Annotated in this window: 56 protein-coding genes (2 of these 56 cut by a window edge); 31 read left to right on the top strand and 25 right to left on the bottom strand. The window is 72.1% G+C overall.

All coding sequences use genetic code 11. The features are described from left to right. Together ACFWJ8_RS16120 and ACFWJ8_RS16115 are read right to left on the bottom strand one after the other, a co-directional pair. Positions 1 to 450, bottom strand: partial view of a GntR family transcriptional regulator gene (locus tag ACFWJ8_RS16120; protein WP_378813421.1) — the 5' portion only. Its footprint begins 216 nt before the window's first position; the window shows 450 of its 666 coding nt (coding positions 1–450); its start codon is at positions 448 to 450; its stop codon lies off the left edge, out of view. 53 nt (positions 451 to 503) lie between these two features. After that, positions 504 to 1442 (bottom strand): LysR substrate-binding domain-containing protein, encoded by a 939-nt coding sequence (locus ACFWJ8_RS16115; protein ID WP_378813420.1) that lies wholly within the window; start codon positions 1440 to 1442, stop codon positions 504 to 506. A gap of 85 nt (positions 1443 to 1527) precedes the next feature. Between ACFWJ8_RS16115 and hpaD the strand changes: the two genes are divergently transcribed. Together hpaD and ACFWJ8_RS16105 are read left to right on the top strand one after the other, a co-directional pair. Next, entirely contained in the window at positions 1528 to 2526 is a 999-nt protein-coding gene (gene hpaD / locus ACFWJ8_RS16110; RefSeq protein ID WP_378813419.1) for a 3,4-dihydroxyphenylacetate 2,3-dioxygenase, read from the top strand. Then, positions 2516 to 3262: a dienelactone hydrolase family protein gene (locus ACFWJ8_RS16105; RefSeq protein ID WP_378813418.1), complete on the top strand. Its 747-nt coding sequence runs from the start codon at positions 2516 to 2518 to the stop codon at positions 3260 to 3262. The genes hpaD and ACFWJ8_RS16105 overlap by 11 nt, the downstream gene beginning before the upstream one ends. 20 nt (positions 3263 to 3282) lie before the next feature. Here the strand turns inward: ACFWJ8_RS16105 and ACFWJ8_RS16100 are convergent, their stop codons facing one another. From ACFWJ8_RS16100 to ACFWJ8_RS16080, 5 genes are all read right to left on the bottom strand, one after another. After that, positions 3283 to 4107, bottom strand: coding sequence for an MBL fold metallo-hydrolase (locus ACFWJ8_RS16100; RefSeq protein ID WP_378813416.1), 825 nt, complete (start codon positions 4105 to 4107; stop codon positions 3283 to 3285). 3 nt (positions 4108 to 4110) lie between these two features. Beyond that, positions 4111 to 4590 (bottom strand): SRPBCC domain-containing protein, encoded by a 480-nt coding sequence (locus ACFWJ8_RS16095; RefSeq protein ID WP_378813414.1) that lies wholly within the window; start codon positions 4588 to 4590, stop codon positions 4111 to 4113. Continuing rightward, the gene (locus ACFWJ8_RS16090) at positions 4587 to 4931 is read right to left on the bottom strand and encodes an ArsR/SmtB family transcription factor (protein ID WP_378813412.1); all 345 of its coding nucleotides are present in this window, start codon (positions 4929 to 4931) and stop codon (positions 4587 to 4589) included. Before ACFWJ8_RS16090 ends, ACFWJ8_RS16095 begins: the two co-directional genes overlap by 4 nt. Positions 4932 to 5027: 96 nt before the next feature. Continuing rightward, positions 5028 to 6230 (bottom strand): 4-hydroxybenzoate 3-monooxygenase, encoded by a 1203-nt coding sequence (locus tag ACFWJ8_RS16085; RefSeq protein WP_378813411.1) that lies wholly within the window; start codon positions 6228 to 6230, stop codon positions 5028 to 5030. 93 nt (positions 6231 to 6323) lie between these two features. Further along, entirely contained in the window at positions 6324 to 7076 is a 753-nt protein-coding gene (locus ACFWJ8_RS16080) for an IclR family transcriptional regulator (protein WP_378813409.1), read from the bottom strand. A gap of 122 nt (positions 7077 to 7198) precedes the next feature. On the opposite strand from ACFWJ8_RS16080, the gene pcaH reads away from it, so the two are divergent. Genes pcaH through ACFWJ8_RS16040 form a run of 8 tightly spaced genes read left to right on the top strand, consistent with a single transcriptional unit; the run spans position 7199 to position 13698 of the window. Beyond that, positions 7199 to 8017, top strand: a complete 819-nt coding sequence (gene pcaH, locus ACFWJ8_RS16075) for a protocatechuate 3,4-dioxygenase subunit beta (RefSeq protein WP_378813408.1) — start codon at positions 7199 to 7201, stop codon at positions 8015 to 8017. 1 nt (position 8018) lies between these two features. After that, positions 8019 to 8579, top strand: coding sequence for a protocatechuate 3,4-dioxygenase subunit alpha (gene pcaG / locus ACFWJ8_RS16070; protein ID WP_378813406.1), 561 nt, complete (start codon positions 8019 to 8021; stop codon positions 8577 to 8579). Then, positions 8569 to 9906 carry a lyase family protein gene (locus ACFWJ8_RS16065; RefSeq protein WP_378813404.1) on the top strand — a complete coding sequence of 446 codons (1338 nt, stop codon included), beginning with the start codon at positions 8569 to 8571 and terminating at the stop codon, positions 9904 to 9906. Before pcaG ends, ACFWJ8_RS16065 begins: the two co-directional genes overlap by 11 nt. Continuing rightward, positions 9903 to 10682: an alpha/beta fold hydrolase gene (locus ACFWJ8_RS16060; protein WP_378813402.1), complete on the top strand. Its 780-nt coding sequence runs from the start codon at positions 9903 to 9905 to the stop codon at positions 10680 to 10682. The genes ACFWJ8_RS16065 and ACFWJ8_RS16060 overlap by 4 nt, the downstream gene beginning before the upstream one ends. Further along, a complete protein-coding gene (gene pcaC, locus ACFWJ8_RS16055; RefSeq protein WP_378813400.1) occupies positions 10679 to 11083 on the top strand; it encodes a 4-carboxymuconolactone decarboxylase in 405 nt (134 codons plus the stop codon). The genes ACFWJ8_RS16060 and pcaC overlap by 4 nt, the downstream gene beginning before the upstream one ends. Next, complete coding sequence (locus ACFWJ8_RS16050; RefSeq protein ID WP_378813398.1) at positions 11080 to 11850, top strand: 3-oxoacid CoA-transferase subunit A; 771 nt, start codon at positions 11080 to 11082, stop codon at positions 11848 to 11850. Before pcaC ends, ACFWJ8_RS16050 begins: the two co-directional genes overlap by 4 nt. Then, positions 11847 to 12521 (top strand): 3-oxoacid CoA-transferase subunit B, encoded by a 675-nt coding sequence (locus ACFWJ8_RS16045; protein WP_378813396.1) that lies wholly within the window; start codon positions 11847 to 11849, stop codon positions 12519 to 12521. Before ACFWJ8_RS16050 ends, ACFWJ8_RS16045 begins: the two co-directional genes overlap by 4 nt. 1 nt (position 12522) lies before the next feature. Continuing rightward, positions 12523 to 13698 carry a thiolase family protein gene (locus ACFWJ8_RS16040; RefSeq protein ID WP_378813394.1) on the top strand — a complete coding sequence of 392 codons (1176 nt, stop codon included), beginning with the start codon at positions 12523 to 12525 and terminating at the stop codon, positions 13696 to 13698. Here ACFWJ8_RS16040 and ACFWJ8_RS16035 read toward each other — a convergent pair. Continuing rightward, entirely contained in the window at positions 13695 to 14525 is an 831-nt protein-coding gene (locus ACFWJ8_RS16035; protein WP_378813392.1) for a helix-turn-helix domain-containing protein, read from the bottom strand. The two genes, ACFWJ8_RS16040 and ACFWJ8_RS16035, sit on opposite strands and share 4 nt — an antisense overlap. 63 nt (positions 14526 to 14588) lie before the next feature. Here ACFWJ8_RS16035 and ACFWJ8_RS16030 point away from each other — a divergent pair, with 63 nt between their 5' ends. Continuing rightward, on the top strand, positions 14589 to 15410 hold the full coding sequence (locus ACFWJ8_RS16030; RefSeq protein WP_378813390.1) for a phytanoyl-CoA dioxygenase family protein: 822 nt from the start codon (positions 14589 to 14591) through the stop codon (positions 15408 to 15410). 22 nt (positions 15411 to 15432) lie between these two features. Here the strand turns inward: ACFWJ8_RS16030 and ACFWJ8_RS16025 are convergent, their stop codons facing one another. The 4 genes from ACFWJ8_RS16025 to ACFWJ8_RS16010 form a co-directional block, all read right to left on the bottom strand. Continuing rightward, positions 15433 to 15873 carry an SRPBCC domain-containing protein gene (locus tag ACFWJ8_RS16025; RefSeq protein ID WP_378813389.1) on the bottom strand — a complete coding sequence of 147 codons (441 nt, stop codon included), beginning with the start codon at positions 15871 to 15873 and terminating at the stop codon, positions 15433 to 15435. 45 nt (positions 15874 to 15918) lie between these two features. Then, positions 15919 to 17646: an acyl-CoA dehydrogenase gene (locus ACFWJ8_RS16020; protein ID WP_378813387.1), complete on the bottom strand. Its 1728-nt coding sequence runs from the start codon at positions 17644 to 17646 to the stop codon at positions 15919 to 15921. Between the two features lie 162 nt (positions 17647 to 17808). Then, positions 17809 to 18321, bottom strand: coding sequence for a hypothetical protein (locus ACFWJ8_RS16015; protein ID WP_378813385.1), 513 nt, complete (start codon positions 18319 to 18321; stop codon positions 17809 to 17811). Positions 18322 to 18348: 27 nt separating this feature from the next. Then, the gene (locus tag ACFWJ8_RS16010; protein WP_378813383.1) at positions 18349 to 18831 is read right to left on the bottom strand and encodes a helix-turn-helix domain-containing protein; all 483 of its coding nucleotides are present in this window, start codon (positions 18829 to 18831) and stop codon (positions 18349 to 18351) included. A 105-nt stretch (positions 18832 to 18936) separates the two neighbouring features. On the opposite strand from ACFWJ8_RS16010, the gene ACFWJ8_RS16005 reads away from it, so the two are divergent. The 9 genes from ACFWJ8_RS16005 to ACFWJ8_RS15965 all read left to right on the top strand — a co-directional run bounded on the left by ACFWJ8_RS16005 (position 18937) and on the right by ACFWJ8_RS15965 (position 25331). After that, positions 18937 to 20139: a globin domain-containing protein gene (locus tag ACFWJ8_RS16005; RefSeq protein WP_378813382.1), complete on the top strand. Its 1203-nt coding sequence runs from the start codon at positions 18937 to 18939 to the stop codon at positions 20137 to 20139. A gap of 15 nt (positions 20140 to 20154) precedes the next feature. Then, the gene (locus ACFWJ8_RS16000) at positions 20155 to 20862 is read left to right on the top strand and encodes a DivIVA domain-containing protein (protein WP_378813380.1); all 708 of its coding nucleotides are present in this window, start codon (positions 20155 to 20157) and stop codon (positions 20860 to 20862) included. 31 nt (positions 20863 to 20893) lie between these two features. Beyond that, entirely contained in the window at positions 20894 to 21286 is a 393-nt protein-coding gene (locus ACFWJ8_RS15995) for a group 1 truncated hemoglobin (RefSeq protein WP_378813379.1), read from the top strand. A 123-nt stretch (positions 21287 to 21409) separates the two neighbouring features. Further along, positions 21410 to 22219, top strand: coding sequence for a ThuA domain-containing protein (locus tag ACFWJ8_RS15990; RefSeq protein ID WP_378813377.1), 810 nt, complete (start codon positions 21410 to 21412; stop codon positions 22217 to 22219). Next, the gene (locus ACFWJ8_RS15985; protein ID WP_378813375.1) at positions 22216 to 23343 is read left to right on the top strand and encodes a Gfo/Idh/MocA family protein; all 1128 of its coding nucleotides are present in this window, start codon (positions 22216 to 22218) and stop codon (positions 23341 to 23343) included. Before ACFWJ8_RS15990 ends, ACFWJ8_RS15985 begins: the two co-directional genes overlap by 4 nt. Positions 23344 to 23434: 91 nt before the next feature. Beyond that, positions 23435 to 23761, top strand: coding sequence for a PadR family transcriptional regulator (locus tag ACFWJ8_RS15980; protein ID WP_378813374.1), 327 nt, complete (start codon positions 23435 to 23437; stop codon positions 23759 to 23761). Next, on the top strand, positions 23758 to 24114 hold the full coding sequence (locus ACFWJ8_RS15975) for a DUF1048 domain-containing protein (RefSeq protein ID WP_378813372.1): 357 nt from the start codon (positions 23758 to 23760) through the stop codon (positions 24112 to 24114). Before ACFWJ8_RS15980 ends, ACFWJ8_RS15975 begins: the two co-directional genes overlap by 4 nt. A 1-nt stretch (position 24115) precedes the next feature. After that, on the top strand, positions 24116 to 24442 hold the full coding sequence (locus ACFWJ8_RS15970; protein WP_378813371.1) for a DUF1048 domain-containing protein: 327 nt from the start codon (positions 24116 to 24118) through the stop codon (positions 24440 to 24442). Between the two features lie 79 nt (positions 24443 to 24521). Continuing rightward, on the top strand, positions 24522 to 25331 hold the full coding sequence (locus ACFWJ8_RS15965) for an isocitrate lyase/phosphoenolpyruvate mutase family protein (RefSeq protein ID WP_378813369.1): 810 nt from the start codon (positions 24522 to 24524) through the stop codon (positions 25329 to 25331). 85 nt (positions 25332 to 25416) lie between these two features. Here ACFWJ8_RS15965 and ACFWJ8_RS15960 read toward each other — a convergent pair whose 3' ends face one another. From ACFWJ8_RS15960 to ACFWJ8_RS15950, 3 genes are read right to left on the bottom strand one after another with little or no spacing between them, the layout of a single operon-like run. Continuing rightward, on the bottom strand, positions 25417 to 27093 hold the full coding sequence (locus ACFWJ8_RS15960) for an MDR family MFS transporter (protein WP_378813367.1): 1677 nt from the start codon (positions 27091 to 27093) through the stop codon (positions 25417 to 25419). Further along, positions 27090 to 27731 (bottom strand): TetR/AcrR family transcriptional regulator, encoded by a 642-nt coding sequence (locus tag ACFWJ8_RS15955; protein WP_378813365.1) that lies wholly within the window; start codon positions 27729 to 27731, stop codon positions 27090 to 27092. The genes ACFWJ8_RS15960 and ACFWJ8_RS15955 overlap by 4 nt, the downstream gene beginning before the upstream one ends. A gap of 24 nt (positions 27732 to 27755) precedes the next feature. After that, the gene (locus ACFWJ8_RS15950) at positions 27756 to 28859 is read right to left on the bottom strand and encodes a substrate-binding domain-containing protein (protein ID WP_378813363.1); all 1104 of its coding nucleotides are present in this window, start codon (positions 28857 to 28859) and stop codon (positions 27756 to 27758) included. A gap of 153 nt (positions 28860 to 29012) precedes the next feature. On the opposite strand from ACFWJ8_RS15950, the gene ACFWJ8_RS15945 reads away from it, so the two are divergent. From ACFWJ8_RS15945 to ACFWJ8_RS15930, 4 genes are all read left to right on the top strand, one after another. Then, on the top strand, positions 29013 to 34460 hold the full coding sequence (locus ACFWJ8_RS15945; protein ID WP_378813361.1) for a chitinase N-terminal domain-containing protein: 5448 nt from the start codon (positions 29013 to 29015) through the stop codon (positions 34458 to 34460). A 140-nt stretch (positions 34461 to 34600) separates the two neighbouring features. Beyond that, positions 34601 to 36313 carry an IlvD/Edd family dehydratase gene (locus ACFWJ8_RS15940; protein WP_378813359.1) on the top strand — a complete coding sequence of 571 codons (1713 nt, stop codon included), beginning with the start codon at positions 34601 to 34603 and terminating at the stop codon, positions 36311 to 36313. Between the two features lie 54 nt (positions 36314 to 36367). Then, complete coding sequence (locus ACFWJ8_RS15935) at positions 36368 to 37264, top strand: SMP-30/gluconolactonase/LRE family protein (protein ID WP_378813357.1); 897 nt, start codon at positions 36368 to 36370, stop codon at positions 37262 to 37264. 8 nt (positions 37265 to 37272) lie between these two features. After that, entirely contained in the window at positions 37273 to 38268 is a 996-nt protein-coding gene (locus tag ACFWJ8_RS15930) for a zinc-binding dehydrogenase (protein ID WP_378813355.1), read from the top strand. Between the two features lie 20 nt (positions 38269 to 38288). Here ACFWJ8_RS15930 and ACFWJ8_RS15925 read toward each other — a convergent pair whose 3' ends face one another. After that, positions 38289 to 39311, bottom strand: a complete 1023-nt coding sequence (locus ACFWJ8_RS15925; RefSeq protein WP_378813353.1) for a YeiH family protein — start codon at positions 39309 to 39311, stop codon at positions 38289 to 38291. A gap of 77 nt (positions 39312 to 39388) precedes the next feature. Between ACFWJ8_RS15925 and ACFWJ8_RS15920 the strand changes: the two genes are divergently transcribed. Then, entirely contained in the window at positions 39389 to 40303 is a 915-nt protein-coding gene (locus ACFWJ8_RS15920; RefSeq protein ID WP_378813351.1) for a LysR family transcriptional regulator, read from the top strand. A 109-nt stretch (positions 40304 to 40412) separates the two neighbouring features. On the opposite strand, the gene ACFWJ8_RS15915 is transcribed toward ACFWJ8_RS15920, so the two are convergent. The 3 genes from ACFWJ8_RS15915 to ACFWJ8_RS15905 are packed head-to-tail and all read right to left on the bottom strand — an operon-like array spanning position 40413 to position 43140. Further along, complete coding sequence (locus ACFWJ8_RS15915; protein WP_378813349.1) at positions 40413 to 41219, bottom strand: CPBP family intramembrane glutamic endopeptidase; 807 nt, start codon at positions 41217 to 41219, stop codon at positions 40413 to 40415. A 59-nt stretch (positions 41220 to 41278) separates the two neighbouring features. Beyond that, a complete protein-coding gene (locus ACFWJ8_RS15910) occupies positions 41279 to 41974 on the bottom strand; it encodes a response regulator (protein WP_378813347.1) in 696 nt (231 codons plus the stop codon). Beyond that, positions 41962 to 43140, bottom strand: a complete 1179-nt coding sequence (locus ACFWJ8_RS15905; RefSeq protein ID WP_378813345.1) for a sensor histidine kinase — start codon at positions 43138 to 43140, stop codon at positions 41962 to 41964. The genes ACFWJ8_RS15910 and ACFWJ8_RS15905 overlap by 13 nt, the downstream gene beginning before the upstream one ends. 125 nt (positions 43141 to 43265) lie before the next feature. Here ACFWJ8_RS15905 and ACFWJ8_RS15900 point away from each other — a divergent pair, with 125 nt between their 5' ends. Together ACFWJ8_RS15900 and ACFWJ8_RS15895 are read left to right on the top strand one after the other, a co-directional pair. Beyond that, the gene (locus tag ACFWJ8_RS15900; RefSeq protein WP_378813343.1) at positions 43266 to 44567 is read left to right on the top strand and encodes an MFS transporter; all 1302 of its coding nucleotides are present in this window, start codon (positions 43266 to 43268) and stop codon (positions 44565 to 44567) included. 10 nt (positions 44568 to 44577) lie between these two features. After that, on the top strand, positions 44578 to 45192 hold the full coding sequence (locus tag ACFWJ8_RS15895) for a TetR/AcrR family transcriptional regulator (RefSeq protein ID WP_378813341.1): 615 nt from the start codon (positions 44578 to 44580) through the stop codon (positions 45190 to 45192). A 20-nt stretch (positions 45193 to 45212) separates the two neighbouring features. Here the strand turns inward: ACFWJ8_RS15895 and ACFWJ8_RS15890 are convergent, their stop codons facing one another. Genes ACFWJ8_RS15890 through ACFWJ8_RS15865 form a run of 6 tightly spaced genes read right to left on the bottom strand, consistent with a single transcriptional unit; the run spans position 45213 to position 52111 of the window. Further along, positions 45213 to 45734 carry an NADPH-dependent FMN reductase gene (locus ACFWJ8_RS15890; protein WP_378813340.1) on the bottom strand — a complete coding sequence of 174 codons (522 nt, stop codon included), beginning with the start codon at positions 45732 to 45734 and terminating at the stop codon, positions 45213 to 45215. Between the two features lie 24 nt (positions 45735 to 45758). Continuing rightward, the gene (locus ACFWJ8_RS15885; protein WP_378813338.1) at positions 45759 to 47084 is read right to left on the bottom strand and encodes an NtaA/DmoA family FMN-dependent monooxygenase; all 1326 of its coding nucleotides are present in this window, start codon (positions 47082 to 47084) and stop codon (positions 45759 to 45761) included. Next, complete coding sequence (locus ACFWJ8_RS15880) at positions 47081 to 48409, bottom strand: O-acetylhomoserine aminocarboxypropyltransferase/cysteine synthase family protein (RefSeq protein WP_378813337.1); 1329 nt, start codon at positions 48407 to 48409, stop codon at positions 47081 to 47083. Before ACFWJ8_RS15880 ends, ACFWJ8_RS15885 begins: the two co-directional genes overlap by 4 nt. Further along, the gene (locus ACFWJ8_RS15875; RefSeq protein WP_378813335.1) at positions 48406 to 49737 is read right to left on the bottom strand and encodes an NtaA/DmoA family FMN-dependent monooxygenase; all 1332 of its coding nucleotides are present in this window, start codon (positions 49735 to 49737) and stop codon (positions 48406 to 48408) included. Before ACFWJ8_RS15875 ends, ACFWJ8_RS15880 begins: the two co-directional genes overlap by 4 nt. Then, on the bottom strand, positions 49734 to 51062 hold the full coding sequence (locus ACFWJ8_RS15870) for an LLM class flavin-dependent oxidoreductase (RefSeq protein WP_378813333.1): 1329 nt from the start codon (positions 51060 to 51062) through the stop codon (positions 49734 to 49736). The genes ACFWJ8_RS15875 and ACFWJ8_RS15870 overlap by 4 nt, the downstream gene beginning before the upstream one ends. Beyond that, positions 51059 to 52111: an LLM class flavin-dependent oxidoreductase gene (locus ACFWJ8_RS15865; RefSeq protein WP_378813331.1), complete on the bottom strand. Its 1053-nt coding sequence runs from the start codon at positions 52109 to 52111 to the stop codon at positions 51059 to 51061. Before ACFWJ8_RS15865 ends, ACFWJ8_RS15870 begins: the two co-directional genes overlap by 4 nt. 181 nt (positions 52112 to 52292) lie before the next feature. Here ACFWJ8_RS15865 and ACFWJ8_RS15860 point away from each other — a divergent pair, with 181 nt between their 5' ends. The 4 genes from ACFWJ8_RS15860 to ACFWJ8_RS15845 all read left to right on the top strand — a co-directional run. Then, a complete protein-coding gene (locus tag ACFWJ8_RS15860) occupies positions 52293 to 53114 on the top strand; it encodes a DUF427 domain-containing protein (protein WP_378813329.1) in 822 nt (273 codons plus the stop codon). Positions 53115 to 53255: 141 nt separating this feature from the next. Further along, positions 53256 to 54806 carry an ABC transporter substrate-binding protein gene (locus ACFWJ8_RS15855; protein WP_378813328.1) on the top strand — a complete coding sequence of 517 codons (1551 nt, stop codon included), beginning with the start codon at positions 53256 to 53258 and terminating at the stop codon, positions 54804 to 54806. A gap of 3 nt (positions 54807 to 54809) precedes the next feature. Next, positions 54810 to 55841 (top strand): ABC transporter permease, encoded by a 1032-nt coding sequence (locus ACFWJ8_RS15850; RefSeq protein ID WP_378813326.1) that lies wholly within the window; start codon positions 54810 to 54812, stop codon positions 55839 to 55841. A 1-nt stretch (position 55842) separates the two neighbouring features. Then, a protein-coding gene (locus tag ACFWJ8_RS15845) for an ABC transporter permease (protein WP_378813325.1) crosses the window boundary here: on the top strand, positions 55843 to 55916 show its 5' portion. It continues 808 nt past the right edge of the window; the window shows 74 of its 882 coding nt (coding positions 1–74); it begins with the start codon at positions 55843 to 55845; its stop codon lies beyond the right edge, outside the window.

The raw sequence follows: 55916 nt of genomic DNA, 5'->3' as shown, positions 1-55916 counted from the left end.
CTCGTTGTGGATCAGCTCGCTCAGGTGCTCGTCGTCGCAGCGGGAGCAGATCTCTTCGTGGAATCGCCGGTTGAGCCGTCCGAAGGCCTCGACGTCGTAAGCGGCGAGCGAGGCGTTCAGCCGCTGGTTGAGCGCGCGCAGATCGGCGATGTCGTCTGCCGTCAGATGGGGAGCCGCCAGAGCCGCGGCGAGTCCCTCGATGCGCGCGAGCAGTCGCATCGTCCGCTGCCAGGAGCCGGTGTCGAACGTCTTCACGACGGCGCCGACGTTCGGGATGATGTCGACCCATCCCTCGGCCTCGAGCCGCCGCAGCGATTCGCGCCACGGCACCGATGAGATCGAGTGCTCGCGTCCGAGCTGGTCGATGACGAGCCGGTGTCCGGGACCGAAGGTGCCGTCCATGATCCGCTCTCGCAGGATCTGGTACGCCTGCTCGGCCTTCGTCGTCATGCCGTTCCCTCCGCGGGTCGCCGCCGGCTCTGCGGTGCCCGCTTCGCCCGATCCTATCGACGATCCGCGTCGGCCACGGTGATCCGCCGCGGGTCGTGGGCGATCGCGTCGAGCAGTCGCTGCAGCGGGAGGCTCTCGGGGTTCGCCCGGCGCGCGACCACGAGCGCGCGCAGCGGTGCAGGGGCAGGCGCGATCTGTCGCGGCACGACATCGAACCTCACCAGACTGGTGCCGTCAGCATCAGGGGCGAGCGCGATCCCGGCGCCCGCGGCGGCGAGCGTGAGCGCAGTCTGGATGGTCTCGACCGTGCGGATGCGTCGCGGGATCAGCGCCGCATCGGCGAACAGCCGGTCGACTGCTTCGGGCAGGCTCGGGATGCCGGCGGCCCGGCGGGGCAGGAGCAGCTCGCGTTCCGCGAGATCGGCGAGGGCCACCGGCGTGGCCCGCGTGGACTCGCCGGGGGGACAGGCCGCGACCACGGGAACCGGGCCCCAGTCGAGGATCCGCAGATCGCCGTTGTGCCGGTCGGTGAACGTCCGCGGGTCGCTGACGAGGATCGCGGCGAGGTCTGCCGCGTGGTCGCGGACCTGCTCGAGCGCGGTCCACGGCGGCGTCTCGATGAGGCGCACCTCGACGTCGGGGGCCACGGCGCCGAACTCCCTCAGCAGGCGTGGGACGCGGCTCCACATGAGGGCCGGGACCGCGGCGAGCGTCAGGCTGCCACGCGAGCCGTCCCGGAACCGGGCGAGGGTGCGTTCGGTCTCCTCGGCCTCGCCGAGGATCCGTCCGGCCGCGCCGACGAGGTAGCGCCCCGCGTCGGTGGGCTCGACGCCTCGCGGGCCGCGGACGAGCAGGGGCACGCCGAGCTCGGACTCGAGCCGTCCCATCGCCACGCTCAGGGAAGGCTGCGAGAGGCGGAGCCGGGCCGCCGCGGCGCTCAGGGAGCCGGCTTCGACCACCGCCAGGAAGTAGCGGAGCGAACGCAGTTCCATGTCGGCATCCCCATAGCTCGTAACTATATCCAGACTAGTCGATTGGGGGATTCTGATATGTCGCGTAGATGATGAGACTCATGGCATGACCCTGCCGCGCTGGAATCAGCATCCCGAATTCGACATCACTCGCGCGAGCCACACGGTGCTCACCGTCACCGACCTCGTCCGCAGCCGCGACTTCTACCGCGACGTCGTCGGTCTGGTCGTGACCGAGGAGACGGAGGGCGCGGTCTACCTCCGCGGGCTGGAGGAGGCGGCCCACCACAGCCTCGTGCTGGAGGAGGGCGCGGACGCGCGTGCTGTCGGGGTCGGCCTGCGCGTGCGTCGCGACGACGACATCGTGGCCGCCGAGAACTTCTGCAAGGCGAACAACCTCGCCTACGAGCGGCTCGAGCGTCCGTTCCAGGGCGCGACGATCCGCTTCCGCGACCCCGTCGGCACACATATCGAGCTCACGAGCTCGATGGAGGTCGTCGACCGCAAATACCAGTCGTTCCACGAGTTCACCGCGGGGGCGCCCCAGCGCATCGACCACTTCCAGGTCGTGACGCACGACGTGCAGGCGGCGACGGACTTCTGGTCGAACCTCGGCTTCCGTATGGCGGAGTACACCGCCGCGCCCGGCGGCGACGAGCTGTGGGGCACGTGGCTGGAGGTGAAGGGCAACACGCACGACCTCGTCTTCACGAACGGGCGGGGTCCGCGGCTGCACCACTTCGCCTTCGCCGTGCCCGACGCGAGCGCCATCATCCATGCCGCAGACGTCGCGGGAGCACTGGGCGCGGGAGACGAGATCGACCGCGGTCCGGGCCGGCACGGTCTCAGCAATGCCCTGTTCCTGTACCTGCGCGACCCCGACCAGCACCGCGTCGAGCTGTTCAACACGCACTACCAGTTCATCGACCTCGAGGTGCCGCCCATCCGCTGGGACGTCACCGATCCCCGGCGTGCGCAGCTGTGGGGTATGCCGGCATCGAAGCGATGGTTCTTCGAGGCGAGCGAGTTCCCCGACGAGGCGGTCAGGGAGCCCCTGCTCCACGCGACACCGCAGACTCTCGAGGACTACCTCGGTGTCCACTGAGCCGGGCGGCGGCCTCGTCGAGCGGGATGTGCGCTACGAGGTCGCCGGCGACGAGATGGCCGGCATCCTGGTCCGCCCGATCGCCGACGAGCCGTTGCCGGCGGTCGTGCTGGTGCACGATGCGTTCGGGCTGAACGACGATACCCGGGCGCTGGCCAGGCGTCTGGCGGGGCTCGGTCTCGCCGTGTTCGCCGCGGACGTCTGGGGCGGGCGGCGAACGCCGTCCAGCGGCGCCGAGATCGGGGCTCTGATCGGCGGCATGGTGGCCGAGCGGGACCACTGGATCGCCCGCGTCGCCGCCGCGCACGACGCTGCGGCCGCGCAACCCGAGGTGGCCGAGGACCGCATCGCGACGCTCGGCCACTGCTTCGGCGCCTCGTCGGCGCTGGAGTACCTGCGCACCGGCGGGCGCACCCGCGGCGTCGCGAGCGTGCACGCCGGGCTCGACCTGCTCGCCCCCGGCTGGGACGACGCCGACCCGAGCGCGAGCGTGCTGATCTGCGCAGGCGCCGATGACCCGCTGTCGACGCCCGCGCAGTGGCAGGCGCTCAAGTCCGCGCTCACCGCGCGGGGGATCGCCTGGGAGTTCGATCTGTACTCCGGCGCGCAGCACGGCTTCACCAACCCGCGTTCGGACGACCTCGGGATGCCGGGTGCGGCGTACCAGCCACGCGCTGCCGCTCGCGCGTGGGGGTCGGCGACGGCGTTCCTTCTCGAGGTGCTGGGGTGCCCGTGATCCGATCCGGTCGCCGTGAGTCACGCCTGCGCGTCTCGCTGCCGCAGCGCCTCCCGCTGTGCGGCATGCACGTCGGCGACCCACTCCCACCCCTCGCGGGCGTCCGGGCCGAAGCGCGAGTCGTCGGGCTCACGGCCGGCGCGCAGCGCCTCGACGTACGCGCGGTCCTGTTCGATGCGGGACTCGACCGCGCCCGGGCCGCCGACCGAGCCGTGCCCCGGTACGACGGCCGCCGCATCGGAAGCTGCCTCCTCCAGCAGCGCGAGCGCAGCGAGGTAGTCGCCCAACGGGTCCGCGGTGTCTTCGAGATCGAGCATCGGGACCAGCACGTCCGACAGCAGGTCGCCCGCGACGAGCACACTCCGGTCCTCGATCCACAGCGCCGCGTGTCCGGGCGCGTGCGCAGCGTGCTCGAGGATCCGCACCCGGGGTCCGTCCCACGGGACCTCGACGGCCCCCGCAGCCAGCCCGGTGACGAGGCCGAGCAGATCCATCGGCACGTCGTCCTCGATGCCGGTGCCTTCCAGGTGCGCCACGATCTCGGCCGCGGCGTCGGGCTGCGCCAGCTGCTCCCGCGCGGACGCGGCGCAACGGGCGGTGCCGTACCGCGGCGCGTCGCCGAAGCGGGCATCCCACAGCAGGTGGTCCCAGTGCGGATGCGTCGAGAAGCCCGCGACCACCTCGAGGCCCAGCGCGTCGAGGTCGCCGGCGAGGCAGGCGAGTTCGTCGCGCGTGATGCCCGGGTCGATGAGCAGCGCGCCGTCGCGGCCGCGCACGACCACGGTGTTGCTCTGCACGAAGTCCGCCTCGTGTACGAACACGCCGTCGGCCACTTCGGTGAGCATCGCTCAGCCCTCCTTCAGCAGTTCGTCCAGGGAGCGGTAGCCGGCCTCCATGCCCTCGGTCATGCCGTCGTCGAACATCGCCTGCATGTTCTCCAGCGACGGGAAGAGGCTCCGCCCCACGAGGCGTGAGCGCCCGCCGGGCAGATCCTCGAACCGCATGATGTCGAGGCTCACCTCGTCGGGCGCGCCCTCCCATTCGAAGGTCTGGATGATCAGCTCGCCGGGGCGCGCGGTGTGGATCGAGCCGTGGAACGCATACTCGCCGGGCGTGCCGGGCTCTGTCTGCACGAACCGGTATGCGCCGCCCGAGCGGTGCTCCCACGCGGTGACGGAGGTGTCGTACTTGGCGGGGCCGACCCAGCGGACGTACACGTCGGGGTCGGCGTGCGCGGCGTAGACCGCCGCGGCGGGGGCGTCGAACTCGCGCACGAAGTCGACGACGGGCTGGCCGGGCAGGGTCTCGACGAAGAGGCCGGTGCTCATGGTTCCTTCTCCTCGGATGGGGATGCCGCCAGCACGGCGTCGAGCCGGCGGTAGGCCGCCTCCGCCTGGAGCCGGTAGCGGTCGATCCAGGCGGTGAGGCGTTCGAGTGCGGCGGGGTCGAGGTGGACCGGGCGACGCTGCGCATCGCGCGAGCGCGTGACGAGGCCGGCCGCCTCGAGCACGGCGATGTGCCGCGACACCGCCTGCTTGGTGATCGCGAACGGCTCGGCCAGTTCGTTGACGGTGGCCGAGCCCTGGCTCAGGCGGGCGATGATCGCCCGCCGTACGGGGTCGGCCAGGGCGAGGAACGCCTGGTCGAGCCGGTCGTTCGATGTAGTCAATCTAGACCTTGATCAATTAACATGTTGATTAATGTACCGCGACCGACCGACGTCGTCAACGGGCGGTCCGGGCACGCCGGAGAGGGATCCCGCAGGTCAGTTCTCGTGCGGCCAGCCCGTGTATCCCTCCGCCAGGAAGGCGCGTCCGGCCTGCGACTCGACGACGGAGCGCAACTCGGCGAGCTGGCGCAGCCGGTCGAAGTCCGCGGCATCCGGGGCGCCTTCCGTGCCTGCGGGAACCGTGCGATGGAGCATGCCGGTCATCCACCATGAGAAGTGCTGCGCCTTCCAGATGCGCGTGAGCGCCGTCTCGGCGAAGGCGTCGACGAGCCGCGGGTCGTTCTCGAGCAGCAGCGCGCGCAGCGCGCGCTCGAGCAGCACGACGTCGGCCACCGCGAGGTTCATGCCCTTCGCGCCGGTCGGCGGCACGGTGTGCGCGGCGTCCCCGACGAGCACGGCGCGGCCGCGGCGCAGGTGACGGGCGACGAAGCTGCGGAAGCGCAGCACATCGCGCTGCACGATCGGGCCCTCGAGGAGGGCCGTGCCCGGCACGCGCCGCTGCAGGATCTGCCAGATCTCCGGCTCGGTGAGGGTGTGCGGATCCACGTCAGGGTCGCATTGGAAGTACATGCGCTGCACGGTGGGGCTCCGCTGACTGACGAGTGCGAAGCCGTCCGCCGAGTTGCTGTAGATCAGTTCCTCCGCGCTCGGCGGCGCTTCGCACAGGATGCCGAGCCACGCGAACGGGTACTCGCGGAAGTACCCGTTGCGCGAACCCGAGACCGCATCGCGCACGACACTGCGGGACCCGTCGGCGCCGACGACGAACTCCGCCTCGATCTGCAGGCCCTCCCCGGCGCCGGTCGTCGCGTACACGACCGGACGGTCGCTGTCGACGCCTTCGACGCGCACGGCGGCGGTCTCGAAACGGAGGTCCTGCCCGTCGGCCAGGCGAGCCGCGATCAGGTCCTTGAGCGCTTCGTGCTGCGGGTACAGCCACACGCTGCGACCGGTCAGCGCGGCGAAGTCGATGCGGTGGCCTTCGCCGGCGAACTGCAGTTCGATCCCGTCGTGCCGGCTCCCGGCCGTGAGCACACGACCCGAGGCGCCCGATTCGCTCAGCACCCGCACCGTCTCGTGCTCCAGGATCCCGGCGCGGACGGTCGATTCGATCTCGTCGCGACGGCGTCGCTCGAGCACGATCGAGTCGATGCCGGAGGCCGCCAGCAGGTGCGCGAGCAGCAGCCCGGCCGGTCCGGCGCCGACGATGGCGACTCGCGTGCGGACGGTCGTGGTCATGGCGTCTCCTTCGACGGATGTGTCGACACACAGTGTTGAGGGGGGGGGTGGATGCCGCGGCATCCACTTCTCCCGTTCAACAGGAGTCAGCGATCAGCGTCGTGCGCCCAGGGTGCGTTCGATGTCTCGCGCCGCCGCGAGGAGCTCTCGCAGGGCGGCGTCAGCGGGCTCGTCGCGCGGCAGCACGACCGACAGGGCGGCCGTGACCCCGCCGGTCTCGTCGTGGACGGGCACGGCGACACCGGTCGACACCGCTTCGATGAAGCCGGGAGCGACGGCATGGCCCACTGCCCGCACCTCGGCGAGCTTGCGGCGGAGCACGGCGGGGTCGGTGATCGTCTCGCGCGTGGTCGGCGCGAGCGGGCCGGCGAGGATGCGCTCCTGAAGTGCGCGATCGGCGTAGGCCAGCAGGACGAGCCCTGACGACGAGGCGTGCAGGGGCAGCCGTCCGGCGATGCGGGCGACGTTGGAGCCGGAGCCCGGCCCGCTCAGGCGTTCCAGGAACAGCGCTTCGTCCTGTTCGAGGATCGCGAGCTGGGTGTGCTCGCGCACGCGCGACTGGACCACTTCCATCGCCGGCAGTGCGGCCTGCCGGAGCCGCAGCGCATGCGACGAACGGGTCGCGAGCTCCCACAGCCGCATGCCGACACGGATGCGGCGGTCTTCGTCGCGCTCGAGCAGGCCGGCATCCACGAGTTCCCCGACGACGCGGTGCGCGGTCGACGGCGGGAGGTCGGCGCGGCGGCCGATCTCTGCGGCCGTCTGCACCGTGCGAGTGGCGGTGAACGTCTCGAGCACGCGGATGAGGCGGTCGGTGACCGAATCGCCCGACGGTGAGTTCGCCATGCGACGATGCTCCCACAAGTGGGAATTCGATTCCCATTGAGTGGGAGAGCGCTGCTGTCGATCCGCGGCACCGCGCACGATTCCCTGAGCCCGGAGTCCCACCCGTGTCGAAGGAGACACCCATGACCGACACCCTCGGCAGCGCCGCTGCGGCGCCCGAGAAGATGCTCGCGGCGCCGGAGCAGGTGTCGCAGCGACGCATCACCGACGAGATCCTCGGGCTGCACACGGCGTACGCGGCGCGCGAGGCCGCCGGTGAGCAGCTGCCGGCGACGATGCACGACTTCCCGCCCTACCGCTCCAGCGTCTTGCGGCATCCGACGAAGAACCCGAAGCTCGTCGACCCCGAGACGATCGAGCTGCTCTCGCCCGCATTCGGGCAGCGCGACGTCGCGGCCATCGAATCCGACCTCACCATCCAGCACGCCGGAGCACCGCTGGGCGAGCGCATGACCGTGCGCGGGCGCGTGCTCGATTCGTGGGGCCGTCCGCTCGCGAACCAGCTCGTCGAGCTGTGGCAGGCCAACTCCTCGGGTCGCTACATCCATCAGCGCGACCAGCACCCGGCGCCCCTGGACCCGAACTTCACCGGCGCCGGTCGCGCGATCACGAACGACGACGGGGAGTATCTCTTCACGACGATCAAGCCGGGACCCTACCCCTGGAAGAACCACGCGAACGCCTGGCGCCCCGCGCACATCCACTTCTCGATCTTCGGATCGTCGTTCACGCAGCGGCTGGTCACGCAGATGTACTTCCCGGGCGACCCGCTGTTCCCGCTGGACCCGATCTACAACACGATCTGGCGGCAGCAGGACCGCGATGCGCTGGTCGGCGTGTACGACCACGACCTGACGTCGCCCGAGTGGTCGACCGGATACCGCTTCGACATCGTCGTCGACGGCCCCGACGCCACCTGGTTCGAACCCGAGGAGCACTGACATGGCGGTGCCCGTCAAGACCCACCGCCCGACGCCCGGCCAGACGGTCGGCCCCTTCTTCGCCTACGGCGTCGAGTACCCGAAGATGAACCAGGTCGCGTCCCCGCACGCGCCGGGCGCGATCCTGCTGCGCGGGACCGTCTACGACGGCGCCGGCAGCCCGATACCCGATGCGTTCGTCGAGATCTTCGGCGCCGACACGGACGGGTCGGTGCCGCGCGCGCGTGGCGCGTTCCGCCGCGACGACCACACCTTCACCGGCTTCGGGCGCGCGTTCACGGACGACGAGGGCCGCTACGAGTTCTGGACGCGCAACCCTGGGGCAGGAGCAGGGGCCGCGCCGTTCTTCGCCGTGATCGTGTACGCGCGCGGCCTGCCCGACAAGCTTCATACCCGCATCTACCTCCCCGACGACGTCGACGCGCTCGCCGCCGATGCGCTGCTGGCCTCCCTGGCCGCCGAAGATCGCGCCACCCTGGTCGCGACGCGGACGCCCGAGGGGTGGCTGCGCCACGACCTCCGCCTGCAGGGCGAGAACGAGACGGTGTTCCTTGTCTATTGACGACGGTCTGCTCTCGCCCGTCACGGTCGGGCACGACGACGACGTGACGGACGCCGCCGTACTGCGCGCTCTTGTCGAGACCGAGCTCGCCCTCGCCCGCGCCTGGGCCCGCGTGGGCGCGTCGGACGACGAGACGGCGCACGTGATCGCCGCGGCTCTGGCGGAAGGGGATGCCGGCGGCCCGGCCGCGATCGACCCCGCCGCCGCGCGGCAGCTCGCCCAAGCCGCCCGCGCCGGCGGCAACCCGGTCATCCCGCTCGTCGCGGTGCTGCGGCAAGGCGTTCCGGCGCACGTTCGACCGTGGGTGCATCGCGGCGCGACCAGCCAGGACATCCTCGACACTGCGCTCATGCTGACCGCCCGCCGCGCCGGGGCGCACATCGTGTCGTCGCTGCGAGAGACCGAGGCATCGCTGACGCAGCTCGCGGTCGACGAGCGCGACACCGTCGCCGCCACGCGCACCCTCACGCAGCACGCCGTGCCCACGACGGTCGGAGCACGCGCCGCCGGCTGGGTGCGCGGCCTCCGTCGGGCGCGGCTTCGGCTGGAGTCACAGGTCGCCCAGCTGCCGGCGCAGCTCGGCGGCGCGGCGGGCACGCTGGCGGCGTTCGTCGAGACCGGCGGAGGGGATGCCGCCACCGCCCTGCCCGCCGCGTTCGCGGCCGAGCTGGGCCTTGCCGCCCCGGAGGCGCCCTGGCACACCGAGCGCTGGCCGGTGACCGAGCTCGGTGACGCGCTCACGCAGGCCGTCGACGCGCTCGGCGTGTTCGCGGCGGATGTCGCGACGCTGGCCCGCACCGAGATCGCCGAGCTGGCGACCGGCGCCACCGGGGGGTCGTCGGCGATGCCGCAGAAGCACAACCCGACGGACGCCGTGCTGATCCGTTCCGCGGCCGTGCGCGCGCCCCACCTGGCTGCGACACTGCACGCCGCCGCCGCACTGGCCGTGGATGAGCGGCCGGACGGCGCGTGGCATGCGGAGTGGCCCGCACTGCGCGAGCTGCTGCGCCTCGCGCTCGGTGCGGCCGCGCACGGCGATGCACTCGCGGCAGGCCTGCGCGTCGACCGGGCCGCGGTCGCGCGCAACCTCGCCCTCACCGGTGCCGCGATCGTGAGCGAGCGGCTGCGCGCCGTGCTCGTCCCGCTCATCGGCCCCGACCGGTTCGCCGACCTGCTGGCCGCGGGCGACGGCACGCTCGACGATCGCGTCCGTCGCCTTCCCGAAGCGGCGGGGCTCGACCTCGACGACCTGCTCGACCCGGCCCGCTACACCGGCCTCGCGGCGGGATTCGCCGATGCCCTCGACGCCGACGAGGAGAACGCATGACCGTTCCCGCCCTCGCGCTCACCGCCTCGATCGGCCCCGCCGGCGCGCCGCTCGTCGTGCTGGGCGCGTCGCTCGGCACCTCGACGATCCTGTGGGACGACGTCGCCCCGCTCCTCGCGGAGCACCTCCGTGTCGTGCGCTGGGACCTTCCCGGTCACGGGGCGGCGGCTGCGGCATCCACGTCCTTCACCGTCGCGGACCTCGCCGACGCCGTCGCCGGTGCGGTCGACGAGCCCGCGTTCCTCTACGCCGGGGTCTCGCTCGGCGGCGCGACCGGACTGGAGCTGCTGCTGCGCCACCCGGACCGGGTCACCGGCGCCGCGATCGTCGCGTCGGGCGCACAGCTCGGTGATCCGGCGGCCTGGCATGAGCGGGCCGCACAGGTGCGTGCGCAGAGCACGTCGAGCCTCATCACCGCCTCGGCCCAGCGCTGGTTCGCGGAGGGGACGATCGCGCGACGCCCCGAGCTCACCGGCCGGCTGCTGCACGCCCTGCAGGACGCCGACGACGAGAGCTACGCGCTGTGCTGCGAGGCGCTCGCCGCGTACGACGTGCGCGATCGGCTCGCCGAGATCGAGGCGCCCGTGCTGGCGCTGTCGGGCGAGCACGACGCCGTCGCGCCGGAGCCGAAGGCGCGCGAGATCGCCGAAGGCGTGGCGTGCGGCGAGATCGTGACGATCCGGGATGCCGCCCACCTGCCCCCGGCCGAGCAGCCCGTCGCGGTCGCCGAGGCGTTGCGGGAGTTCTTCGGACGCGCAGAAGGAGAGAACCGATGACCAGACCCCACGGAGAGGGACTCACCGACGAGGAGCGGTACGACCAGGGCATGCTCGTGCGCCGCGCCGTGCTGTCGGACGCGCACGTCGACCGCGCGAATGCGGCGACGACCGAGCTGACCGGTGACTTCCAGGACTTCCTCACGCGTGTCGCCTGGGGCGACGTGTGGTCGCGGCCCGGGCTCGACCGCCGCTCGCGGTCGATCGCCGTGCTCACCTCGCTCATCGCGCACGGCCATCACGAAGAGCTTGCGATGCACCTCCGCGCCGCACTGCGCAACGGCCTCACCGTCGGCGAGATCCGCGAGGTGATCCTGCAGTCCGCGGTCTACTCCGGCGTCCCCGCGGCGAACTCCGCCTTCCGGATCGCGGCCGACGTGCTCGCCGAGGATGGCGCATGATCGACAAGACGGTGGCGGATGCCGCAGCCGCGGTCGCCGGCATCCCCGACGGCTCGGTCGTGATGATCGGCGGCTTCGGTCGTGCCGGTCAGCCGGTCGAGCTGATCGACGCCCTCATCGCCCAGGGCGCGTCGGAGCTGACGATCGTGAACAACAACGCGGGCAACGGCGACTCCGGTCTCGCGGCGCTGCTCGCCAAGAGGCGCGTCCGCAAGGTCGTGTGCTCGTTCCCGCGCCAGCAGGACTCGTGGGTCTTCGACGACCTGTACCGGGCCGGGCAGATCGAGCTCGAGCTCGTCCCGCAGGGCAATCTCGCTGAGCGCATCCGCGCCGCGGGAGCCGGCATCGGCGCGTTCTTCACGCCGACGGGCGTCGGCACGGAACTTGCCGCAGGCAAGGAGGAACGAGAGATCGACGGACGCCGGTACGTGCTGGAGCACCCCATCCGCGCCGACTACGCGCTCGTGTCGGCGCTGCGGGGCGACCGCTGGGGCAACCTCGTCTACCGCGAGACCGCCCGCAACTTCGGACCGATCATGGCGGCCGCGGCGACGACCACCATCGCACAGGTCGACGAGGTCGTGCCGCTCGGCTCGCTCGACCCCGAGGCGATCGTCACCCCGGGCATCTTCGTCGACCGGGTGGTCGCCGTGGGGTCGCGGACCTGGCTCGTGGGAGGCGAACTCGTCGGGGGAGTCGACATCGCGGGTCGCCCGCGGGCGGCCGCGTCTGCAGGCTCGGCGACCGGGACGGGGGCCGACCGGTGACCACCCGCATCTCGCGCGAGCAGCTCGCGGCGCGCATCGCCGCCGATATCCCGGAGGGGTCGTTCGTGAACCTCGGGATCGGCGCGCCCACCCTCGTGGCAGACCACCTGCCGGCCGGGCGGGAGATCATCCTCCACACCGAGAACGGACTGCTCGGCATGGGTCCCGCGCCCGAGGCCGACCGCATCGACCCCGACCTCATCAACGCCGGCAAGCAGCCCGTCACCGCGCTTCCGGGCGCGGCGTACTTCCACCACGCCGACTCGTTCGCCATGATGCGCGGCGGGCATCTGGACGTGTGCGTGCTCGGCGCTTTCCAGGTGTCGCAGGACGGCGACCTCGCGAACTGGTCCACGGGGGTGCCGGGCGCGATCCCCGCCGTGGGGGGCGCGATGGACCTCGCGATCGGCGCCAAGAGCGTCTATGTCATGACGGACCTGCTCGCCAAGGACGGCTCGTCCAAGCTCGTCGCCGCGTGCACGTATCCGCTCACCGGCGTGGGCTGCGTGGCCCGCGTCTACACCGACCACGCCGTGTTCGACGTCGAAGGCGGCCGGTTCCTCGTACGGGAGGTGTTCGGCGACAATACCGTCGAGACACTCGCCGAGCTCACCGGACTCGACCTCGGCGTGACCGAAGCGGCGACGACGCCTGCTTCTGAAGGGACCTGACATGCCTGCGACGTTCATCTACGACGCCGTCCGCACCCCGTTCGGCCGCGCCGGCGGTGCGCTGGCTGGCGTCCGGCCCGACGACCTGGCCGCGGTCGTGATGCGTGCGACGATCGAGCGCGCGGGACTCGACCCTGCCCGCATCGACGACGTGATCTTCGGCGACGCGAACCAGGCGGGGGAGGACAACCGCGACGTCGCGCGCATGGGTGTGCTGCTGGCAGGCTTCCCGACCACGGTGCCCGGGGTCACGGTCAACCGGCTGTGCGGATCGTCGGTCGAAGCGGTGATCCAGGGCTCGCGGGCGATCGAGGCGGGAGACGCCGACGTGGTGCTCACGGGCGGGGTGGAGTCGATGAGCCGGGCTCCGTACGTGGTCGAGAAGTCGCCGCGCGCATACCCGAGCATCGGCAATCAGACGATGTGGAACACGGCGATCGGCTGGCGCATGACGAATCCTGCGCTGCCGCCGGAGTGGACGATCTCGAACGGCCAGTCCGCCGAGAAGCTCGCCGGGCTCTACGGCATCGACCGCGATGCGCAGGACGCGTTCGCGCTGCGCAGCCACCGCCTCGCCGCCGCGGCGTGGGCGGCGGGGGTCTACGACGGCGAGATCGTCCAGGTGCCGGGGGCCGTCCTCGCTCGCGACGAGGGCATCCGCGACGATACGACGCTCGAGGCGCTCGGCGGACTCCGCCCGCTGTTCGGACGCGACGGGGCGGGCACGGTCACGGCGGGCAACGCGTCGCCGATCAACGACGGCGCGTCGGCCGTGCTTCTCGCCGCGGAGGGAGCGGTGGATGCCGAGCCCCTGGCCCGCGTCGCCGGTCGAGGTGTGTTCGGCAACGACCCGGACGTATTCGGGGTCGCGCCGGTCGAGGCGGCGAACCGGGCGCTCGCGCGCGCCGGGCGCACGTGGGCGGACGTCGACGTGGTCGAGCTGAACGAGGCGTTCGCGTCGCAGTCGCTGGCCTGCCTGCAGGGGTGGCCGGACCTCGATCCTGCGCGCGTCAACATCCACGGCGGGGCGATCGCGATCGGCCACCCGCTCGGAGCGTCCGGCGGCCGCATCATCGGCCACGCCGCGCACGAGCTGCGGCGCCGCGGCGGCGGCGTCGCCGTCGCCGCCATCTGCATCGGCGTCGGCCAGGGCCTCGCTGTCGTGCTCGAACGCTAGCGGGCCGCCCGTGCCGCGCGGTACGCCGTCGGGCTCATTCCGTGCAGCTTCGAGAATCGCCTCGAGAAGTACAGCGGGTCGTCCCAGCCGACATCGCGCGCGATCTCGCCCACGGCGCGGTCGGTCGAGGCCAGCAGCTGCGCGGCGCGCGTGAGGCGCTCGCGCTCGACGTACTGCTGGGGCGGCATCCCGAGGCTCTCGGTGAACAGGCGGGTGAGTCGCGAGGGCGACAGGGTCGCGACGCGGGCGAGCGCCGGCGCGCCCAGGTCCGCCGAGAGGTCGGCGCCGATGTGCTCGACGACGCGCAGCAGGCGCTCGTCCATGCGGCCCCGCAGCGGATTCTGGGTGTCGAGCCACAGCAGGGCCGACTCGAGCGCGTTCACCGCGAACAGCTCGGACTGCGGCAGCGAGGCCGCCGACGACCGTGCGCACGCGCGCAGAGATGAGAGCACGCGCGGTCGGATCCCGCCGGGCGCGTGGACGACGCCGACGCCTCCGGCCTGCTGCGGCCACTCCAGCAGCGGGGTCCACTCCGCGCGCGGATGGAAGTGGGCGAACGCGAGCGCCCACGACCCGGCGTCCGGCACGGTCGCGTAGTCGTGGCGCGCCTGCGGACGCAGCAGGATGCAGTCGCCAGGATGCGTGACGACGTCGCCGGTGGGACCGCCGACCCGTCCCGACCCCGCGATCGTGTGGATCAGCAGCCAGTCGGTGGTGCCGTGGGCCCGCCACGTCGCGTAGTCGCGGCCGCCCGTGAACTCGCCCGCCACCACCCGCACGACCTGCGGATGGGGTGTCTCGCGGTGCTCGACCTGCGATGCGATCACAGCAGGATCGTCCATGTCATCGCCCGATCATCCCATGGTGAGCGCGGGCGCGGCAGAGCAGAGTTGCCGTCATGTCCATCATCACCACTTCCGCCCCCGGGCATCGCGGCCGACTACGCGGAGCACGGCGTCGTGCAGCTGCGCGGTCTCCTCAGCTCTGCAGAGGTCGCCGAGATCCGCGACGTCTTCATGGAGCAGGTCGACCGCGACCGCAGCATCGGCCACGACGACAGCATCCCCGACGACGACATCCTCGCCCGCTACCCGAGGTTCATCCATCCGCACCGGCGCACCTACCTCGCGATCGGCGAACTCGCCCGCCGCTGGATGCTCGACCCGCGCATCGTCGGGCCCGTCACCGACATGGTCGGACCGGTCCACGCGGCGCAGTCGATGTTCTACTTCAAGCCGCCGACGGCACGCGGCCAGGCGCTGCACCAGGACAACATCTTCCTGCAGGCCCATCCCGAGACGTGCATCGCCGCCTGGGTCGCGATCGACGACTGCGACGGCGAGAACGGCGGCCTGAAGGTCGTACCCGGCTCGCACCGGTACGAGATCGTGTGCCCCGATGAGGCCGACCCCGAGCAGTCGTTCACGAGCACCGAGATCACGCTGCCCGACGGCTTCTCGACGGTGCAGACCGAGCTCGCCGCGGGCGACGTGCTCTTCTTCCACGGGAGCATGGTCCACGGCTCGGGGCCCAACCTGTCGGCCGACCGGTTCCGCCGCTCGCTGATCTTCCACTACGTGCCGGTCGACAGCACCGAGATCTCGAGGTTCTACAACCCGCTGCTGCGCCTGGACGGCACCGAGGTCACGATCGCCGAGACCGCCGACGGCGGCGCCTGCGGAGACGGATGGATGCCGGCGGCCCCGCACTGAGCAGCGCCGAGGACCGCGGTCGTCAGCGCGCCGCGAGTACGCGGTCGAGCTTCGCGAACGTGCGCCGCCAGCCGTCCGCGTAGTCGTGCGCCGACGTGCCGCGGAGCTCGCCGTGCACGAACCGCATCTCGGTGTCGGCGCCGTCGGCCGTGAGGCCCACGCTCACGCGTGACGTGTTGCCCGGCTCGCTCACCCACGACCACGTGAAACCCAGCGCGGCGGGCGGTTCGACGTGCAGGTACACGCCTTCGGACGTGTGCGCGTCGCCGGTGGCGTCCTGGAACGAGACGACGAAGCGGCCGCCGACCTTGACGTCGAGGGTCGCGGCGGTCACGGCGCCGTCGGGATCCGATCCCCACCACCGGGCGACGAGCTCGGGGTCCGTCCACGCGCGCCACACGGCTTCCCGCGGAGCGCGGAACCGGTGCAGGATCTCGATCGTCTCGGTGGGCTGCTCGGCCATGCGCCACACAGTACCGCCCGCCGGGGACGCCGTCTCCCCTCCGGATCAGGCGATCTCGCCGCCGGCGACCGTCTCGGCCAGCGCGTGCACGCGGGAGAGGTGGTGGGCGCCGTAGAAGTCCGCCGAGGTCAGGCGGGCGGCATCCCTCGCCTCTTCCGATGCGTGCGACGCCACGGCGGCGACGGCGAGGCCGTGCATCCAGCCGCCCGCGAGCGTGCCGAGCATCAGCAGGTACGGCACGCTGACGGCGTACGCGTCGCGGGGTGAGCCGGCGAAGCCGAGCAGGTCGGCGGTGGCGCGACGGGATGCCGCGACGGCCCGCTCGAGCCGGTCGGCGGTGCGGGCGGCGACGGCGCCGTCGTGCCCGCGCAGCTGCGCGACGGTCGCGTCGATCTGCGTGAACAGCTGTTCGGCCGTCGCGCCGGCGTCGCGGATCAGCTTGCGACCCACGAGGTCGTTCGACTGGATCGCCGTGGTGCCCTCGTAGATGGGAGTGATGCGGATGTCGCGGTAGTGCTGGGCGGCGCCCGTCTCTTCGATGAAGCCCATGCCGCCGTAGACCTGGATGCCCTCGCTCGTGGTCTGCACGGCGTCCTCGGTGGTCCAGCCCTTGAGGATCGGCACGAAGAACTCCGCGAGCGCGGCCAGCGATTCGTCCTCCTCCGCGCGGTCGAGCAGGTCGGCCGTGTAGACGCCGAGGGCGCGCATCGCGAAGATCTTGCTCGACATCGACAGCAGCAGGCGGCGCACATCGGGGTGCTCGGCGATCGGCGCGCGGCCGTCGCGGCCGAGCACACGGCCCTGGACGCGGTCCGCGGCGTAGGCGGCGGCCTCCTGGTAGGCGCGGTCGGCGATACCGGTGGCCTGGAAGCCCATGCCCGCACGCGCCGAGTTCATCATCACGAACATGCCGGCCAGCCCTCCGCCGAGCTCGCCGACGAGGTAGCCGGTGGCATCCTCGTACGCGAGCACGCACGTGGGGCTGCCGTGGATGCCGAGCTTGTGCTCGATCGACACGGTCGTGACCGCGTTGCGCCCGCCGAGGCTGCCGTCCTCGTTCACGAGGAACTTCGGCGCGACGAACAGCGACAGTCCGCGCGCGCCCTCGGGCGCTCCGGGCGTGCGCGCGAGGACGAGGTGCACGATGTTCTCGGCGACGTCGTGGTCGCCCCACGTGATGAAGATCTTCTGGCCGCGGATGCCCCAGCTGCCGTCCTCGCGCTGCGTCGCCGTGGTGCGGATCGCGCCGAGGTCGGTGCCGGCGTCCGGCTCCGTGAGGTTCATCGTGCCGGTCCACTCGCCCGACACGAGCTTCGTGAGGTAGGTCTCGCGGATCTCGTCCGATGCTGCCGCGTCGAGGGCGTGGATCTGTCCGGCCGTCAGCAGCCAGCACAGCGCGAAGGCGGCGTTCGAGCCGTTCCAGATCTCGCCGAGACCCGCGCGGATCGCTCCTGGCAGCCCGTCGCCGCCCGCCGAGACGGGGGCCTCGGCCGTGACCCAGCCCGCCTCGACGAACGCCCGGTAGGCGGCCGCGAAGCCGTCGGGCAGCTGCACCTCGCCGTCCACGAGGCGCGCGCCGACGCGGTCGCCCACGGACTCGAGCGGCGCGATGACGGATGCCGCGAACTCGCCGGCTCCGGCGATGATCTCGGTCGCGTCGTCGGCGGTCAGCTCGCTGTCGGTCGCGCGCGCGACCAGATCGAGCCCGAACGCCTCGCCGTACAGGAAGGCGTAGTCGTCGACGGGGGCGGTGTACGAGGCTGCGGCGGCCATGCCGGACTCCTGACGTTCAGAACCGTGGAACTGCGGTTCAGTGTACGCGAGACTGAGTATCAAGCGAGTGCGCGTGGTGCCCGGGATCGACGCCGGAGCGCGCCGACGGACGGCGCAGGGCCGGGGTCCGGCATGCGCTCGGCGTCGCGCGGTCAGGCGGGGTCAGGCGGCGAGGGCGCGCAGGTGCGCCGAGACCCGTTCCGCGAAGGCCGGGCAGCCGGCGGCGACCAGGGCGTCGGTGAGGGAGTCCGTGGGCAGCCCCGCAGCGCGGCGGCGCTCGACGTCGTCCTGGCGTCGTCGCGTCAGTGCGCGCACGCTCGGGCCCGACTCGTCGTCCACGAGGCAGAGGAACTCGTCGGGCGTCCAGTGCTCGTCGGGGCCTCCGGCCCCGGCGTGCGACGCGGGCGCGAGGTGCACGTCGCTCTCGGTCGCCCCCGTGACCTCGTCGAGGACGGCACGCAGCAGGTGCTCGCGACGTGCGGCGGTGCTCGCGTCAGCCGCCTGATGGCTGGTGCGCCACTCGAGAGTGGCGGCCGTCAGCTCATCGGGCGAGGTGTGCAGCTGAAATGCGCCGTCGGTCTCGTCGCGCAGCATCGCCAGCCAGCAGAACGGAGTGGGCGTGGCGAGGACGTCGGCATCGACGAAGAAGCGCTGCGGCACGGGGGGATGCGGCACAGGGGACAGACTACCCAGCCGTGCCTGTCAGTCGGCTCCGAATTCCTCGTCGAATCGCAACAGCGCCTCGAACGCCTCGCGGCGCTCGCGCGCGCGGGTCTTGCGCAGCGCGAGGACGTCGCTCGTCCGCAGCCGGGTGTGGCTGCCCGCCATGCGCGAGGGCAGCACGCCGTCGCGCACCATCTTCATGAGGGTGGGGCGCGAGACGCCGATCAGCTCCGCCGCGACCGTCGTCGTCAGCTCTTCGGGGAGGGCGGTCACCGACACGCTGCCGCGCGCGAGGCCCACGAGCACCTGGAACAGGAACGTGTTGAGGTCCGGGCCGAGCGCGACGCCCTCGGTGTCTCCGCTCACGAGCGCGAGGCCTCGTGAGCCCGGCTCCTGCGCGCGCCGCACCAGGTCGGCCGCCTGCGCGCGCAGGTCGTCGTCGACGAAGACGGTTCCGTTCGTCAAGAGCACGGTCATCATGGCCCCCCAGCCCGTGCCGCGCCCGGAAACGACGCGCTGCACGCTCACATCATACGCAGTTGCACTTACAGGTGAAGGCTTTGCGGATGCATCTGGAACGCGCTAGCGTCGCCCGTACCGATCAGCCGACGGAGGGACACGACAACGGTGGATACGGATGCGCTCAAACGGACCTGGGGGCAGGTGGCGGCACACGGCGACGCGGTGCCCGGCTACTTCTACGCGCACCTGTTCCTGGCCCACCCTGAGACGCGCGACCTCTTCCCCGTCGCGATGGCCAACCAGCGCGACCGCCTCGTGAAGGCCCTCGGCCACATGGTGAGCAACGTCGACCACGTGGGCGACGTCGTCGGCTACATCGAGGACCTCGGGCGCGACCACCGCAAGTTCGGCACGATCGCCGGCCACTACCCGGCCGTGGGCGCGTCGCTCCTCGCGACGCTCAAGCACTTCCTGGGTACGGCGTGGACGCCGGAACTGGCGGCCGATTGGGCCGACGCGTACAACCTCATCGCGACGACGATGATCACGGCCGCCGAGTCCGTCGAGTCGCAGCCCGCGACGTGGGCGGGCGTGGTCGTCTCGACCGAGCGCCGCGGCATGGACGTGGGCACCGTCACGATCCGTCCCGACGACCGCTACCGCTACCAGGCCGGCCAGTCGCTCGCGCTCGAGATCCCGCAGCGTCCGCGCCAGTGGCGCTACTTCTCGCCGACGCACGCTCCCCGCGCCGACGGCACGATCACGTTCCACGTGCAGCTGGTCGCCGGCGGCCAGGTCAGCGGCGCGCTGCTGCGGGACGTGAAGGCGGGCGACCGGATCCGGCTGGGTCCGCCCATCGGCGAGCTGCTCACCCTCCCGTTCGAGAGCGAGTGGCCCGACCTGCTGCTCATCGCCGGCGGCACCGGGCTGGCGCCGCTCCTGGCGGTCCTCGACCAGGTCGCCGGGCGCCACGCGTCGCGCGGCAGCGGCCCGAAGGTCACGCTGTACCACGGCGTGCGGCATCCCTGGGGGTTCTACGCGCGCCCCGAGCTGGAGCGTTTCGCCGATGCGCCGTGGCTCACCGTCAGGTACGCGGTGTCGGACGACCCGTCCTTCCCCGGACCGCAGGGACTCATCGGAGACCTCGCCGCCGCCGACGGTCCGTGGGACGGCCGCATGGCGATGGTCTGCGGGTCGCCTCGAATGGTCGACCACACGATCGCGACGCTGCGCCGAGCCGGACTCGACGAGCACCTCATCCGCGCCGAGAAGTACGAAGACCCGTTCACCCAGCAACCCAGCGCTTCCGGCACGCAGGCAGCCACCCCGGAGCTCGCCCGCGCCGGTGCCGGGCGGGGAAACCAGTAGAGGGCAGAGACGAACATGACTCCGACTCAATCCGTATCGATCACGCCCGAGCTGCTGCGCAGCGTCTCGTTCCCCGAGGAGCGCCACGGGTACTCCCGCGGCGAGGTGCAGACGCTCCTCGCCGCGGCGGCCGACGCCCTTGAGCTCGCCTGGCGCGACAACGACGCGCTGACGGCGAGCGGCGTCAACACCGACGACGGCGAGATCTCGAGCCGTGCGGTGCTGCTGCTCAGCAGCGCGCAGCGCATCGCCGACGACGCCGTGGCCGAGGCCGAGTCGTACGCCAAGGACCTCATCGAGACCGCCCGCAAGCAGTACCGCGAGATCATCGAGCGCGCGCAGCAGGTCGCCCACTCGATCGAGAAGAAGGCCGCCGCCCATCCCGGGCAGGTCGCCGCCGCCGCGCCCGCGGCCGCCGCGGCGGGTGTGCCCGCGCCGGCTCCGGCCGCGCCCCAGGCGTGGGCGACCGACCGCTCCCCGGGCTTCGCGTTCGCGACCGACGACCTCGCCGCTGCGGGTCCGGCGTCGCCCGACGATGTCGTCCGCGCGCGCCAGTTCGCCCGCATGGCGACGGCCCAGGTGCATTCGCTCCTGGAGTCGATCGAGCGCGAACTCGGCAGGCTCGGGGCGACGCCTGCCGCTCCGCCTGCGCCTGCGGCCCCCGCCGCAGACGCGGAACAGCCGGTGGACGCCGACTGGCGCCCCGGCGACATCGAGTACTGACCCTCCATTCCCACCTCACGATCGGAACTCCATGACTGACACCACCGAAGCGACCCTGTACCAGCGACTCGGCGAGGGCGCCGGCATCGCCGCCGTCGTCGACGGGCTGTACACGCGCATCCTCGGCGACGAGACGCTCGCGCCGTACTTCACCGAGACCCGCATGGTCGACCAGAAGCGTCACATGGCGCTGTTCCTGGCCGCCGCCGCGGGCGGCCCGGACGGCTACAAGGGCAAGGACCTCGGCGTCGCGCACGCCGGCCGCGGCATCTCGGGCGAGGACTTCGACCGCGTCATCGGCCACGCCGCGGCCGCGCTCGCCGAGGCGGGTGTGGACGCCGACGCGATCAACCAGGTCGCCGGCGCGCTGCTGCCGCTGCGCCCCGTCATCACGAACGAGGTCGCGGTCGAGCAGACCGCGTAACGCCTCATCGAGGACACGGATGGATGCCGGCGGCCGAGGCCGCCGGCATCCATTTGTCGTCGTACCCGCGAAATAGCGTCGCGCCTCGCCCGCACCGGTGCGGGCTGACGGAAGAATCGCGTCATGACCAGACCCATCAGAGTCACCGTGTGGGGCGAGAACCGCCACGAGCAGCACGACGAGAGCGTCGCCCGGATCTACCCGGACGGCATGCACACCGCGATCGCCGAGGGGATCCGCGAGAACCTCGGGGATCGGGCGGTCGTGCGCACGGCGACCCTCGACGAGCCCGAGCACGGGCTCACCGAGGAGGTGCTGGTGCAGACCGACGTGCTGACGTGGTGGGGGCACGCGGCTCACGGCGAGGTGGGCGACGACGTGGTCGAACGCGTGCACCGGCACGTGCTGTCGGGCATGGGACTCATCGTGCTGCACTCGGGTCACTGGTCGAAGATCTTCGTGAAGCTCATGGGCACGAGCTGCACGCTGCGGTGGCGGGCCGAGCAGGACCGCGAGCTCGTGTGGACCGTCGACCCCACCCACCCGATCGCGCAGGGCGTGCCGCAGCCGATCGACATCCCGGCGCAGGAGATGTACGGCGAGTTCTTCGACATCCCGGCGCCCGACGAACTCGTCTTCATCAGTTCGTTCAGCGGGGGAGAGGTGTTCCGCTCGGGGTGCACGTTCCGCCGCGGCCACGGCCGCATCTTCTACTTCAGTCCGGGTGACCAGGAGTACCCCGTCTACCACCACCGCGACGTCCGGCGCGTGATCGCGAACGGCGTGGAGTGGGCGCGCAGCGATCGCCCCGACCGCACGCTGCCCACACTGCTGCGCTACGACACCGGGGAATTCGCGCGTGGCGCCGACTACGCCCACGCGGCGCCCGAGATCGCCGAGGCCCGTGCGGCGGCGGAGGCGGGCGAGGCATGACGTTCGCGACGTGGCCCGCCGACGCCGGCGCCGACGCCGGGCGCGTGCGGGTCGTCGTGGTCGGCGCCGGTCCGATGGGGCGCGCCTGGCTGCGCACCATCATGGCGGAGCGTGACGTGGAACTCGCCGGCATCGCCGACCTCGCGGTCGAGGTGGCCGACGAGGCCGCGGCCGAGGTCGGGGTGCCCGGGCTTGCGACGGGCGCCGACGCCGTCGAGCTCGTGCGCCGCACCGGCGCGCACGCGATCGTCGACGTCACGGTGCCCGCCGCGCACCACCCCGTCACCCTCGCCGCGCTGCGAGCCGGCATCCCGGTGCTCGGCGAGAAGCCGGCCGCTGCGACGGTCGCCGAGGCGCTGTCTCTTGCCGCCGCCGCCCAGCTCACCGGGCAGCTGTTCATGGTGAGCCAGTCGCGCCGCTACGACGACCACCTGTACGCGACGCGGGCGCTCGCGGCAGGCCTCGGGCGTGCCGGCATCCTCTCGGTCGACTTCTTCAAGGCGCCGCGCTTCGGCGGATTCCGCGACGCGATGTCCAGCCCGCTGCTGCTCGACATGGCGATCCACCAGTTCGACATGGCGCGGTTCCTCCTGGGCGCCGACCCGGTGTCGGTGATGTGCGACGAGTACAACCCGGCATGGAGCTGGTACGCCGGCGACGCCGCGGCCACCGCCGCGTTCGAGTTCGACGACGGCGCCCGCTTCGTCTTCACCGGCAGCTGGTGCAGCCCCGGCCTCGAGACGTCGTGGAACGGCTCGTGGCGCCTGTCGGCCGAGCACGGCTCCGTGCTGTGGGACGGCGACAACCCGCCGACGGGGGATGCCGTCGGCACCGGCCTCCCGGCGGCCGACGTCGCCGCTCCCGGGGCCGGGATCTCGGGCTCGCTGCGCGAGTTCGTCGCGGCGCTGCGCACCGGCGCCGAGCCGATGGGCCGGGTGCACGAGAACATCCTGAGCCTCGCGATGGTCGAGGCCGCGATGCTCAGTGCGCGCACCGGCCGCCGCGTGAGCATCGACGAGATCCTCGATGCCTCGCTGGCCACGGCGCTCAGCGCCGAGCGCGACGCCGGGGTGCGCTCGGTGATGGCCGGCTGGGGCTCGGCGCGGGACGCCCTGTCGGAGTGAATCCCAGGGCGCGGCGTTGCCAGCACCCACTACTCGGTGTTACCGTATAGCAGTACTCGGTGATACCGAGTACTGGGAATGAGGAGCAGCGATGGAAGACCTGACCGAGATGCTGAAGGGCACCCTCGAGGGCTGCGTGCTGCAGATCATCGGCACCGAGGAGACGTACGGCTACGCGATCACGCGGCAGCTCAACGAGCTCGGCTTCGCCGACGTGATCGAGGGCACCGTCTACACGATCCTGCTGCGGCTGGAGCGCAACGGCCTGGTCGAGGTGACCAAGCGGCCCTCGGGCGTCGGCCCGCCACGCAAGTTCTACGGGCTCAACGACGCGGGCCGTGCTGAGCTCGCCACGTTCTGGGCCAAATGGGAGTACGTCTCCACCCGTATCGACACACTGAAGGAGAGCGCACGATGAACTTCTGGGAGACCATCACCGGCAGCGACCTGACCCGGGAGTGGAAGGCGTTCGACGCCCGGGCAGAGGCGCTGCCCGCCGACTACCGCGCCGCGTGGCGCGACCTGACGACACGGCTCATGCCCTACGGCGACTTCACGGGCCGCAACCTGACGCCCGTCCTCGACGGCGCGCTGGGGCTGCTGGAGGAGTCCGCCGCCGACGGGCTGCGCATCGACGACGTGCTCGGCGGCGACATCGACGGCTTCGCCGCGGCGCTCGCCGGAGAAGAGGGCGCCCCCGACTTCCGCGAGAAGTGGCGCCGGCAGCTGAACCGCAACGTGGCGCGCCGCCTGGCGCAGACAGGAGAGTGACATGGGCATCCGGGACATCCTCGAGGGCAAGAAGCAGTGGCGCGCACACGTCGCACGCGTGAAGGCGCTCCCCGCCGACTACCGCATCGTCTACGACGAGCTGCAGAAGTACTACTTCAAGGTCGGCCCCGTCGGCATCGAGGACGGCACGCTGCTGTCGGGGATCGTCGACTTCTTCGAGCAGGGCGCCGCCGACGGCAAGAGCGCGCGCGAGCTCGTGGGCGAGGACGTCGCCGCGTTCGCCGACGACCTCATCGCCGACACCCCGACCTACGCCGACAAGTACCGCGACTCGCTCACGGGCGGGTCGGGCGGCGCGAAGGAGTGAATGGATGCCGGCGGCCGCGGCCGCCGGCATCCCGTCCGTCCCGCTGCGGGGGTCGGAGGGGCGGCGTACGATTCCCGGCGTGACCCACACCGACCGCGCCGCGGCGCTGCTCGCCCTGCACTCCGGCCCCGGCTTCGTCATCCCGAACGCGTGGGATGCCGGCACCGCCCGCATCCTCGAGCAGGTGGGCTTCCCGGCCATCGCGACCACCAGCGCCGGTATCGCGTGGTCGTGCGGACTGCCCGACGGCGGCCCGCTCGGCGTCGACACGATGTTCGCGCGCGTGGCCGAGATCGTCGCCGCGGTCGACGTGCCGGTGTCGGCCGACCTGGAGGCGGGGTACGGCGACACCCCGGCCGAGGTCGGAGCCGCCGTCGCGCGGGCCGCGTCGCTCGGCGTCGTCGGCGGCAACATCGAAGACGCCGCCGGCGGCCGGCTGTTCGACATCGAGACGGCGACCGCTCGTCTTGCGGCCGCGCGGGCGGCGGCATCCGCGGGTTCGTTCGTGCTCAACGCGCGCACCGACGCGTACTTCGTCGGCGGCGTCGACGACCCGTTCGCCGAGACGGTCGAGCGCGCCCGCCGGTACGTCGAGGCGGGAGCGGACGGCATCTTCGTGCCGGGCGTGCGCGACGCCGACACGATCCGCCGGCTCGTCGACGAGATCGCGGCTCCCGTGAACATGGTCGCGGGGCTCACCTCGCCGGTGATCCCCGCGCCTGCGCTGTTCGCGCTCGGGGTGAAGCGGGTGAGCGTCGGGGGCAGCATCGCGCGTGCCGCGTTCAGCGCCGTCGAGCGCGCCGGCCGTGAGCTGCTCGATGACGGCACCCTCGGGTTCCTCGACGGGGCCGTCGGCTATGCCGGGCTGCAGGAGCGATTCGGCGCCTGACGCGCCCGGCTCGACGAGCCCCTTGCGCACGCGCGGATGCCCCGGCCCGATGCAGCGCGCCGGGCCGGGGCATCCCCTCTCCGGATCAGTCTCCGGACGCGACCTTCTCGCGTCGGCGGCGCCCGCCGCGCGGGGCAGGAGCCTCGGCGGCGCGCTGCTCGGCCTCGAGGCGCTCGGCCTCCTCGCCGCCGATGGCCTCACCGCGGGCGACGAGCCCGGCGACGTCCGACAGCGGGATCTGCTTGAGGAAGAGGGCCAGCACGAAGGCGGCGGCGATGAACGGCACGAGGTACCAGAACACCGGCGCGAGCGCGTCGGCGTAGGCGTCGACGACGCCCGTACGGATCTGGTCGGGCAGGTCGTTCAGCACGGACGGGTCGATGGTCGAGGTCGCCTGCCCGGCCTGCTCGGCGGACGCGCCGGCATCGGTGAACACCTTCGTCAGGTTCTCGGTGAGCCGCGTCGTGAACAGCGTGCCGAACACGGCGGTGCCGAGCGCTGCGCCCACCTCGCGGAAGTAGTTGTTCGTCGACGTGGCGGTGCCGAGGTCGGATGCGGGGACCGCGTTCTGCACGACGAGCACCACGACCTGCATGATGCAGCCGAGGCCCACGCCGAACAGGAACAGGTACACACAGATCAGCCAGATCGGCGTCGAGGCCGTCAGCGTCGTCATGAGGATCATCGCGACGCCGACGATGAGCGTGCCGACGATCGGGAACAGCTTGTACCTGCCGGTCTTCGTGATCAGCAGGCCCGACGCGATCGAGGTGCCCATCACACCGACCATCATCGGCAGCATCAGGAGGCCGGATGCCGCCGCCGACGTGCCGGACGACATCTGCAGGAACGTCGGCACGAAGCCGAGGGCCGCGAACATGCCGATGCCGATCGCCATGCCGATGGCGGTGGCGTTGATGAAGATCGGGTTGCGGAACATCGACAGCGGCATGATCGGGTCCGCGGCCCGCGACTCGGTGAAGACGAACAGTCCTGCGGCGGCGACGAGCCCGGCGCCCCACGCCCACGTCGCGCCGGAGTCCCAGCCGAAGTCGGCCGAACCGCCGAAGTCCGTGAAGAAGATGAGGCACGTCGTCGCCGCCGACAGGAACAGCACGCCCAGCCAGTCGATGGGCTTCTCGGCCTTCTTGTCGGGCAGCTTGAGGGCGAAGACGGCCACGAAGAACGCCGCGATGCCGACGGGGATGTTGATGTAGAACGCCCACTGCCACGTCAGGTGGTCGACGAAGAACCCGCCGAGGAGCGGGCCGGCGACGGCCGCGAGGCCGAAGATGCCGCCGATCGGGCCGAGGTACTTGCCGCGCTGGTCGGCGGGCACGATGTCGGCGATGATCGCCTGCGACAGGATCATGAGGCCACCGCCGCCGAGACCCTGGACGGCGCGGAAGATCACGAACATCCAGAAGTCGGTGGCGAACGCGCAGCCGATCGAGGCGAGCGTGAAGATCGCGATGGCGACCATGAACAGGCGGCGGCGGCCGAGCACGTCGCCGAACTTGCCGTAGATCGGCATCACGATCGTCGTCGCGAGGATGTACGCCGTGGTGATCCACACCTGGTGCGAGACGCCGCCGAGCTCGCCGACGATGGTAGGCATGGCCGTCGACACGATCGTCTGGTCGAGGCTCGACAGCAGCATGCCCGCGATCAGCGCGGAGAAGATGATCCAGATGCGCCGCTGCGTGAGCAGGAACGGCGCATCCCCGCCGGGCTTGGCGGTGGGGAGGGTGGCGGTGGTCATTCGGGTGTTCCTATCAATGCGGTCTGCGTGACGAAGAGGTCGCGCGCCGCGCCGATGCGTCGCTCGAAGATCTCGATGAAGGTGTCGGCGTCGCTCGCGCCGAGGAACTCGCCGGCGGCGGAGCGGACGACCGCGCCCACCACCTGCGCAGCCACCTCGGCGCGCAGGTCTCCGGGCTCGAGGCGCTCGCGCTGCTCGATGAGCTGCGCGTCGTAGCGCTCGCCCTCGGCGCCGAGCTCGAGCATGCGGCCCAGCAGCCTGGGCTCCTTCTCGACCGCGCGGAAGAGATCCTGAACGGTGTCGGGGGCGATGTCGAGGGCGCGCCAGCGCTCCTCGGCGAGGACCGCGAGGTCGGTCAGCAGGTTCGGCGACAGCCCCGGTTCGTCGGAGCCTCCCGCGACGAAGCGGGCGACGGCGTCGGCATCCGCCCGCTCGATCGGGACGCCGAGCACCGCGTCGTCCTTCGACGCGAAGTAGTTGAAGAAGGTGCGTCGCGACACCGCGGCCTCGGCGCACAGCTCCTCGACCGTGAAGCCGGCGAGGCCGTGCTCGGCCGTGAAGCGGCGGGCCGCGCGGATGAGGGTGCGCGTCGTCTCGGCGCGGCGGCGCTCTCGCAGCCCATCTGCACTATCGGTCACATCATGCAGTTTTGCACTAACCGCCTAATCGTGCAAAACAGCTGTACTCGAAGCCCGACGATGCAGCACCGGCAGCACGTACGTCCGCCGCACCGGCAGCCGGGGACTCTCGAGCCGGTCGACCATCATCTCGACGGCGAGCCGGCCGATGTCCTGCTTGGGCGGGCGCAGCGCCGTGATCGGCGGTTCGGCACTCTCGGCCACCTCGTCGTCGTAGGCGACGATCGCGAGGTCGCCGGGGATCGCCCACCCGTGGTCGAGCGCATACTGCTCCAGCAGCACGGCCTGCGGGTCGTTGTGGATGAGGAGCGCCGTCGTCGCCGTCTCGCGGCACCTCTGCAGCACGTCGGCGATGAGCTGCTCGCGCGCGACGCCGTCCAGCTCGTCGAGCGTCGCGTCGACGTCGACGTCGCAGTCCAGCCCGAGCTCCGCGACCGCGCGGTCCCAGCCGCGCCGCAGCTGCCACGACGTCGGCGAGCCTTCGGAGGTGAGGATGCCGACCCGCCGGTGGCCCAGCGACGCCAGGTGCGCCGCAGCCAGCGAGCCGCCGAACACGTGGTCGGTGGTGACCCACTCCAGGCTCGTGAGTGCGAGCGTGGACGGCACGCGCCGCTCGGCCAGCACGACGGGGATCGGCAGGGCTTCGAGCCAGTGCAGCAGCGCGCGGCCGTCGGGGCCGAGCGTCTCGGGCGCCACGATGAGGCCGTGCAGCCCGCCGGATTCGACGAGAGACGCGATCTGGCGGCGCTGGTCGTCGACGGAATAGCTCGCGCCGCGCAGGACGAGCTGCACGCCGAGCTCGGTGGCCGCGGCTCGCGACCCGATCATGATGTGCGGCCAGTAGTAGCTGAGCGACGGCACGATCATGCCGACGCGATAGCGGATGCCGCGCCCCGCCGCCCCGGGGACGCTCGTGTCGAGGCGGCTGCGCAGCGTCGCGCCGCCGTGGACGCGGGTGACGAGGCCGCGATCGGCGAGGTGGCCGATGTCGCGGCGGATCGTGAGCTCCGACACGCCGAGCTCGCGAGCGAGGTCGGCGACCCGCACGGAGCCGCTGCGGCGGAGCTCGTCGAGGATGTGCTCGCGTCGCGAGAGGCCGAACGCCGGGGGCTCCGAAGACTGCTCCATGATCGCCTCAGCGTACAGATGTGTTCGAATGCGTTCAAGCATGATCGAACCTGTTCGATTCGCTACCGGCATCCGTCCCCTGCAGGCAGGATTTCGCTGCGGGCACGCGGTCGTGCCCCGATATGCGTGCCAGCGCCCGAAGGAGAAGTGCACATGCCGCAGGCAAGGATGCCGCGTCCGGACACCGGACCGAAGACCCCACGGATCCGGAGGGGTGTCGTCGCCGCAGTGGTGACCGCGGCCGTGATCGCCGCACCGCTCACCGTGCCCGCGATGGCGCAGGCGGCGGGAGCCGACCCCGTGACGGTGAACGTCAACGGCGCCGACGTCGCCGCGGCGGCACTCAACAAGAACGGTCTGACGTTCAAGGGCTTCGGCGTGCTGTCGGCCAACTCGACCAGCGCTCTGCTGCTCGACTACAAGTCGCAGCATCCCGACAAGTACTGGGAGCTGATCGAGACCCTGTTCGGCGGCGACCACCCGATCATGAACACCGTCAAGATCGAGATGGGCAACGACCGCAACACGTCGACCGGCCCGAACGCCTCGACGATGCGCACGCGCGACGAGTACCCGAACGTGCTGCGCGAGCCCGGCTTCCAGCTCGCGGCCGACGCGCAGCTGGTGGCGCACGGCGACGTGCACGTCAGCATCCTGCGGTGGAACCGGCCGGCGTGGGCCGTGAACGACGCCGACCAGTACATCTGGTTCAAGAACACCGTGATCGCGGCGTACCGCGAGTACGGCGTCATGGTCGACTCGATCAACCCCGACACCAACGAGACCAGCACGCCCAACGTGCAGCTGTACAAGGACTTCGCCGGCTGGGTGAAGAACGACGCCAAGGGCTACGAGGGCGCCACCGCGAGCGACCCGAACAACGGCTTCGCCACGCAGCAGGAGGCCGACCTCTTCCACGCGATCCGCACGGTCGCCGCCGACACCGTGGGGACGCCGCCGGTGTCGTTCGGCAACGCGATGACGTCGGCCACCGACTCGTCGCTGCGCGACGCGGTCGACATCGTCGGCTTCCACTACTCCAGCGCCGACGACAGCGCCGGCAACATGAAGAAGATCGCCGAGCAGCTCGACCAGGAGGTGTGGAACTCCGAGGGCCAGTCCACCTTCTCGAGCTCGGCCGACCGCCCCAACAACAACGCCAGCGACGAGCAGGGCGGCAGCGGCACCGAGTTCGGCGGCACGAACAGCGCGCTCGAGATGGGCAACTGGATCACGACCGGCTTCGCCGCGTCGCGTCGCACGATGAACATCTTCCAGCCGGCGATCGGCTCGTTCTACGACGGGTTCCAGTACTCCTCCAAAGAGCTCGTGAACGCCCGCGACCCGTGGTCGGGCTGGCTGTACTACGACGGCGGCCTCGCGGTGCTCGAGCAGTTCACGCAGTTCGCGACGCTCGGGTGGGAGAACGCCGACAACACCGCCGGCATCTGGCGGGCGATCCCGCAGGCCTCCAAGAGCGAGCTCGGCACCGGCAACCCGCCGAGCGGTGCTCGCGCCGGGGGTGCGTCGTACACGACGCTCGCGGCGCCCGACGCGTCGGACTTCTCGACGGTCGTCATCAACGACTCGAAGTTCGCCAAGACCTACCGCGTCGTCGCGAAGGACCTGAACCTCGGCGCCGACGCGACCGCCGAGGTGTGGGAGACGCGTGCCGCCGACGCCGGCCAGGCGTACGACGCGAACTACCTCAAGCCCGTGGCCGAGGTGCAGCCTGCCGCCGACGGCTCTTACACCGTCACGGTGAAGCCGTGGTCGACCGCCACGATCACGACCCTCGACCACGCGACCACGAAGGCCGACGGCTCGCTCGTGGCGAAGGACGGGTACGGCTCGGGCCTGCCGACGTCGAAGGAGTACACCGACGCCGACGGGGGACGCGACGTGCTCGACACGGACGCCAGCGGCAACGTCAACGGGGTGGCCGACGACGCGTTCCTGTACGCCGACGACTTCGACTACCGCGAGGAGGGCACGATCCAGGGCTACGACCCGGCCACCGGGCAGCTGGTCGACAGCGGCGTGCCGTACTTCACGGCCCGCGGCGATCAGGCCAAGCCCGCCGGCACGCCCGCGGTGCAGAGCGAGGACAACGGCGCCACCCCGCGCTACACGAACGACACCAACGGCGCGTTCGAGTCCGTCGCGACGCAGGATGCCGTGCACGGCCGCGTGCTGCGCCAGCAGGTAGGCCCCGGCATGGCCGGCGGCGCGTGGAACAGCGGCGACCCGAAGACCACCATCGGTGACGCGCGCTGGGCGAACTACACGGTCTCGTCCGATGTGCTGTTCGAGGCGACCGGCTCGCAGTACGCGACGATCGGCGCCCGTGAGCAGGGCGGCACGGCCAACGGCCAGAGCGTGTCGGCCGCCGAGCTCAAGATCGATCCGACCGGCGCCTGGACGTTCATGCGCTTCGGCGCGACGCTCTCCAGCGGCACGGTGCCCGCCGACGCGGGCTTCAAGACCGGTGCCGGCGTCTGGAACAACGTCGCCGTGAAGGTGGCAGGGTCGGTCTACACGGCCTACGTCAACGGCGTCCAGGTCGCGACCTACACGGATGCCGCACCGCAGGCGACCGGACGCATCCAGCTCGGCTCGAGCTTCAGCTTCGTCCAGTTCGACAACCTGAAGATCGAGACCGTTCCCGGCTACACGCCGTACTACGCGGCGATGATCGACGGCATGCACCAGACCAGCTGGGCGGACTCGTCGGTGCCGGTGCTGCAGTTCGACGCGAACTGGAGCCACGTCAACGGCCAGGGCATGTTCGAGTGGCAGCGCACCGCGTCCAAGAGCACCGCCAAGGGCGCCGCGATGACCTACGCGTTCACCGGCACCGGGCTCGACATCATCGGCACCAACTCGGGGGGTCCCACGCTCGACGTCGTGGTGGACGGCGTTCCCGTCGTCGCCGCCGCGCCGACCTACAGCGCCGGCAGCGAGCGGACCGCGTTCCAGCTTCGAGGTCTCGCGAACGCGGCGCACACGGTCGTGATCAAGACCGCCAACGACAGCTCGATCAACGTCGACGCGGTCGGGGTGGTCACCGCCACGGCGGACTCGTCGAAGGTCGACACGACGGCGCTCGCCGCCCTGGTCGGATCCGTCGACGACCTGGCCGAGAGCGAGTACAGCGCCGACACGTGGGCGGTGTTCGCGGCCGTGAAGGCGGACGCGGAGGCCGCGGCATCCGATCCCGTCGCCTACGGGCTGGACGCCGAGGGCGCGACCGCGCTGTCGGCCCGCCTGACGGCAGCCGCCGACCGGCTCACCCCGAAGGACGTGAGCCCTGACGTCGTCGACCTCGGCGTGGTGAGCATCACGTCGAAGGAGCGCACGCTGCCCTCGCACCTCACCCTCCTCGGCGCCGACGAGAAGGTGACGTGGAGCCTCAGCGCCGTCGACACGGCAAAGACGGCGGCCGAGCTCGGCACGTTCACCGCGACCGGACGCTCGACCGCGAAGCTCGACTCCGGGCTGTATCAGCGGTTCAGTGCCACGGTGCTGGTGGTGCCCGCCGACCTCGAGTACTTCGTCGACTCGGGTTCGTCGGGTGCGGCGGCCGGCTCCGCGTACGCCGCGGTGCGGACGGCCTTCCCCGACCTGCGCAACGACGCCGCCGACCAGAAGTGGGACGGGACGGCCGCGGGCGAGACGTGGGGCTACTCGACGACCGCGACGACGCTCGCGGCGGGCTCACCGCTGGACTGGGGCTCGTCGTACGTCGGCGCAGACTACAACAAGCCGATCACGTACCACCTGGCGCTGCCGGCGGGGTCGTACAACCTCGTCGGGGTGCAGGCGCCGCGTGCGGGGCTCACGACCAACGTCTACTCGAAGGTGACCGCCGCGGGCGTGTCGACGACGAAGACGGCGGTGTCGACCGGCGCGGCCACCCCGGTGGCGCAGACGCTGACGCTGGATCAGGACGCCGTGGTCGACCTGGAGTTCGGCACGACCGGCACGAGCGGCTACAACGCCCGCCTCGCGCTGGTCTACGTGCAGAGCCTGCCGCGCGACCTGGGCGTGCAGGGGGCGCTGGGTGTGGCCGACGACCTGCCAGGCACGGTCCTGGTGGCCGGTGCCGAGAAGGACGTGGAATGGGATGCCGCGTCCGCGGCGCAGCCGCGCACGGAGTATGCGGCGCTCACGCTGACCGGCCGCCTGACCGCCACGGACCAGCCCGTCATCGCACGGTACGAGATCGTGCCGCCGGCGCTCGTGTACTACATCGACTCGGGCACGAGCGGTGCGGCCTCGCCGCAGTACACGGCGGTGGCGGGCGCGGTGCCGCTGCGCAACGACAAGGTCGACCAGGTGTCGGCGGCGGCCGACCAGTGGGGATATGTCGCCGACGGCATGAAGACCAAGGGCACCACCGACATCAACGACAAGTACTCGACGGGCCTCTACCAGGACACGACGAAGCTGGTCTACCGTCTGCCGCTGGATGCCGGCACGTACACGCTGACGGGCGGTTTCACCGAGTGGTGGAACATCAACCGCGCGATGTACCAGACGGTCTCGGTCGCCGGGACGGAGCTCGCCAAGGGCACCATTCCGCTGTCGGGGACGAGCACGCCGCTCGCCGCCGCGCTGACCTTCACGCTGACGGCACCGGCCACGGTCGACTACGTCGTGACCAACGAGGGCGCCGGCAGCGAGAAGCCGGTGATCTCGTGGCTCGCCGTCGCCGACACCACGAAGGCGGCAGCCCCGCAGAACGCGCAGGCGACCCCCGCCGGCGACACCTCGATCCGCGTGTCGTGGGATGCCTCGGCCCCGACGGGCCCCGGATTCACCGGATACCGCGTGTACGAGGCCGGCGGCACCGAGCCCGTGTGCGAGACGACGAAGACGACGTGCACCATCGCGGCGCTGGAGCTCGGCACGACCCACGCGTACGAGGTCGCCGGCGTGAACGTGCTCGGCGAGGGCGACCGGTCGGCCGCAACGGCGGCGGTGACCCTGCCCGAGGTGACGTCGGACGACGGCGCCAAGGCGGTCCCCGGCAAGGGCGTGCTGTCGTCCAACGACGGCTGGGACACCGGCCTCAAGGACGGCACGTTCCAGGTGACGATGGACCTGTGGTGGGGCGAGAACGGCCAGCTGTTCAAGCTCTACCGCGACGGGGAGCTCGTCGCCAAGGTGCCGCTCGCGATGATGACCCCGGCTGCGCAGCGCGCGGTCGTCGACATCGCGGGACTGAAGAACGGCACCTACGTCTTCACGGGCGAGCTCGTGAACTCGAAGGGCACGACGGCCACGCAGCCGCTCACCGTCAAGGTGACCGACGCGTCGCCCGGCAAGCCCGTCCTGTCGGTGTCCGACAAGAAGGGCGACGGTCAGTACACCGTCACCGCCGACCTGTGGTGGGGCACCAACGCGACCTCGTACCGGTTCCTCGAGAACGGCGCCGAGGTCGGGTCGGGCACGCTCACGGCGGCGTCGCCGGCGGCGCAGCGCGCGACGCTGCCCGTCACCGGCAAGGCGAAGGGCACCTACACCTACACGGTCGAGTTCACCAACGCCGCCGGGACGACGGTGAGCGCCCCGCTGAAGGTGACCGTCACGAAGTAGCAGGGCAGTGGATGCCTCGGCCCGCGGATCACGCAGGGTCGAGGCATCCACTTTTCGTTCTGCCGGGCCGGCGGTCCGCCGGATCGGGGAGGATGGCGGAGTGTCCGTGCGTCCGCGCGCGGGACGGAGAGAGGTCGACGATGACGCTTCGCAGTTCGCAGTGGTACGCGGGGGACGATCGCAACGCGTACATCCACCGGGCGTGGATGCGCCGGGGCGTGCCGGATTCGGCGTTCGAGGGGCGGCCGCAGATCGCGATCGCCAACACCGCCTCGGATCTCACGCCGTGCAACGCGCACCTGAGCGAGGTGGCGCGGTCGGTGAAGAACGGGATCTACGAGGCGGGCGGCATCCCGCTGGAGCTGCCGGTGGTCTCGCTCGGCGAGACCAATGTGCGGCCGACCGCGATGCTGTGGCGCAACATGGCGGCGATGGCCACCGAGGAGATGCTCCGGGCCAACCCGATCGACGGCGTGGTGCTGCTGGGCGGCTGCGACAAGACGATCCCGTCGCTGCTGATGGCGGCGGCATCGGTGGATCTGCCGGCGGTGGTGGTGCCGGGTGGGCCGATGCTGACCGGGCACTTCCGCGGCGAGGCGCTGGGCTGCGGCACGGATGTGTGGCGGCTGAGCGAGGAGGTGCGCGCGGGCACGCTGTCGGAGGAGGCCTTCCTGCGAAGCGAATCGTCGATGATCCGCTCGAGGGGGCACTGCAACACGATGGGCACGGCCTCGACGATGGCGCTGGTCGCCGAGGCGCTGGGCGTCGTCGTGCCGGGCGTGGCGGGGACGCCGGCGCCGGATGCGCGGCTGCTGGCGGCCGCGCACGACACCGGCCGGCTCGCGGTGCAGCTGGTCGCCGACGACCGCCGGCCCTCGACGTTCCTCACGACGGGGAGCTTCCACAACGCGATCGTGGCGCTCGCCGCGATCGGCGGATCGACGAACGCGGTCGTGCACCTGCTGGCGATCGCCGGGCGGCTCGGGATCGACCTGTCGATCGACGACTTCGACCGCATCGGCGCCGAGGTGCCGCTGTTGGTGAACCTGCAGCCGGCCGGGCACTACCTGATGGACGACCTGTACCGTGCGGGCGGGTTCCTGGCCGTGCTGCGCGAGGTGCGCGACCTGCTCGACCCCGCCGCGCTGAGCATCACCGGCCGCCCGCTGGTGGATCACCTCGACGACGCCCGCATCTGGGACCCCGACGTGATCACGCCGCGCGACGCGCCGCTGCAGCCGCATGCCGGCATCTCAGTGCTGCGCGGCTCGCTCGCGCCCGGCGGTTCGCTCATCAAGCCCGCGGCGGCGTCGCCGCACCTGCTGAAGCACCGGGGCCGGGCGGTCGTGTTCGACTCGATCGAGGACTTCCACGCCCGCGTGGACGACCCCGACCTCGACATCGACGAGAACAGCGTCATGGTGCTGCGCGGCTGCGGTCCGAAGGGGTACCCGGGCATGCCCGAGGTGTCGAACATGCCGCTGCCGGCGAAGCTGCTGGCGAAGGGCGTGCGCGACATGGTGCGCGTGTGCGACGGCCGGATGTCGGGCACCGCGTACGGCACCGTGGTGCTGCACGTCACCCCTGAAGCGGCCGCGGGTGGCCCGCTGGCGCTCGTGCGCACCGGCGACTGGATCAGCCTCGACGTGCGCGCCCGGCGCCTGGACCTCGACGTGCCCGCCGAAGAGCTGGCCGCGCGGATGCCGAACCAGGCGACCCTCGACGGCTACGCGAACCCGCGACGCGGGTGGGAGCGCCTGTACGTCGACCACGTGCTGCAGGCCGACCGTGGCGCCGACCTCGACTTCCTCGTCGGGGCGTCCGGTTCGGAGGTGTCGCGTGAATCCCATTGACGTGACGAGGAGCAAGGGGCCCGGTCGTTGAGCGAGCGAAGCGAGACGAAACGCGTGGACGGATGGGAACGGGTGCCGCTCCTGGCAACGGCCCAGGTGGCGACCGACGAACGGCTGTTCCTGGGCGAAGGTCCGACGTGGGACCCGGTGCGGGAGCGCCTGCTGTGGGTCGACATCATGGCGGGAGTCGTCCACACCGGCCGGCTTCGCGACGACGGGAGCATCGCCCCCGCGGAACGCATCGCGCTGCCCGACACCGCGGGGGCGGTCGCGGTCGCCGCCGACGGCGCGCTCGTCGTCGCCGGCACGCACCGGCTGCACTACGTCGCACCCGATGGCGCGATCTCGTCCGGTCGCGAGCTGGTCGCAGGCGCCGGCCGCCGGTTCAACGACGGCAAGCCCGACCCCGCCGGGCGCTTCGTGGTGGGCACCCTCGGCCCGGGCGGCGAGCTGCTGCTCCGGATGGACGCCGACGCCGGCGAACCCGTGACCGTCATCGACGACGACCTGACGCTCTCGAACGGTCTCGCCTGGAGCGCTGACGGGCGGCGCTTCTACAGCGTCGACACCGGCACCGCGCGCATCTTCGTGCGCGACTACGACCCCGTCTCGGGCGAGGTCGGCGAGCGCACCGTCTTCGCGGTGCTCGACCACGGGCATCCCGACGGCCTGACCGTCGATGCCGACGACCACGTCTGGGTCGCCGTGTGGGGCGGGGGGTGCGTCCTCCGCTTCTCGCCCTATGGTGCGCTCGTCGGCCGCGTCGACGTGCCCGCGCCGCACACCACGTGCCCGGTGTTCGCGGGACCCGGTCTCGACACGCTCGTCATCACGACCGCGACCGAGCACCTGACGCCCGCGCAGCTCGCGGAGCACCCGCTGTCGGGGCGCGTGTTCACGGCACGGACCGGGGTGCGCGGTATCCCTCCGCTCCTGTGGGGCGGGCGATGAAGGCGCTCGTGATCACCGCACCGGGGCACGCGGAGGTGCAGGACCTCCCCGCACCGATCGCGGCGCCGGGGGAGGTGGTCGTCGACGTGCAGCGCGCCGGCATCTGCGGCACGGACCTCGAGTTCTTCAGCGGCGCGATGGCGTACCTGCACTCCGGCCATGCCGCATACCCGATGCGCATCGGCCACGAGTGGATGGGCACCGTCTCGGCGGTCGGCGTCGGCGTCGACCCCGCGTGGATCGGGCGCCGGGTCACCGGCGACACGATGCTCGGCTGCGGCGCATGCCGCCGCTGCGACCGTGGCCGGCAGCACGTGTGCGAGCGCCGGCTGGAGCTCGGCATCCGCGGCGGCAAGCCGGGCGCGCTGGCCGAGCAGGTCGCGACGCCTGCTCGATCGCTGCACCGGCTGCCCGACGCCGTCGACGATGCGCGGGGGGCGCTCGTGGAGCCGGGCGGCAATGCCTTCCGGGCGGTGGAGGGCGCGGCGCTGCGGCCGGGGGACCGCTGCCTCGTGCTCGGGCCCGGCACCATCGGCCTGCTGTGTGCGCTGTTCGCGCGCGCGGCGGGCGCCGAGGTGCACCTGCTCGCGCGCGACGAGGTCTCGGCGGCGTTCGCCCGCACGCTCGGCTTCGACGACGTCTGGACCGAGGAGCGGCTGCCACGGCTGCCGTGGGACGCCGTGATCGAAGCATCCAACTCCCCGCTCCTGCCGGCGCGGGCGCTGGATCTCGTCGAGCCCGGCGGACGCACCGTGTACATCGGCCTGGCCGGCACCCCGAGCCTCATCGACACCCGCGACCTCGCCCTCAAGGACGTGACGGCGGTCGGCGTGCTGAGCGCGTCGCCCGGCCTTGCCGGGACGATCGACGCCTACGCGGCGGGTGTCGTCGATCCGCGACCGCTCATCGCCGCCACCGTCACGCTCGACGAGCTGCCCGCGATCCTCGCCGGCGCCCGGCCGGCGGGCGCCGGCCGGGGTCCGAAGTTCCACGTCGCGCTCTGACGCGGGAGGGATGCCGCCGCTCAGCCCAGTCGGCCGGTCAGGGCGAGCGCGCCGACGGCCGTCGCCGTCACCAGCAGCGAGAGCACCGCGCCGAGCGCGAGCGGCCGCCAGCCGGCCCGGCGGATCGCGGCGAGGTCGGTCGACAGCCCGATGCCGGCCAGCGCCGCGGCGATGAGCAGGCCGCTGCACATCGCCAGCGCGGTGTGCACCCCCGCGGAGATGAGGCCGGCCGAATTCGCGAGCACCATCACGATGAAGCCGACGATGAACCACGGCACCAGCGTGAGGATGCGCCACGGCTGGCGCAGCAGGCTCGATGCGCTGTCGCGCGGCTGCCGCAGCGCGAGCCTCACGCTGATGGGCACGATCATGAGCGTGCGGACGAGCTTCACGACCACAGCGAACCCGAGGGCGCCGGCTCCGAACGTCGTGGCTGCCGCGACCACCGAGCTGGTGTCGTTGATCGCGGTGCCGGCGAGCAGCCCGAACGTGTGCGCGTCGAGTCCCAGTGCGTGGCCGAGGAGCGGGAACGCGACCGCGGCGGCGATGTTGAACACGAAGATCGTCGAGACCGCGTAGGCGATCTCGCCGCTGGTCGCTGCGATCACCGGCGCGACGGCCGCGATCGCCGAGGCTCCGCAGATGCCGGTGCCGACGCCGATCAGGGCGCGCAGGCGCCCGTCGATCCGCATCGCCCGGCCGAGCCCCCACGCCGCCAGCAGACACACTGTCAGCGTGCTGAGCATCACGGGCAGCGACTCGGCGCCCACCGCGACGACGTCGTGCAGCGACAGCTGCGCGCCCAGCAGCACGACGGCGGCCTGCAGCAGCCACTTGGCCGAGAACGCGATGCCGGGCCGGGTGGGCGTGCCCGGTCGCCGGATCGCCGCCGCCGCCACGCCGATCGCGATCGCGGGCAGCGCGCTGCCGACCACGGGTGCGATCGAGCCGACGGCGAGCGAGACGCCGCCGATCGCGAGGCACAGTGCGATCCCGGGGGCGAAGCGGACGGTACGGGGAACGAGCGGGGCGGAGCGGAACACCCTTGAAACGTTCGTCCGCCGCCGCAGGATCCGGTAGCCGTCTCGGATGCGTAGGGGTAAAGGCATAGGCTGTAGCCATGGGATACGTGCCCGACATCGACGCACTGCGTCTGCTGCGCGCCGTTTGCGAACTCGGCTCGATCTCGGCCGCCGCGCGCGAGCGTGGCGTGACCCAGCAGTCCGCGTCCGCCCGGTTGCGGGCGATGGAGCGCGCCCTCGGCCTCGAGCTGCTGCTGCGCTCGCCGCAGGGTGTGACCGCGACGCCTGCGGGCGAGGTGTTCGTCGCGTGGGCGGACGAGCTGCTGCAGGCGGCCGACCGGCTCGAGACGGGCATCGGGCAGCTGCGCGGCGAGACCGGTCGCGAGCTCTCGGTCGCCGCGAGCCAGACCGTCGCGTCGCACCTCCTGCCGCGCTGGCTCGTGACGCTGCGGACGGCGCAGCTCGCCGCCGGACGGACGCCGACCGAGGTGCGCCTGCTCACCGCCAACAGCGCCGACACGTGCGCACGGGTGCGCGCGGGTGAGGCATCCCTCGGCTTCATCGAGAGCCCCGAGCCGCTGACCGACCTGTCGAGCCGCGTCGTCGCGCGCGACGAGCTGGTGGTCGTCGTGGCGACGGATCACCCGTGGGCGGTCCGGGATGCCGTCCCCCTGGCCGAGATCGCCGGAACCGGCCTCGTGGCCCGCGAGCCTGGCAGCGGCACCCGGCGCAGCTGGGAGCTCGTCGTCGAGGAGCGCCTGGGTCACGCGCCGGCCGTCCCCGCGGTCGTGCTCGCGAACACCGCCGCGATCCGCTCGGCGGTGGCGAGCGGCCTTGCCCCCGCCGTGCTGTCGAGCCGCGTCGTCGCCGACGACCTGCGTCTCGGCCGCCTCGCCCGCGTCGCCGTCGACACCGAGCCGATCACGCGGCCCATCACCGCGATCTGGCGCGGCGCCGCGCGCGACCTGGCACCGGTGGCGCGCGACCTGCTGGAGGCCGCGCACACGTCGTGACCGATGCCTGGGCCCGCCTCCGGGAGTCCCGGCCCGGTCCCCGCGGCGTCCCACCGCGCACGCACGATGCCCCCGACCGAAGAGGTCGGGGGCATCGGCGGGTGACGCGTCACGCGAGAGCGGTGCGCTCCTTCGCGCCGCGGATGACGAAGGCGACGACGATCAGTCCGGCGACGCAGGCGATCTGGTTCACGATGCCGCCGAAGGCCGCGAACGCGCCGGGCGTGCCGTGACCGACCGCGAAGGTCGAGAAGTCCCACAGCCCGTGCAGCACCATGGCCCAGATGAGGGTGCCGGTGGTGCGGCGCAGGATGTAGAAGATCGTGCCGCCGGCGAACGCGAAGGCGACCTGCTGCAGCGTGGTGAGGAGGTCCTGACCCGACAGGGCGTTCGTCAGGTGCATGAGCCCGAACAGCAGCGAGCTGAGGAACCACACCCAGCCCTCGCCGAGGCGGCTGCGCAGGGCGACGACGAGCAGACCGCGGTTGGCCATCTCTTCGGTGAAGCCCACGAGCAGCAGGACGATGGATGCCGCGAAGAAGCCGCCGTCGTACGAGCCCCAGTCGGTGCTCACGAGGTTGATGACGAGCGCGACCGCCATCAGGATCGGCACGAAGATCGGCCAGCGCACGCTGCGGTGGCGGTCGAACAGGGCCGGGCGCCACCAGCCGAGCAGTGTGGCGGTGATCGCGAGGGCCACCGCCCCGACGATGAGCGAGACGCCGGCGCCGAGGAAGAGGTTCGAGCCGCTCTCGCCGAGATCGGTGTACGGGACGCCCATCGCCTTGCCGACGGCGAAGACGAGGAGGGTGTACGCGGCCCAGATCGCGATGCCGATCCAGACGCGGGGACGGACTCGCAGTGCCGGACCCGTGGTGGTCTCGGTGAGGCTCTCGCTGTGCTCTTGGTTGGTCATGCCACCATCATGGCGATGGCCGCGTCGCCGCAGGAGCACCGGAGGTCTGTGTCGACCCCCTACTTTCGGCTATCTCTGCCGGTCCCCGCGTCGTGCACCAGCAGCGCCAGCTGCACGCGGTTCTCCAGCTGCAGTTTGGCCAGTGCGCGGCCGACGTGCGCCTTCACCGTCGCGATCGACATGTAGAGCTCAGCCGCCACCTCGGCGTTGGACAGCCCGCGACCGACCGCCTGCGCGACCTCCAGCTCCCGCTCGGTGAGCTGCGCGAGCTCCGTGCGGGCGGCGGCCCTCGCCTCGTCGTCACGCGCGCGCTCAGGGGCCGTCGCCGCCGCGATGAGCGTCTCGGCGACGCGCGGTGACAAGGCGGGAGAACCGGCGGCCGCATCCCTCACTGCCGCGATGAGCTGCGGCGGGGACGTGTCCTTCAGCAGGAACCCTGCGGCGCCGGTGCGCAGGCCCCGCAGCACCATCTCGTCGGTGTCGAACGTCGTCAGCAGCACGACACGCGGCGGGTGCGGCATCCCGAGGATCCGCTCCGTCGCCGCCAGACCGTCCATGACCGGCATGCGGATGTCCATGAGCACGACATCAGGGTGCTCGCGCTCGACCGCCACGACCCCCGCCGCACCGTCGGCAGCCTGCGCGACGACGCTCAGCGCCGGGTCGCCGCCGAGGATCATCACCAGCCCGGCCCGCACCAGAGGGTCGTCGTCGACGATCACGATGCGCAGGTGCTCGGGGGTCACGTCGCCCATGGTAGCCACGCGGTCAGCTCGAACCCGCCGTCCGGGGTCGCGCCGTGGTTCATGCGCCCGCCGGCGAGTTCGACCCGCTCGCGCATGGCGACGAGCCCCAGTCCCGCACCCGGCAGGGGCTCTGATGAGGGATGCCGCACCGCCGCGTTGCAGACCCGCACCGCCAGTCCCTCGCCGGCCTCGCCGGCGATCGACACCACGACCTCCGCGCCGGTGGCGTGCTTGCGGGCGTTGGTGAGCGCTTCGCGCACGACGCGGTAGGCGGCCTGGCCGATGACGGAAGGCGGTGAGCCGTCGACGGCTGCCACGAACCGGACGGTCATGCCGGACGCGCGCACCTCGTCGACCAGCCGCGGGACGTCGTCCAGCTGCGGCTGCGGCGGCTCCGGCGCGACGGCCGCGCCGGGCTGTCTCAGCACGCCGAGGACGTCGCGCAGCTCGCCCAGCGCGAGTCGCGCATTCTCGGAGATCGTCTGCAGCGCCGCCCTCTCCTCGTCCGGAGGCACCCCGTCGCGGAACGCGAGGGCGGACGAGTGCAGCGCGACCAGCGAGATGCGGTGGGCCAGCACGTCGTGCATGTCGTGGGCGATGCGGGTGCGCTCGGCGGCGCGTGCCGCCTCGGCACGCGCCCGCTGCTCCCGCTCGGCCTGTTCGGCGCGCTCGCGCAGCCCCGCGAGGAGAGCGCGACGCTGGCCCATCGCGATGCCGACCGCGACGACCACCGCGAGCCCCAGTCCGAACACCAGGGCGCGCGACCACCACGGGAACGCGTCGACGGCCTGCGGATAGAGCGCGCCGACGAACAGCAGCGCCACGACATCGATCGCGCCCACCACCGCGATCTCACGCCAGCGGCGACGGGTCGACACCGATCCGATCGCGAGGAGCGCCGGTCCGACGGCGGCCGCCGACACCACGATGAGGACGCCGGCGGCCGCGCCCACCACGACGGGCGCCCGCCGCACGAACACCAGCACCAGCACCAGCGCGGCGGTGCCGAGCACCGGGTCGACGACCCACAGCCACACCCGCGGGAACGTGGTGAGATCGGTGCCGTGCGCACCGAGGAGCGTCCCCCACACGACTCCGCTGATCGCGACCGCGAGCAGGACGCGCCACGTCACGCCCCACACCGTCCGGGGCGGGGTCGCATCGGCTGCCGGCATGGCTCGCAGTCTAGGGTCGAGCGCGGGCGGCGGCATCCGTCAAAAACCGTGAGGGGTGACGGTTTTGGCGTAGAGTCGAGGCGACTCGGCCGCGCACGGACGCGCGGCAGGAACGGATGTGCACTGTGGCCGACAAGAGACCGAGCCCGCCGCGCGAGCTGCGCACGTGGCGCAACGCCGTCATCGCGACCTTCGCGGTCGGCGGTGTCACGGTGTCGGCCTGGGGCCCGCGGCTTCCCACGATCTCGGCGGACGTCGGGCTGGATGCCACGACCATCGGCTTCCTCCTGACGGCGATGGCGATCGGCTCGGTGCTCGGGCTCGCGGTCTCGGCGCAGGTCTCGATGCGTCTGGGCGGTCGGCGTGCGATCGCCGCGGCGCTGGTCGTCGTGGTGCTGTCGATGGTGACCCTCGGGATCGGCGTGGGGGCGGCATCCGTCCCCCTCATCGCGATCGCGTTCATCCTCACCGGCCTCGGCATCTCGGTGCTCGACGTGACCGCCAACGTCGAAGGCGCCGAGGTCGAGAAGCGTGCGGCGCGCACGTGGATGCCGATGATGCACGCCGCGTGGTCGATCGGCGTCGCGGCCGGGGCTGCGCTCGGCGGTCTGTGCGCGGCGATCGGGATCACGCCGGCGGCGCAGTTCCTCGGCGAGGCGGTCATCATCGCGATCGCGGCCGTGCCGATCGCGCGCGGCATCCCCACCGGCAACCACGCGGCGCCCAAGCCCGCGGCCGACGGGACGAAGCAGCGCGTGAACTGGCGCGCCGTGCTCGACTGGCGTCTGGTGCTCATCGGCGTGGTGATGCTCGGTGTCGAGGTCGGCGAGGGCTCGGCCAACAACTGGCTGTCGCTCGCCGTGAGCGACGGCCACGGGCAGAGCGCGGCGGTCGCCGCCTTCTTCTTCACCGTGTTCGCGATGGTCGAGGCGGTCACGCGCATCTTCGCCGGCCCCGTCATCGACCGCATCGGGCGGGTCCGTGCCGTGCGGTATACGACGGCGCTCGGCATCGTCGGGGTCATCCTGTTCATCGTGGGCGGTCCGGCGTGGGTCGTGCTCGTCGGCGTGGCGCTGTGGGCGGTGGGCGTCTCGATGGGGTTCCCGCTCGGCATGTCGGCGGCGGCGACCGGCCCGTACGCGGCGCTGCGGGTGAGCTTCGTCGCGGCGATCGGCTACCTCGCGAACTTCGCCGGCCCGCCGGTCATCGGCGTGCTGGCCGATCAGTACGGCCTGCTCGAGGCGCTGTGGGTGGTCGTCGCCCTGCTCGCCGTCGCGTGCGTCGCGGCATCCGGGCTGGCACCGGCTCGCGCCTCGCGCGACGGACACGTGGATGCCGCCGCCGGCGTCGAGGCGGGTGCCGCGGTGGTCACACCGCACGTGGACGAGCCCCGCACGGGCCCGACCGGCTCGACCGACCGGGACTGAGGCCGGGGAGATGAGCGGGGAAGCCGACGACGCCGGGTACGCGAAGGGCCGCGCCCGGCGTGCCCGCATCGTGCGGACGGCGTTCGAGGCCTTCAGCGCGCACGGCTACCGGGGTGCGAGCCTCGTCCAGATCGCCGCCGACAGCGGGGTGTCGCGAGCGGGCCTCGTCCACCACTTCCCCACGAAGGAGTCGCTGCTGGAAGCCGTGCTCGAAGAGCGCGACCGCGTCGACCGCGAGCAGTTCTTCTCGGGCGTGACCGCGCCGGTCGACGGGCTCGACCTGCTCGGGCGGTTCGCACGCCTCGTCGAGCACAACACGTCGAACCGCGGGATCGTCGGTCTGTTCGCGGTGCTGTCGGTCGAGGCATCCGATCCGTCGCACCCCGCGCACGCCTACATCGCGACGCGCTACGAGAACCTGCGCCGCTATCTGGGCGCGGCGATCGCCGATCTCGACGCCCGCGGGCTGCTGCGCCCCGGCGTCGAGGTCGAGGGGCTGGCGGCCGAGCTCATCGCGACCGTCGACGGGCTGCAGGTGCAGTGGCTCGTCGCGCCCGACAGCGTCGACATGGCCGCGCAGTTCCGACGCCGGCTGGCCGATCTCGTGACGGTCGGCGTCGGCTGACGGCGGACGGCCCGCTGACGTCAGGCGTGGATGCGCGCGACGTCGAGCGCCGGAGCGAGGCGCCGCCCCTCCGTCTCGAGCCAGGCCGCGACCAGCTCGGCCCGGCGGTCGACCTCGCCGGCCGGGAACGCGAGACCCCGCGTCGGCGTCGAGGCGCCCAGCTCGACGAGCAGCGGGCGCAGACCGTGCTCGACCGCGAGCGCGTGCGCGGGTCCGCCGATCGTGAGCAGCGGCACGGCCGTCACGCCGGAGAGCGCGTTCGTGCCGTAGCGGTCGAGGAAGGACTTGAGCAGGCCGGTGTACGTCGCCTTGTAGGTCGGGCTCGCGACGATCAGCACGTCCGCGGCGGCCACCCGCTGCAGCAGCGCGTCGACCTCCGCATCGGGGAAGTGGAACACCGAGCCGGCGACGTCGGCCAGATCGATCGTGGGCTCGATGTCGGCGCCGCTGCGCTGCGCGAGCTGCCGCGCGACCTCCTCGGCGACGAGGCGTGTGCGTGAGGCGGGTTGCGGATTTCCGACGAGGACGACGATCGACGGCATGGGGTTCCCTTCGGTGCGGACGGATCAGAAGGCGGAGAGGTTGGCGCGCAGGCCGCCGGGCGTGAACTCGGAGCGCAGGATGCCCCGACGGCGCAGGATCGGGACGAGCTCGTCGAGCGTCCGGTGGATCGTCACCGGGTGCAGGTCGCCCGAGAAGATGAGGCCGTCGTTTCCGGCATCCTCTCCCAGTTCCTCGATGAGGTCGGCGAGCTCGTCGGCCGTCCCGACGGTGCCGCTGATGCCGTCGCCGATCCGGCCGAGCCGCGCCTTGCCGGCGAGGACGGCGCGCAGCGGCACGTCGGTGAAGCTGTCGAACCGGCCGCGCAGACCCTTGATCGTTCCCTGCGAGACGTGGTCGCCGAAGATCGCGGGGTCGAGCGGACGGTCGAGGTCGAGGGCCGTGAGGTCGGTCTCCAGATCGCTCGACCACGCCTCGGCGACCTCGAGCAGCGTCGCGTCGCTGGGCGACTCGGACGCGCGCACGATGCGGTCGGCCTCCTCCCGGCTCGCGGCGACGATCGGCTTGAACACGAAGAGGGTCTTGATGTCGTCGGCACTGCGGCCGGCGGCGACTGCGGCCTCACGCACCCGCTCGCGGTACGCGCGGATCGCGTCCACGTCGAGGTTCGACAGTGCCAGCTGGATCTCGGAGTTCCGCCCGGCGAACCCGATCCCGCGGGGTGAGCCGCCGGGGGACGCGACGATCGGATCACCCGCCGGCAGCGGCTCCGCGTTCAGCGGTCCGTCGAACGAGTAGTACTCGCCCCGATGCTGCACGGCGTGGATCTTCGTGCCGTCGGCGTAGATCTGCGTCGCCGGGTCGGCGATGAGGGCGTCGTCGTCCCAGCTGTGCCACAGCAGGCGCAGCGCGTCGAGCCACTCCTGCGCACGGTCGTACGCGGCATCGTGCGCGAGACGGGTCTGCCCGAAGTGGTGGGCGCTGCCCACGTCGGTGACGACGTTGAGACCGACGCGGCTGCCGCTCAGATGCTGCAGCGAGGCGAACTGTCGCGCCGCCTGATACGGATGCAGCGAGACCGGGTTCGCCGTCGGGATGACGCCGAGGTGCTGCGTCGCGGCGAACAGATACGGCGCGAGCGTCCACGGGTCGTGCTTCGGTCCGCCGTATGCCTTGCGCACACGCAGATTCAGGGTCTCGGGCGTGATGCCGACCGAGAGCGCGTCCTCGATGAGGACGAAGTCGAAGCCCGCCTGCTCGAGCTCGCGGGCCGACTGCTGGTACAGGTCGGGGCGCTGCCACGCGTAGTTCCACTCGTGGTACGGCCGCGCCCAGCCGTGCGGGCCGAAGCCGCGCGACAGGAACCAGCCGAAGTGCTGCGGTCGGGTCATGACACTCCCAGGGTGTTCAGCAGGTCGGCCGCCGCGACGGCCGCGAAGGCGCGGTCGAGGTCGGCCACGAGGTCGTCGGGGTCTTCGAGCCCGATCGACAGGCGCAGCAGCCCCGGGCCGATGCCGCTCGCGGCGAGCTGGTCGTCGTCGCGCAGCACGTGCGTGGTGGTGGCGGGATGCAGCACGAGCGACCTCACGTCGCCGAGGTGGGTCATGCGGGTGAACAGGCGCAGCGCGTCGGTGAAGACCTGTGCCGCCTCACGGCCGCCGCGGATCGTCACGGCGAAGACCGAGCCCTGGCCGAGCGGCAGGTATCGTGTCGCGATCGCGTGATGGGGGCTCGACCGCAGGCCGCTGTAGTCGACGCCTTCGACGCCGGGCTGCCGCTCGAGCCAGGTCGCCAGCTGCAGCGCGGTCGCCGACTGCCGGGCGACGCGCAGCGACAGGGTCTCGATCCCCTGGATGATGAGGAACGCGTTCAGCGGCGACGGCACCGGGCCGTAGCGCATCGCGACACGGCGGGCGAAGTCGAGGAACGCGGTGCGCGGCGAGCGCTCCGCGAACGTCAGGCCGTCGAGTCCGCGCTCGCGGGCCAGCTGCGGGTACGCGTCCGGGTGCCGCGCCCACGGGAAGGTGCCGCCGTCGACGATCACCCCGCCGAGCACCGTGCCGTGCCCGGCGAGGAACTTGCTCGCCGAGTGCACGACGATGTCGGCGCCGTGCTCGAGCGGTCGCAGGAGGTAAGGCGTAGCGAGCGTGTTGTCGACCACGAGCGGCACGCCGTGACGGTGTGCGACCGTCGCCAGGGCGGCCACGTCGAGCACGTCGTTCTTGGGGTTGGGGATGGACTCCGCGAACACGAGCCTCGTGTTCGGCCGGATCGCGGCATCCCATGCGGCCGTGTCGTTCGGGTCGTCGATGAAGTCCACCGCGACGCCCTGGCGCGCGAGGTCGTCGCGCAGGAGCTCGCGAGTGCCCTCGTAGATGCTCGACGAGGCCAGCACGTGGTCGCCGGCGGACACGAGCGAGAGCACGGTGGTCGCCACCGCCGCCTGCCCGCTGCCGAGCAGGAGCGCCCCGACGCCCGACTCGAGGTCGGCGATGCGCTGTTCGGCGGCGACGTTGGTGGGGTTGCCGACGCGCGTGTAACTGAAGCCCTGGTCGGTGCCGGCGAACCGGGCGTGCGCCTGGTCGAAGTCGTCGAACTCGAACCCGGCGGTGAGGTAGATCGGGGTGGCGCGCGGTCGGTGCGGGCCGGGGGAGCGGTCGCCGGCGTGCAGCTGGCGCGTGGCGAAGCCGAGCCGGGCGTGGTCGTCACGCGTCATGCGGTCACCGCTTCGGTGACTCGACGGGCCGGGCGGGCGAGCCCCAGTCGTTCGCGCAGCGTCGTCTCCTCGTAGGCGGTGCGGGTGAGGCCGCGGCGCTGCAGCTCGGGCACGACGAGGTCGACGAACGACTCGAACCCGAGGGGCTGGGTGAGCGCCTGCACCACGAAGCCGTCGGCGGCGCCCGACTCGAAGCGCTCCTGCAGGTCGTCGGCGATGGCGGTGGGCGTGCCGACCGACACCGACTCCCAGAACGACTCGGCGTAGAGGTCGCGGGCGGTGAGCCGCTCGCCGGACAGCAGGCGTGCGAGGCGCCGGTTGGGCGACTTCGACTCGTTGGCGATGTCGGTGTCGGGGGCGTGCACGATGGGCGAGTCCGGATCGGCGGGCAGCGACTGCCCGATGGAGTGCGCGACGTCCTCGACGATGAGGGCGTCGGGCGTCGACGCGAGGATCTCCGCGGCCAGCGCGCGAGCGTCCGCATCGGTCTCGGCGACCACGGGCCGCAGCTGCGGCAGGATCGCGACCTCGTCGGGCTGCCGGCCGTGCGCGACGACCCGCGCCTTGAGTCCTCCGTAGAAGCGCTGCGCGTCGGCGAGCGGGAGGGAACGGGCGAACACGGCGTCCGCGGTGGCCGCGGCGAGTTCCTGCCCCGCGTCGGAGCCGCCCGCCTGGAACAGCACCGGGTAGCCCTGCGGCGGCCGCGACACGTTGAGCGGCCCGCGCACCGCGAAGTGGTCGCCCCGGTGGTCGGGGACCGCCAGGCCGCCGGCATCCGCGAACAGTCCGCTCTCGCGGTCGGCGAGGATCGCGTCGTCGGCCCAGCTGTCCCACAACTTGTGGACGACGTCGACGAACTCGGCGCCCCGCTCGTACCGCAGCGAATGGTCGAGGTGGTCGTCGCCGCCGAAGTTGCGGGCCTCTTCGTCGTAGCGCGAGGTCACGAGGTTCCACGCGGCGCGCCCGCGGCTGATGTGGTCGAGCGACGCGATGGCGCGGGCGACGTGATACGGCTCGTTGTAGGTCGTCGACACGGTCGCCGCCAGGCCGATGCGGCTCGTGCGGGCGGCGAGGGCCGACAGCAGCGTGAGCGGCTCCAGGCGGGTCTGACCGTAGTGGTCGACGCCGGAGGGGAAGCGGTCCCAGAAGTACAGGCCGTCGGCGAGGAAGATCGTGTCGAAGACGCCGCGCTCGGCGGTCTGCGCGAAGCGCGCGTAGTACTCGATGTCGACGTGGCGGTGCGGCTCGGCCGACGGGTGGCGCCAGCCCGACACGTGCGAGCCGCCGGGGTGGAAGAGGAAAGCTCCGAGGAGCAGTCGACGGGTCATGCGGCGTACCTTCCTGCGGGGCGGGCGAGCCCGAGGTTCTCGCGGAGCGTGTCGCCGGCGTACTCGCGCGGGTACACGCCGGCATCGGTGAGGCGCGGGACGATGTGGTCGACGAAGCGCACCAGGGTGTCGGGGAGCGTCGGCGCCATGAGGATGAACCCGTCCGCGGCGCCGTTCTCGTAGCGCTCGACGAGGTGGGCGGCGAGTGTGTCGGGCGTGCCGACGGTGAAGCGGCGGCGCAGCACCTCCCACGCCAGCTCGCGGATCGTGTACGGCCGCTGCGCGAGCAGCGCCGCGATCGCCTGGTACCCGGACTTGGACTGGTTGAAGCCGTCGAGGTCGAACTCGAAGGTGAACGGCTCGTCGAGGTCGCGCTCGCCGAGGTCCGATCCGAGGTAGTGCGAGAGCAGGTCGACCTGCACGCGGTCGGGCGTGAGGGCGGCGAGCTCGCGGAACCGCTCCTCGGCATCGGCCTGTGTGTCGCCGATGATCGGCGAGAACCAGGGCAGCACCTTGAGGTCGTCGGCGGCGCGGCCGGCGGCGACGGCGCGGTGCTTGTAGTCGTCGTAGAGCCCCTGCGACGTCTCGAGCGACCCGCCGCCCAGCGTGAAGACGGCGTCGGCGGTGCGGCCGGCGAGGTCGCGTCCGGCCTCGGACGCCCCCGCCTGGAACAGGGGCGGATGGCCCTGCACGGGGCGCGGGATGTTCAGGGGCCCGCGCACGGCGAAGTGGTCGCCGCGGTGGTCGAGAACGTGGAGCTTCGCACGGTCGGCGTAGTAGCCGGACGCCTTGTCGAAGAGGAACGCGTCGTCCTCCCACCCGTCCCAGAGCCCGTTCACGACGTCGACGAACTCGGCGCCGCGCCGGTAGCGCAGGCCGTGCTCGAGGTGGGCGTCGCGGCCGAAGTTGCGCGCCTCCTCATCGCTCGCGCTCGTGACGAGGTTCCAGGCGGCGCGGCCGCCGCTGATGTGGTCGAGCGAGGCGAGCTTGCGGGCCACGTGGTACGGCTCGTTGTAGGTGGTCGACACGGTGGCCGCGAGGCCGATCCGGTTGGTCACCTGCGACAGCGCGCTCAGCAGCGTGAACGGCTCCAGCCGCACGTTGACGCCGTGGTCGATGCCGGAGCGGAAGCGATCCCACACGTACAGCTCGTCGGCGAGGAACAGGGTGGCGAACCGGCCCGCCTCCGCCGTCTGGGCGAAGCGCGTGTAGTAGTCGAGGTCGAGGTACGCGTGCGGTTCGGAGCCGGGCGCGCGCCAGCCGGTGATGTGCTCGCCGCCGGGGTAGAAGACGCCCGCAGCGAAGACGAGCGGCGCGCGGGTCATGCCGCCACCGCCGTACGGTCGGCGGTGGCCAGCTCGGGGGCGACCTCACCGGTGAAGAGGGCGAGCGCCTCCTTCTGCTCCTCGACGTCGCGGTACAGGCCGTCCAGCTGCAGCTGGACGTGCGTCGTGTAGGCGAAGGCGGGGTGCTGCGCGATGGATGCCGCGATGTCGGCCGCCGTGCCGTAGTGCAGGTTCAGCCGCTCGGCCACCTCGGCCGGGGTATCGGCGGCCGGGAGGAAGCCCTTGGCCCACTCCCACTTGGCGAGCAGGCCCGTCTCGGCCCGGCGCAGCGCGTCCTCGCGCGAGCGGCCCGGGAAGATCCAGGTCGACAGCCCGAGGCGCGGGGTCGTGCCTTCGCGGAGCCCGCGGTGGTACGCGGCGGCCGACACCTCGCCCGGTACGACCTGGGTGGTGCCGATGAGCACGCCCTCGCCGCGACGACCGGTCTCGAACGCGCTGTGCTCGGTGAGCGTCGCGTGCCAGATGCGCTCCGCGAGCCCCGGCCGCGCAGGGGCCAGCACCTCGCCGTCGGGCGACACGGGTTCGCCGCGCAGCGCCGCGGCGACCCGGTCCACCGAGGCGAGGTAGGCGCGACGGCTCTGCTCGCGGTCGTCGATGCGCGCGACGCCGAGCGCGGCGGCGACCTGCGGCTGCCCGCCGTTGGCGAGGCCGAGCTCGACCCGCCCGCCGCTCAGGGCGTCGAGCACCGCGGCGTCCTCGGCGACGCGCAGCTCCTGCTCCAGGGGGAGCGTGATGGCCGCGGTGCCGAGGCGCAGGGTCGTGGTGCGGGCAGCGAGCACGCCGAGGAACACGAAGGGCGACGGCAGGCCCCCGAGCCGACCGGCGTCGGGCTTGGCGAGGTGGAACTGCCGCACCCACGCCGACTCGACCCCGACCGACTCCGAGTACTCGAAGAGGTCGAGGTAGTCGAGATAGGTCTGCTCGACGGTGCCGCGGTGGTCGGCGAGATGCGCGAACAGGCCCACCTGCAGCGGCGGACGCGTCTGCAGCGGCGGCCGCACGGCGGGTGCGATGTCGGGGTGAGGCATGGCGGTCAGGCTAGGCGCGTCGCCCGGGCCCGCCACCGGTCCGCTGTCACGCGACGGCATGCGTCGTCATACGGAGTCATGCGCGTTCATCGGCGGCAACCCCCGAGCGGGCGCGGCGCCCGGCGGCTTTCATGGTGGCGTCGAACCGCCGCCGACCCTGCTTCCAGGAGGAACCGTGTCCGTGACCAGCACGAACAGCACCACCGTCGCCCCGCCCGCCCGCGTCGAGCCCCGCACCGGTGCGACGCTCGCCCGGCGCGAGCCGGTGCATGCCGCCACCTGGACGTGGGAGCCCAGCGAACGCTGGGTGCGCGGATGGGTCGGCGACCTCGCCGTCGTGGATTCCCGCCGGCCCGTCCTGGTGTGGGAGCCCGGCGCGAAGGTGCCCGAGTACGGATACCCGCAGGGCGACGTCCGCACCGACCTGCTCGTGCCCGGCGAGGCGCCGGCCTCGTCGTACTACCGACCGCGGACCCCCGCCCGGCAGTGGTTTGACCTCGTCGTCGGCGACCGGCGCATCGAGGCCGCCGCCTGGACGTGGGACGTCGACGAGCTCGACGGCTTCATCGCGTTCACCTGGTACCCCGGCGTGCTCGACCGCTGGACCGAGGAGGAGGAGCGCGTGTTCGCGCATCCGCGCGACCCCCGCAACCGCGTCGACGCGCTGCCGTCCACACGCCGGATCGTGGTGACCGACGGCGACCGCGTGATCGCCGACTCAACGGCATCCGTCATCGTCTACGAGACCGGCCTCGTGCCCCGCTACTACCTGCCCCGCGAAGACGTCGACTGGTCGGCGCTGCGGGAGATCAGCCGGTGGAGCGAGTGCCCGTACAAGGGGGAGGCGACCGAGTACTGGGCGGCAGCGGATCGCCGCGAGCGCGAGATCGCCTGGTCGTATCCCGCACCGCTGGCCGCGGTGGCGCCGATCGCCGGCCGCGTCGCCTTCTACTCGGAGCGCGTGACGGTCGAGGTCGACGGCGTCCCCGTCGGCGCCGCATGACGCCCGATGACAGATCGTGACCGCGGGTGTCGCGGTGCGTCACGCACCGCTTGGCCGCGCCCCGGCACCCGGTCCACGATCGCTCACCACAGCCTGCGCCGCGCCCGCCGCGGCGCAACCGTCCCGCCCGAGAGGAACACCATGGCCCCTTCGTCCGACCCCCGACGCCCGCTGCGTGCGGCGCTCGCCGCGCTCGCCGTGGGCGCGCTCGCCCTGAGCCTCACGGCGTGCGCGACCGGCACGGCCGGCGGCAGCGCGTCCGACGCGGCATCCGACGACGTCTACCGCCTGCCGATCACCGACCCGGGCAGCGAGATCGACCCGCTGACCGTCGCGGACTACAACGCACAGATCATCTCGGGCCTGGTCACCGAGCCGCTCATCAGCCTCGACGCGGCCGGCGACCTGAACCCGCGCCTGGCCACGGACTGGTCGGCGTCGGACGACGGCCTCACCTGGACCGTCACACTGCGCGACGGCGCGGTGTTCAACGACGACACGCCGGTCACGTCGGCCGACGTGGTCGCGACGTTCCAGGCGATCACGGCCGAAGACAGCCAGTCGCCCGGCCGCAGCGCATTCGACGGCATCCTCGACTCGGTGGCCGCCGACGGCGACGAGGCGGTCGTGTTCACGCTCGTGCGTCCGTTCTCGGACTTCCCGCTGCTGCTCACCGGCACGAACACCGGCATCCTCCCCGCCGACTACGAGCCGGGAACGTGGCTCGACAACCCCGTCGGGGCCGGCCAGTTCCTGCTCGAGGACTACACCGTCGGCAAGGGTGCGACTTACGTCAAGAACCCGAAGTACTGGAACGCCGACGCCATCGAGCTCGACGGCGTCGAGCTGAAGGTCTACGGCGACACCCAGGCGACGCTGCTGGCCTTCCAGGCGGGGGAGATCGATCGCATCGGATTGACCTCCGACGTCGCGGCGACCGTCGACGCGTCGAAGTACAACACCATCTCGTCGGGCTACAACAAGATCGACGGCATCTTCCTCGACGTGACCGCGGCGCCCTTCGACGACCCGACCGCACGCGAGGCGCTCGCGTGGGCGATCGACCGGCAGGGGCTCGTCGACGACGTGTACCAGGGCAACGCCGACATCGCCGACGACGTCACCTTCTTCCCCGACTACGACCCGCAGCCAGCCGGGCTCGAGCAGCGCGAGCAGGACCTCGACAAGGTGGCGGACCTGCTCGACGGCCGTACGCTGTCGTTCACGATCACGACCGACAACCAGCTGTTCGGCGAGGTGCTGCAGCAGCAGCTGAACGCGGTCCCGGGCTTCGACGTCGACCTCGACGTGCTGACCGGCGAGCAGTACTACGCCGAGGGCGACGACACCCCGTGGCTGACCGCGGGCGTGACCGTCACCAACTGGGCCAAGCGGGTCCCGTCGCAGTACGTGTCGCTGATCTACGCGGCCGATTCGTCGTGGAACGCGTCGCACTACGCCAACCCCGAGCTGGAGGACCTGACCGCGCAGTTCGACGCCACCACCGACCCCGACGAGCGCCAGCAGCTCGCCGACCGGATCGCCGAGATCCAGTGGACCGACCTGCCCGTCATCGTCCCGGCCTTCTCGAAGGCGCAGTCGCTGCAGGACAAGCGCGTCAAGGGCGAGTTCGCCGGCGCGCTGGACTTCTACACCGGCTACGACTTCTCCGGCATCTCGATCGAGGACTGACGCGTGACCGCCGACCCCCGCCTCGAGAGCGGTCCCCGCCTCGGGCGGGGGCCGGCGGTGCTGCGCGTGCGTCACCGAGGGATCGGCCGGCTCGTCGGGCAGCGGTCGATCCAGATCCCCGCGGTGCTGCTCGTCGTGTCGGTGCTCGTGTTCTGGCTCATCCAGGTGGTGCCGGGCGACCCCGGACGCAACGCCCTGGGGCAGTACGCGACGGCGGAGCAGGTGCAGGAGTGGAACGCCGCCCACGGCCTCGACGGCGGCCTCGTCGACCGCTACCTGTCATGGCTCGGCGGCTTCGTCACCGGGCAGTGGGGCACGAGCCTCGTGTACGGAGACCCCGTCGCGCCACTCGTGCTCGAACGCCTCGGCAACTCGGTGCTGCTGGGCCTCTACGCCTTCGCGATCCTCGTGCCGCTGGCGATCGGGATCGGCGCCTGGCAGGCGCGCCGCGAAGGGTCGCGCACGGATCGCGCCGCCACCGTGGGGCTCATGTCGCTGGCGTCGGTGCCCGAGTTCGTCGTCGGCGTGCTGCTGCTCATCGTGTTCGCGCTCATCTTCCCGGTGCTGCCGATCCAGTCCGGCGATGCGGTGGGCGCGGGCTTCTTCCCTCAGTTGAGGGCGATGACGCTGCCGGCGGTGACGCTCGCCCTCGGATACGTGTCGGTGCTCGCGCGCATGACCCGCACCGGCGTGGTCGAGGCGACCGGTTCGCAGTTCTACCGCACCGCGGTGATCAAGGGCGTTCACGGCGGAGCGCTGTTCCGCCGCCACGTCGCGCGCAACGCGCTGATCCCGACGATCTCGCTGATCGGCGTGTACCTGGGGGCCCTGCTCGGCGGCAGCGCGGTCGTCGAGACGCTCTTCGGCTACCCGGGCCTGGGTGAGCTGCTGGTGACGGCCACCCAGAAGAAGGACGTCTTCATCCTCGCCGCCGGGGTCATGGTGACCGGGCTCATCTCGCTGTGCGCACTGCTGGTCACCGATGTCGCGTTCACGGTCGTCGATCCGCGCGTGCGGTTCACAGAAGGGGAGTGAGATGGCCGCAGACGTGCTGCTCGCCGACCGCGTGGACCTCGCGGTGCCGATGGATGCCGCGACCCCGCGTGCCGG

Source organism: Microbacterium sp. NPDC058389 (assembly GCF_042722305.1).
GTDB lineage: Bacteria > Actinomycetota > Actinomycetes > Actinomycetales > Microbacteriaceae > Microbacterium.
This window is presented reverse-complemented; position numbering and strand designations above follow the sequence as displayed.

Coding starts and splice junctions, on each gene's coding strand:
- ACFWJ8_RS16115 (WP_378813420.1), bottom strand. CDS start 1,442: ATGGAACTGCGTTCGCTCCGCTACTTCCTGGCGGTGGTCGAAGCCGGC.
- hpaD (WP_378813419.1), top strand. CDS start 1,528: ATGACCCTGCCGCGCTGGAATCAGCATCCCGAATTCGACATCACTCGC.
- ACFWJ8_RS16100 (WP_378813416.1), bottom strand. CDS start 4,107: ATGCTCACCGAAGTGGCCGACGGCGTGTTCGTACACGAGGCGGACTTC.
- ACFWJ8_RS16095 (WP_378813414.1), bottom strand. CDS start 4,590: ATGAGCACCGGCCTCTTCGTCGAGACCCTGCCCGGCCAGCCCGTCGTC.
- ACFWJ8_RS16085 (WP_378813411.1), bottom strand. CDS start 6,230: ATGACCACGACCGTCCGCACGCGAGTCGCCATCGTCGGCGCCGGACCG.
- ACFWJ8_RS16080 (WP_378813409.1), bottom strand. CDS start 7,076: ATGGCGAACTCACCGTCGGGCGATTCGGTCACCGACCGCCTCATCCGC.
- pcaH (WP_378813408.1), top strand. CDS start 7,199: ATGACCGACACCCTCGGCAGCGCCGCTGCGGCGCCCGAGAAGATGCTC.
- pcaG (WP_378813406.1), top strand. CDS start 8,019: ATGGCGGTGCCCGTCAAGACCCACCGCCCGACGCCCGGCCAGACGGTC.
- ACFWJ8_RS16060 (WP_378813402.1), top strand. CDS start 9,903: ATGACCGTTCCCGCCCTCGCGCTCACCGCCTCGATCGGCCCCGCCGGC.
- pcaC (WP_378813400.1), top strand. CDS start 10,679: ATGACCAGACCCCACGGAGAGGGACTCACCGACGAGGAGCGGTACGAC.
- ACFWJ8_RS16050 (WP_378813398.1), top strand. CDS start 11,080: ATGATCGACAAGACGGTGGCGGATGCCGCAGCCGCGGTCGCCGGCATC.
- ACFWJ8_RS16040 (WP_378813394.1), top strand. CDS start 12,523: ATGCCTGCGACGTTCATCTACGACGCCGTCCGCACCCCGTTCGGCCGC.
- ACFWJ8_RS16025 (WP_378813389.1), bottom strand. CDS start 15,873: ATGGCCGAGCAGCCCACCGAGACGATCGAGATCCTGCACCGGTTCCGC.
- ACFWJ8_RS16020 (WP_378813387.1), bottom strand. CDS start 17,646: ATGGCCGCCGCAGCCTCGTACACCGCCCCCGTCGACGACTACGCCTTC.
- ACFWJ8_RS16000 (WP_378813380.1), top strand. CDS start 20,155: ATGACTCCGACTCAATCCGTATCGATCACGCCCGAGCTGCTGCGCAGC.
- ACFWJ8_RS15995 (WP_378813379.1), top strand. CDS start 20,894: ATGACTGACACCACCGAAGCGACCCTGTACCAGCGACTCGGCGAGGGC.
- ACFWJ8_RS15990 (WP_378813377.1), top strand. CDS start 21,410: ATGACCAGACCCATCAGAGTCACCGTGTGGGGCGAGAACCGCCACGAG.
- ACFWJ8_RS15985 (WP_378813375.1), top strand. CDS start 22,216: ATGACGTTCGCGACGTGGCCCGCCGACGCCGGCGCCGACGCCGGGCGC.
- ACFWJ8_RS15980 (WP_378813374.1), top strand. CDS start 23,435: ATGGAAGACCTGACCGAGATGCTGAAGGGCACCCTCGAGGGCTGCGTG.
- ACFWJ8_RS15975 (WP_378813372.1), top strand. CDS start 23,758: ATGAACTTCTGGGAGACCATCACCGGCAGCGACCTGACCCGGGAGTGG.
- ACFWJ8_RS15970 (WP_378813371.1), top strand. CDS start 24,116: ATGGGCATCCGGGACATCCTCGAGGGCAAGAAGCAGTGGCGCGCACAC.
- ACFWJ8_RS15960 (WP_378813367.1), bottom strand. CDS start 27,093: ATGACCACCGCCACCCTCCCCACCGCCAAGCCCGGCGGGGATGCGCCG.
- ACFWJ8_RS15950 (WP_378813363.1), bottom strand. CDS start 28,859: ATGGAGCAGTCTTCGGAGCCCCCGGCGTTCGGCCTCTCGCGACGCGAG.
- ACFWJ8_RS15945 (WP_378813361.1), top strand. CDS start 29,013: ATGCCGCAGGCAAGGATGCCGCGTCCGGACACCGGACCGAAGACCCCA.
- ACFWJ8_RS15940 (WP_378813359.1), top strand. CDS start 34,601: ATGACGCTTCGCAGTTCGCAGTGGTACGCGGGGGACGATCGCAACGCG.
- ACFWJ8_RS15920 (WP_378813351.1), top strand. CDS start 39,389: ATGGGATACGTGCCCGACATCGACGCACTGCGTCTGCTGCGCGCCGTT.
- ACFWJ8_RS15915 (WP_378813349.1), bottom strand. CDS start 41,219: ATGACCAACCAAGAGCACAGCGAGAGCCTCACCGAGACCACCACGGGT.
- ACFWJ8_RS15910 (WP_378813347.1), bottom strand. CDS start 41,974: ATGGGCGACGTGACCCCCGAGCACCTGCGCATCGTGATCGTCGACGAC.
- ACFWJ8_RS15905 (WP_378813345.1), bottom strand. CDS start 43,140: ATGCCGGCAGCCGATGCGACCCCGCCCCGGACGGTGTGGGGCGTGACG.
- ACFWJ8_RS15895 (WP_378813341.1), top strand. CDS start 44,578: ATGAGCGGGGAAGCCGACGACGCCGGGTACGCGAAGGGCCGCGCCCGG.
- ACFWJ8_RS15890 (WP_378813340.1), bottom strand. CDS start 45,734: ATGCCGTCGATCGTCGTCCTCGTCGGAAATCCGCAACCCGCCTCACGC.
- ACFWJ8_RS15885 (WP_378813338.1), bottom strand. CDS start 47,084: ATGACCCGACCGCAGCACTTCGGCTGGTTCCTGTCGCGCGGCTTCGGC.
- ACFWJ8_RS15880 (WP_378813337.1), bottom strand. CDS start 48,409: ATGACGCGTGACGACCACGCCCGGCTCGGCTTCGCCACGCGCCAGCTG.
- ACFWJ8_RS15875 (WP_378813335.1), bottom strand. CDS start 49,737: ATGACCCGTCGACTGCTCCTCGGAGCTTTCCTCTTCCACCCCGGCGGC.
- ACFWJ8_RS15870 (WP_378813333.1), bottom strand. CDS start 51,062: ATGACCCGCGCGCCGCTCGTCTTCGCTGCGGGCGTCTTCTACCCCGGC.
- ACFWJ8_RS15865 (WP_378813331.1), bottom strand. CDS start 52,111: ATGCCTCACCCCGACATCGCACCCGCCGTGCGGCCGCCGCTGCAGACG.
- ACFWJ8_RS15855 (WP_378813328.1), top strand. CDS start 53,256: ATGGCCCCTTCGTCCGACCCCCGACGCCCGCTGCGTGCGGCGCTCGCC.